This is a genomic window from Nocardiopsis halophila DSM 44494 (assembly GCF_000341245.1).
Taxonomy (GTDB): domain Bacteria; phylum Actinomycetota; class Actinomycetes; order Streptosporangiales; family Streptosporangiaceae; genus Nocardiopsis_A; species Nocardiopsis_A halophila.
Genome location: NZ_ANAD01000257.1, coordinates 1 through 51594, shown reverse-complemented (window position 1 = coordinate 51594; position 51594 = coordinate 1). Strand labels below are relative to the sequence as shown.

Annotated in this window: 44 protein-coding genes and 3 pseudogenes; 26 read left to right on the top strand and 21 right to left on the bottom strand. The window is 74.4% G+C overall.

Annotation, left to right across the window (positions count from 1 at the left end; all coding sequences use genetic code 11):
- Positions 1–507: 507 nt before the first annotated feature.
- The 4 genes from D450_RS0127625 to D450_RS0127610 form a co-directional block, all read right to left on the bottom strand.
- Positions 508–1308, bottom strand: a complete 801-nt coding sequence (locus D450_RS0127625) for a succinate dehydrogenase/fumarate reductase iron-sulfur subunit (protein ID WP_017541867.1) — start codon at positions 1306–1308, stop codon at positions 508–510.
- Positions 1305–3269 (bottom strand): fumarate reductase/succinate dehydrogenase flavoprotein subunit, encoded by a 1965-nt coding sequence (locus D450_RS0127620; protein WP_017541866.1) that lies wholly within the window; start codon positions 3267–3269, stop codon positions 1305–1307. The genes D450_RS0127625 and D450_RS0127620 overlap by 4 nt, the downstream gene beginning before the upstream one ends.
- Before the next feature lie 62 nt (positions 3270–3331).
- Positions 3332–4150 carry a hypothetical protein gene (locus D450_RS0127615; RefSeq protein WP_017541865.1) on the bottom strand — a complete coding sequence of 273 codons (819 nt, stop codon included), beginning with the start codon at positions 4148–4150 and terminating at the stop codon, positions 3332–3334.
- Between the two features lie 353 nt (positions 4151–4503).
- Entirely contained in the window at positions 4504–5445 is a 942-nt protein-coding gene (locus tag D450_RS0127610) for a LysR family transcriptional regulator (protein ID WP_017541864.1), read from the bottom strand.
- An 80-nt stretch (positions 5446–5525) separates the two neighbouring features.
- On the opposite strand from D450_RS0127610, the gene D450_RS0127605 reads away from it, so the two are divergent.
- From D450_RS0127605 to D450_RS0127595, 3 genes are read left to right on the top strand one after another with little or no spacing between them, the layout of a single operon-like run.
- On the top strand, positions 5526–6227 hold the full coding sequence (locus D450_RS0127605; protein WP_017541863.1) for a succinate dehydrogenase cytochrome b subunit: 702 nt from the start codon (positions 5526–5528) through the stop codon (positions 6225–6227).
- Positions 6228–8168, top strand: coding sequence for a fumarate reductase/succinate dehydrogenase flavoprotein subunit (locus tag D450_RS0127600; protein WP_017541862.1), 1941 nt, complete (start codon positions 6228–6230; stop codon positions 8166–8168).
- A complete protein-coding gene (locus D450_RS0127595; protein WP_017541861.1) occupies positions 8165–8914 on the top strand; it encodes a succinate dehydrogenase/fumarate reductase iron-sulfur subunit in 750 nt (249 codons plus the stop codon). The genes D450_RS0127600 and D450_RS0127595 overlap by 4 nt, the downstream gene beginning before the upstream one ends.
- Positions 8915–9021: 107 nt before the next feature.
- On the opposite strand, the gene D450_RS0127590 is transcribed toward D450_RS0127595, so the two are convergent.
- Positions 9022–9651: a GNAT family N-acetyltransferase gene (locus tag D450_RS0127590; RefSeq protein WP_017541860.1), complete on the bottom strand. Its 630-nt coding sequence runs from the start codon at positions 9649–9651 to the stop codon at positions 9022–9024.
- 157 nt (positions 9652–9808) lie between these two features.
- Entirely contained in the window at positions 9809–10579 is a 771-nt protein-coding gene (locus D450_RS0127585; protein WP_017541859.1) for a GNAT family N-acetyltransferase, read from the bottom strand.
- A 176-nt stretch (positions 10580–10755) separates the two neighbouring features.
- Between D450_RS0127585 and D450_RS0127580 the strand changes: the two genes are divergently transcribed.
- On the top strand, positions 10756–11241 hold the full coding sequence (locus D450_RS0127580) for a nitroreductase/quinone reductase family protein (protein WP_017541858.1): 486 nt from the start codon (positions 10756–10758) through the stop codon (positions 11239–11241).
- A gap of 65 nt (positions 11242–11306) precedes the next feature.
- On the opposite strand, the gene D450_RS0127575 is transcribed toward D450_RS0127580, so the two are convergent.
- Complete coding sequence (locus tag D450_RS0127575) at positions 11307–11984, bottom strand: TrmH family RNA methyltransferase (RefSeq protein ID WP_017541857.1); 678 nt, start codon at positions 11982–11984, stop codon at positions 11307–11309.
- A 57-nt stretch (positions 11985–12041) separates the two neighbouring features.
- Complete coding sequence (locus D450_RS0127570; protein WP_017541856.1) at positions 12042–12434, bottom strand: hypothetical protein; 393 nt, start codon at positions 12432–12434, stop codon at positions 12042–12044.
- Positions 12435–12645: 211 nt separating this feature from the next.
- Between D450_RS0127570 and D450_RS0127565 the strand changes: the two genes are divergently transcribed.
- Positions 12646–14928: a hypothetical protein gene (locus D450_RS0127565; protein ID WP_017541855.1), complete on the top strand. Its 2283-nt coding sequence runs from the start codon at positions 12646–12648 to the stop codon at positions 14926–14928.
- 334 nt (positions 14929–15262) lie between these two features.
- On the opposite strand, the gene D450_RS0127560 is transcribed toward D450_RS0127565, so the two are convergent.
- From D450_RS0127560 to D450_RS31500, 4 genes and pseudogenes are all read right to left on the bottom strand, one after another.
- Positions 15263–16945, bottom strand: a complete 1683-nt coding sequence (locus D450_RS0127560) for a hypothetical protein (protein WP_017541854.1) — start codon at positions 16943–16945, stop codon at positions 15263–15265.
- A gap of 10 nt (positions 16946–16955) precedes the next feature.
- Positions 16956–17384 carry a DUF3054 domain-containing protein gene (locus tag D450_RS0127555; RefSeq protein WP_017541853.1) on the bottom strand — a complete coding sequence of 143 codons (429 nt, stop codon included), beginning with the start codon at positions 17382–17384 and terminating at the stop codon, positions 16956–16958.
- Between the two features lie 225 nt (positions 17385–17609).
- A complete protein-coding gene (locus D450_RS0127550) occupies positions 17610–18782 on the bottom strand; it encodes a S1 family peptidase (RefSeq protein ID WP_026128803.1) in 1173 nt (390 codons plus the stop codon).
- A gap of 763 nt (positions 18783–19545) precedes the next feature.
- Positions 19546–21704 (bottom strand): annotated as a pseudogene (locus tag D450_RS31500) (prolyl oligopeptidase family serine peptidase).
- A 100-nt stretch (positions 21705–21804) separates the two neighbouring features.
- On the opposite strand from D450_RS31500, the gene mshB reads away from it, so the two are divergent.
- Both mshB and D450_RS0127535 read left to right on the top strand, forming a co-directional pair.
- Positions 21805–22665, top strand: coding sequence for an N-acetyl-1-D-myo-inositol-2-amino-2-deoxy-alpha-D-glucopyranoside deacetylase (gene mshB, locus D450_RS0127540; RefSeq protein WP_017541851.1), 861 nt, complete (start codon positions 21805–21807; stop codon positions 22663–22665).
- A 9-nt stretch (positions 22666–22674) separates the two neighbouring features.
- Entirely contained in the window at positions 22675–23145 is a 471-nt protein-coding gene (locus tag D450_RS0127535) for a hypothetical protein (RefSeq protein ID WP_017541850.1), read from the top strand.
- Here the strand turns inward: D450_RS0127535 and D450_RS0127530 are convergent.
- The 3 genes from D450_RS0127530 to D450_RS0127520 form a co-directional block, all read right to left on the bottom strand.
- Positions 23138–24382, bottom strand: coding sequence for a site-2 protease family protein (locus tag D450_RS0127530; protein WP_017541849.1), 1245 nt, complete (start codon positions 24380–24382; stop codon positions 23138–23140). The two genes, D450_RS0127535 and D450_RS0127530, sit on opposite strands and share 8 nt — an antisense overlap.
- A 219-nt stretch (positions 24383–24601) precedes the next feature.
- Positions 24602–25936, bottom strand: coding sequence for a hypothetical protein (locus tag D450_RS0127525; RefSeq protein ID WP_026128802.1), 1335 nt, complete (start codon positions 25934–25936; stop codon positions 24602–24604).
- Between the two features lie 66 nt (positions 25937–26002).
- Entirely contained in the window at positions 26003–26248 is a 246-nt protein-coding gene (locus D450_RS0127520; protein ID WP_017541847.1) for a putative acetyltransferase, read from the bottom strand.
- Between the two features lie 191 nt (positions 26249–26439).
- Here D450_RS0127520 and fdxA point away from each other — a divergent pair.
- Positions 26440–26757 (top strand): annotated as a pseudogene (fdxA, locus tag D450_RS31495) (ferredoxin); the annotation flags it as partial.
- A 191-nt stretch (positions 26758–26948) separates the two neighbouring features.
- Entirely contained in the window at positions 26949–28067 is a 1119-nt protein-coding gene (dapC, locus tag D450_RS0127510) for a succinyldiaminopimelate transaminase (protein ID WP_017541845.1), read from the top strand.
- Positions 28068–28583: 516 nt separating this feature from the next.
- On the opposite strand, the gene D450_RS0127505 is transcribed toward dapC, so the two are convergent.
- Positions 28584–29486 carry a hypothetical protein gene (locus tag D450_RS0127505; RefSeq protein WP_017541844.1) on the bottom strand — a complete coding sequence of 301 codons (903 nt, stop codon included), beginning with the start codon at positions 29484–29486 and terminating at the stop codon, positions 28584–28586.
- A 288-nt stretch (positions 29487–29774) separates the two neighbouring features.
- On the opposite strand from D450_RS0127505, the gene D450_RS0127500 reads away from it, so the two are divergent.
- From D450_RS0127500 to D450_RS31490, 3 genes and pseudogenes are all read left to right on the top strand, one after another.
- Positions 29775–30611, top strand: a complete 837-nt coding sequence (locus D450_RS0127500) for a 2,3,4,5-tetrahydropyridine-2,6-dicarboxylate N-succinyltransferase (RefSeq protein WP_017541843.1) — start codon at positions 29775–29777, stop codon at positions 30609–30611.
- Between the two features lie 113 nt (positions 30612–30724).
- Positions 30725–31792 carry a succinyl-diaminopimelate desuccinylase gene (dapE, locus tag D450_RS0127495; protein WP_017541842.1) on the top strand — a complete coding sequence of 356 codons (1068 nt, stop codon included), beginning with the start codon at positions 30725–30727 and terminating at the stop codon, positions 31790–31792.
- Between the two features lie 67 nt (positions 31793–31859).
- Positions 31860–32564, top strand: a pseudogene (locus D450_RS31490) (LOG family protein); the annotation flags it as partial.
- 912 nt (positions 32565–33476) lie between these two features.
- Here D450_RS31490 and D450_RS0127485 read toward each other — a convergent pair.
- Positions 33477–33800 carry a hypothetical protein gene (locus D450_RS0127485; RefSeq protein WP_017541840.1) on the bottom strand — a complete coding sequence of 108 codons (324 nt, stop codon included), beginning with the start codon at positions 33798–33800 and terminating at the stop codon, positions 33477–33479.
- 108 nt (positions 33801–33908) lie between these two features.
- Between D450_RS0127485 and D450_RS0127480 the strand changes: the two genes are divergently transcribed.
- The 3 genes from D450_RS0127480 (at position 33909) to D450_RS0127470 (ending at position 35690) form a co-directional block, all read left to right on the top strand.
- Positions 33909–34340, top strand: a complete 432-nt coding sequence (locus D450_RS0127480) for a hypothetical protein (protein WP_017541839.1) — start codon at positions 33909–33911, stop codon at positions 34338–34340.
- A gap of 50 nt (positions 34341–34390) precedes the next feature.
- On the top strand, positions 34391–34984 hold the full coding sequence (locus D450_RS0127475) for a DNA-3-methyladenine glycosylase I (protein ID WP_017541838.1): 594 nt from the start codon (positions 34391–34393) through the stop codon (positions 34982–34984).
- Positions 34985–35117: 133 nt separating this feature from the next.
- Entirely contained in the window at positions 35118–35690 is a 573-nt protein-coding gene (locus tag D450_RS0127470) for a hypothetical protein (RefSeq protein WP_017541837.1), read from the top strand.
- A gap of 352 nt (positions 35691–36042) precedes the next feature.
- Here the strand turns inward: D450_RS0127470 and D450_RS0127465 are convergent, their stop codons facing one another.
- Positions 36043–36855, bottom strand: coding sequence for an enoyl-CoA hydratase-related protein (locus D450_RS0127465; RefSeq protein ID WP_017541836.1), 813 nt, complete (start codon positions 36853–36855; stop codon positions 36043–36045).
- Between the two features lie 275 nt (positions 36856–37130).
- Here D450_RS0127465 and D450_RS32890 point away from each other — a divergent pair, with 275 nt between their 5' ends.
- Complete coding sequence (locus tag D450_RS32890) at positions 37131–37298, top strand: DUF3117 domain-containing protein (protein ID WP_083932818.1); 168 nt, start codon at positions 37131–37133, stop codon at positions 37296–37298.
- Positions 37299–37351: 53 nt separating this feature from the next.
- Positions 37352–38878, top strand: a complete 1527-nt coding sequence (locus tag D450_RS0127455; protein ID WP_039821077.1) for a leucyl aminopeptidase — start codon at positions 37352–37354, stop codon at positions 38876–38878.
- Between the two features lie 168 nt (positions 38879–39046).
- Here D450_RS0127455 and D450_RS31485 read toward each other — a convergent pair whose 3' ends face one another.
- On the bottom strand, positions 39047–39787 hold the full coding sequence (locus D450_RS31485) for an O-methyltransferase (protein WP_017541833.1): 741 nt from the start codon (positions 39785–39787) through the stop codon (positions 39047–39049).
- Between the two features lie 170 nt (positions 39788–39957).
- Here D450_RS31485 and sigE point away from each other — a divergent pair, with 170 nt between their 5' ends.
- From sigE to D450_RS0127430, 4 genes are all read left to right on the top strand, one after another.
- Complete coding sequence (sigE, locus tag D450_RS0127445; RefSeq protein WP_017541832.1) at positions 39958–40587, top strand: RNA polymerase sigma factor SigE; 630 nt, start codon at positions 39958–39960, stop codon at positions 40585–40587.
- Positions 40584–41354, top strand: a complete 771-nt coding sequence (locus D450_RS32040) for an anti-sigma factor family protein (RefSeq protein ID WP_017541831.1) — start codon at positions 40584–40586, stop codon at positions 41352–41354. Before sigE ends, D450_RS32040 begins: the two co-directional genes overlap by 4 nt.
- Positions 41348–42478 carry a sigma-E factor regulatory protein RseB domain-containing protein gene (locus tag D450_RS0127435; protein ID WP_017541830.1) on the top strand — a complete coding sequence of 377 codons (1131 nt, stop codon included), beginning with the start codon at positions 41348–41350 and terminating at the stop codon, positions 42476–42478. Before D450_RS32040 ends, D450_RS0127435 begins: the two co-directional genes overlap by 7 nt.
- A gap of 608 nt (positions 42479–43086) precedes the next feature.
- Positions 43087–43950 carry a S1C family serine protease gene (locus D450_RS0127430; RefSeq protein WP_241483298.1) on the top strand — a complete coding sequence of 288 codons (864 nt, stop codon included), beginning with the start codon at positions 43087–43089 and terminating at the stop codon, positions 43948–43950.
- 180 nt (positions 43951–44130) lie between these two features.
- Here D450_RS0127430 and D450_RS0127425 read toward each other — a convergent pair whose 3' ends face one another.
- Together D450_RS0127425 and D450_RS0127420 are read right to left on the bottom strand one after the other, a co-directional pair.
- Positions 44131–44592, bottom strand: coding sequence for a nucleoside deaminase (locus D450_RS0127425; RefSeq protein WP_017541828.1), 462 nt, complete (start codon positions 44590–44592; stop codon positions 44131–44133).
- A gap of 41 nt (positions 44593–44633) precedes the next feature.
- A complete protein-coding gene (locus tag D450_RS0127420) occupies positions 44634–45773 on the bottom strand; it encodes an Mrp/NBP35 family ATP-binding protein (protein ID WP_026124200.1) in 1140 nt (379 codons plus the stop codon).
- A 224-nt stretch (positions 45774–45997) separates the two neighbouring features.
- On the opposite strand from D450_RS0127420, the gene D450_RS0127415 reads away from it, so the two are divergent.
- The 5 genes from D450_RS0127415 (at position 45998) to D450_RS0127395 (ending at position 51445) form a co-directional block, all read left to right on the top strand.
- Positions 45998–47038, top strand: coding sequence for an RNA polymerase sigma-70 factor (locus D450_RS0127415; protein WP_017541826.1), 1041 nt, complete (start codon positions 45998–46000; stop codon positions 47036–47038).
- A gap of 39 nt (positions 47039–47077) precedes the next feature.
- Positions 47078–48457 carry a CPBP family intramembrane glutamic endopeptidase gene (locus tag D450_RS0127410; RefSeq protein ID WP_241483296.1) on the top strand — a complete coding sequence of 460 codons (1380 nt, stop codon included), beginning with the start codon at positions 47078–47080 and terminating at the stop codon, positions 48455–48457.
- A 93-nt stretch (positions 48458–48550) separates the two neighbouring features.
- Complete coding sequence (locus D450_RS0127405; RefSeq protein WP_338038005.1) at positions 48551–49219, top strand: DUF6758 family protein; 669 nt, start codon at positions 48551–48553, stop codon at positions 49217–49219.
- An 18-nt stretch (positions 49220–49237) separates the two neighbouring features.
- On the top strand, positions 49238–50137 hold the full coding sequence (locus D450_RS0127400; protein WP_017541823.1) for a PHP domain-containing protein: 900 nt from the start codon (positions 49238–49240) through the stop codon (positions 50135–50137).
- A gap of 141 nt (positions 50138–50278) precedes the next feature.
- Complete coding sequence (locus tag D450_RS0127395) at positions 50279–51445, top strand: MBL fold metallo-hydrolase (RefSeq protein WP_017541822.1); 1167 nt, start codon at positions 50279–50281, stop codon at positions 51443–51445.
- Positions 51446–51594 lie beyond the last annotated feature (149 nt).

Genomic DNA, 51594 nt, shown 5'->3' with positions numbered 1-51594 from the left:
CCAGCCGTCCCGTCGCCGCTAGCTCCCCGGACCACCGACCACCCGGCGCCCGACCGGCAACACTGGGGAACCACCGCGCCTTGTCGTTGCTCCCCTCTCCTTGCACCGTAGGGCCTCGCCGCCCGGCAAGCAGGCTGGAGCGGGGCACCTGCTGACCGTCGTTGCTGCTCATGGCCGGTACCGTTGGGGCGCCGCCGCCCGGCCGCGGCGAGTGAGCGGGGCACCAGCCGTCCCGTCGTCGCCGCCATCGCCCCGGGCCGCGAGAGGCCCGGCGGCCGACAGCCGAACCCGGGGAACCGCCCCGCTTCCTCGTCGCCGCCCTCTTCCTGGCACTCCGGCGACCCGCCGCCCGGCGAGCAGCCGACGAGCGGGGGCCTGCCGCTCCGTCGCCGCTCTTTCCGGTGGCCGGCCGCATGTCGTGTCCCGCTGAAGAGCCGGTCCCGCCGGGGCGGATGGGGCCCACCGTGGTGCATGGTCAGGGGCCCGAAGGGCCCCTGACCAGGGGCGCTATTCCTGCCCGTCGCCGGGGCGGGTGTTCGGGACGCGGGGGGTGTCGGCCCCCTTGCGCAGGCCGATGGTCGAGCCCAGCCACACCAGGGGGTCGTACTTGCGGTCGGCCACGCGCTCCTTCAGCGGGATCAGCGCGTTGTCGGTGATCTTGATGTGCTCCGGGCAGACGTCGGTGCAGCACTTGGTGATGTTGCAGTAGCCCAGCCCGAACTCGTCCTGCGCCGCCTTGCGGCGGTCGGCCGTGTCCTCCGGGTGCATCTGCAGCTCGGCGATGCGCATCAGGTAGCGCGGCCCGGAGAAGGCCTCCTTGTTCTCCTCGTGGTCGCGGACCACGTGGCACACGTTCTGGCACAGGAAGCACTCGATGCACTTGCGGAACTCCTGCGGCCGGTCCACGTCCTCCTGCCGCATCCGGAAGCTCCCCGGCTCGGCCCCCTCGGGCGGGGTGAACGAAGGGATCTCCCGCGCCTTCTGGTAGTTGAAGGACACGTCGCACACCAGGTCCCGGATCACCGGGAAGGTCCGCATCGGCGTCACGGTGATCGTCTCGTCGTCGGCGAAGGTGCTCATCCGCGCCATGCACGACAGCCGCGGGCGCCCGTTGATCTCCATCGAGCACGACCCGCACTTGCCGGCCTTGCAGTTCCACCGCACGGCCAGGTCCGGGGTCTGCGTGGCCTGGAGGCGGTGCAGCACGTCCAGCACCACCTCGCCCTCGTTCACCTCGACCTCGTAGGACGCGAGCTCCCCGTCGTCCCCGCCGCCGCGCCACACGCGGAACGTCCGCTTGGCGGTCATCGGTCCTCCTTCTCAGAGCTGTGCTCAGGCCTCTGCTCCGGTTGCTCAGGGCTGTGCTCGGACGCCCCGGTGTCCGGGGCCGGAAGCTCCTCCTCGGTCAGGTACTTGGCCAGCTCGTCCCGGTCGAAGAGCGCCATCAGGTCCGGGCGCAGCGGGTCGACCGGGCGGCTGCGCAGCCGGATCCCGCCGCTCGCGGTCATCGACGCCACCAGGTTGACCTTGCGCCACTGCGGCGACATCGCGGGGAAGTCGTCGCGGGTGTGCCCGCCGCGCGACTCCTCGCGCTCCAGCGCCGCGCGCGCCACCGCCTCGGAGACCAGCAGCATGTTGGGCAGGTCCAGGGCCAGGTGCCACCCCGGGTTGTAGGTCCGCCCGCCCTCGGCGCGCACTGCGGCGGCCCGGTCGGCCAGCTTGGCCAGCGACTCCAGCGCCTGCTCCATCTCCGGGCCCCGCCGGATGATCCCGACCAGGTCGTTCATCGTCTGCTGGACCTCCTGGTGCAGGGCGTAGGGGCTCTCCCCACTCTCCCGCTCCAGCGGCGCCGTCTGGCGGGCCAGCGCCTCGGCGACCGCCTCGCCCGCGGGCGCGGGGCGGTCGCCGAGGCCGTCCAGGTACTCGGCGGCGCCGAGCCCGGCCCGCCGCCCGAACACCAGCAGGTCCGACAGGGAGTTGCCGCCCAGCCGGTTGGAGCCGTGCATGCCCCCGGCCACCTCGCCTGCGGCGAACAGCCCCGGCACCACCGAGGCCCCGGTATCGGCGTCCACCTCCACCCCGCCCATGACGTAGTGGCAGGTGGGGCCGACCTCCATGGGCTCGGCGGTGATGTCGACGTCGGCCAGCTCCTTGAACTGGTGGTGCATGGACGGCAGCCGCCGCATGATCTCCTCGGAGGGCATCCGGCTGGCGATGTCCAGGAACACCCCGCCGTGCGGCGAGCCGCGGCCCGCCTTGACCTCGGCGTTGATCGCCCGGGCCACCTCGTCGCGGGGCAGCAGCTCGGGCGGGCGCCGGTGGTTGCGGGGGTCGGTGTACCAGCCGTCGGCCTCCTCCTCGGACTGGGCGTACTGGGCGGCGAAGACCTCCGGGATGTAGCCGAACATGAACCGCTCGCCCTCGGAGTTGCGCAGCACACCGCCGTCCCCGCGCACCGACTCGGTGACGAGGATGCCCCGCACCGACGGCGGCCAGACCATGCCGGTGGGGTGGAACTGCACGAACTCCATGTTGAGCAGCCCCGCCCCGGCGCGCAGCGCCAGCGCGTGCCCGTCGCCGGTGTACTCCCAGGAGTTGGAGGTGGTCTTGAACGACTTGCCGATCCCGCCGGTGGCCAGCACCACCGCCGGCGCCGCGAACAGCATCGGGGCCCCGGCGGCGCGGTCGTAGGCCAGCGCGCCGGAGACCGTGCCCTCGTCGGTCTTCACCAGCTCGGTGACGGTGGTCTCGGCGAACACCCGGAGCATCGCGTCGGGGTCGCCGTGCTCGGCGGCGTCGGCCTGCTGCAGCTGCACCACCCGCTGCTGCAGGGTGCGGATCAGCTCCAGGCCGGTGCGGTCGCCCACGTGCGCCAGGCGCGGGTACTCGTGGCCGCCGAAGTTGCGCTGGCTGATCCGCCCGTCGCCGGTGCGGTCGAACAGCGCCCCCCACATCTCCAGCTCCAGGATGCGGTCGGGCGCCTCCTGGGCGTGCAGCTCGGCCATCCGGGGGTCGTTGAGGAACTTGCCGCCGCGCATGGTGTCTCGGAAGTGCACCTGCCAGGAGTCGGCGCCGTTGACGTTGCCGAGCGCGGCCGCGGCGCCCCCTTCGGCCATGACCGTGTGGGCCTTGCCGAACAGGGACTTGGAGATGATCGCGGTCCTCTTGCCGCGCTCGCGCGCCTCGATGGCGGCGCGCAGTCCGGCCCCGCCGGCGCCGATCACCACCACGTCGTAGTCGTGCCGGGTCAACTCGCTCAGATCGGGCATGCGACTGCCCTCCTCACCGGGGTCGGGTTCGCAGGGGAGCGGCTCGCGGGTGCGGGCGGCGCTCAATTGACGATCCTCAGGTCGGTGAGGACACCGCTCGCCAGCAGGGCCACGTACAGGTCGGTCAGCACGAGCGTTCCGAGGGTGATCCAGGCGAACTCCATGTGCCGGGTGTTGAGCTTGGAGACCGCGGTCCACATCCGGTACCGCACGGGGCGGGACCCGAAGCTGCGCAGCCGGCCGCCCACCACGTGGCGGCAGGAGTGGCAGCTGAGGGTGTAGCACCACAGCAGCACGACGTTGGTGAACAGCACGATGTTGCCCACGCCGATGCCGAACCCGCCGTCGGCCCCGTGGAAGAGCGCGACGGTGGCGTCGTAGGTGTTGATGAGCGAGATGAGGAGCGCGGCATAGAAGAAGTAGCGGTGCAGGTTCTGCCCGATGAGGGGGAACCGCGTCTCACCGGTGTACCTGCCGTGCGGTTCGCGGACCGCGCACGCGGTGGGCGATTGCCAGAACGACCGGTAATAGGCCTTCCTGTAGTAGTAGCAGGTGAAGCGGAACAGCAGGAGCAGCGGGAGGCTGATGACCGCGAACGGGAGGAACCACGGGAAGTCCCACGGGAGCCTCCCGAACACCGCCGCGTCGGGCGCGCACTGGCCCGCGACGCAGGGCGAATAGAACGGGGTCAGGTAGTGGTACTCCTGCACCCAGTAGTGGTCCTGCTGAAGGGCCCGCGCCAGGCCGTAGACCAGAAAGGTGGTCAGCCCCAGCACGGTCAGGACCGGGCCCGACCACCAGCGGTCGGTGCGCAGCGTCCGTTCGCTGATCCGCGCGCGTTCGAGGCCGGGCTGTTCCGGCGGGGGAAGAGTCGATGTCATGGCCGCACATCTCCCTAAGGATCGGTGGAGCCACGCTAGGACGACGCGATCACGAATTCAGCAAGAAATCACAGCGCAATGGATGTGAAAAACCCCACTCCCGGAGTGGGGGGCGTGCGGTTTATTGATAAAGGGTGTATTGCGGTTTATCCGAGTATTTGCGAGTTTTGTCGCCGCGTGGGGCGCATGTTCCCTGTGTGGCGGCCGGACGCGTGATCGTATAAGTCCAGCCTTCATTGTGGGAATTTATCGCAGCACTGGGAAAAGGGGGCGGAAGGCGCTCGGGGAGGGGGCGGGTGTTCGGGTGGGCCCGTCCGGGCGCGGCCGTCCAGGGGCTGCTCGGGGCGCCGCGGTCAGACCGGCGCGGCCGAGACCACCTCGAGGTCCTCGCCGAGCTCGTCGCGGGTCAGGTGCGACAGGTAGGCCGTCAGGTGCCGACGGAAGGCCTTGGCGCTGTTGGAGGGTTCGACGTCCTTGCGGTGGGCCAGGGCGATGGTGCGCAGCAGCCGCGGCCGGGCCAGCGGCGTGCCCCGCAGCCCGGGGCGGTTCTTGAGCACCATGCTCGGCACCACCGCCAGCCCCAGGCCCGCCTCGACGAACCGCAGCACCGCGTCCATCTCCCCGCCCTCGACCGCCAGGCGCGGCTCGAACCCGGCCTCGCGGCACGCCGTCAGCGTCGCCTCCCGCAGGTCGTAGCCGCGCCGGAACATCACCAGCGGCCGGTCCCGCAGCTCGGCGATGCGCATGCCGGGCCGCGTGGTGGGCGGCGGGTCGCAGGCCGCGCTGACCACCACCAGGTTCTCCCGCAGGATGGGGGTGGTGACGAAGGCGGGGTCGCTGCTCTGCAGCGGCAGGATGATCAGCGCCATGTCCAGCTCGCCCTTGCCGAGCGCGCGGATCAGGTCGCGCGAGCCGCTCTCCTCCACCCCCAGCTCGATGCCGGGGAAGCGGGAGTGGAACCCGGCCAGCGCGTCGGCGACCAGGCCGCCGCAGAGCGAGGGGGTGGCGCCCAGGCGCACCCGCCCCTTGCGCATCCCGGCCAGCTCGGCCACCTCCCGGCGGGCGGTCTCCATGTCCGCGACGATGCGCTGGGCCAGCGGAAGCAGCGCCTCACCGGCCGGGGTGAGTGTGATATTTCCCCGGGCGCGGCTGAACAGGGGCGCGCCGAGGTCGTTCTCCAGGGTGCGGATCTGCTTGCTCAGACTGGGCTGGGCGACCTGGCAGAGCTCGGCTGCGCGGGTGAAATGCCGCGTCTCGGCGACCGCCAAGAAGTACGCGAGCTGCTGAAACTGCATGCCCTATAGCCTACGGCTATCGACACCAGGGCCGTCATGACTTAGACGACTTTCTTTATCAAGTCTTAAAGTGACAGGTCGTGGCGAACAGTACCCTGACCAAGCAGCGCTCGGAGGCGCGGCGGTCGACGGTGGCCCTCAAGTCCGCGATGGCGGTCACCGGTCTGATCCTCGTGCTCTTCCTGATCGCGCACATGTACGGCAACCTCAACGTCTTCGCCGGGCAGGAGACGTTCGACGAATACTCGCACCACCTGCGCGTGCTCGGCGAGCCGATGCTCCCCTACGGGGGCTTCCTGTGGATCATGCGGATCGTGCTCCTCGCGGCGGTCCTGATCCACATCGCGTCGGCCGTCGCGCTCACCATGCGCGCCAACAAGGCGCGCCCGGTGCGCTACCAGGCCAGGAAGCCGGTGCAGCAGACCTACGCCTCGCGCACCATGCGGTGGGGCGGTGTCATCATCGCCCTGTACGTGGTCTTCCACATCCTCCACCTGACCACGAACACCATCGCTCCGGGCGGGGCCTCGGACAGCCCCTACGAGCGGCTGGTGCGCGGCTTCCAGCCGGAGAACTTCTGGGTCACCGCGATCTACGTCCTCGCGGTGCTCCTGGTCGGCCTGCACCTGCGCCACGGCATCTGGAGCGCCGCGGCCACCCTCGGGCTCAACCGCGAGGGGCGCCGCCGCACCATCAACACCGTCGCGATCATCGTCGCGGCCGTCATCACGGTGGGCTTCCTGCTGCCCCCGTTCTCCGTTCTCTTCGGGCTGGTGGGATAAATGACCGAGCTCTACACCGAGGGCGCCCCGATCGCCGACGAGAAGGCGCCCGCAGGCCCCATCAACGAGCGCTGGGACAAGCGCCGCTTCTCCGCGCGCCTGGTCAACCCGGCCAACCGCCGCAAGCTGTCGGTCATCATCGTGGGCACCGGCCTGGCCGGCGCCTCGGCCGCGGCGACCATGGGCGAGGCCGGCTACCACGTCAAGTCGTTCTGCTACCAGGACAGCCCCCGCCGCGCGCACAGCATCGCGGCCCAGGGCGGCATCAACGCGGCCAAGAACTACCGCAACGACGGCGACAGCATCCACCGGCTGTTCTACGACACCGTCAAGGGCGGCGACTTCCGCTCGCGCGAGTCCAACGTCTACCGCCTCTCCCAGGTCAGCGTCGAGATCATCGACCAGTGCGTGGCCCAGGGCGTGCCGTTCGCCCGCGAGTACGGCGGCCTGCTGGACAACCGCTCCTTCGGCGGCGTCCAGGTCTCGCGCACCTTCTACGCCCGCGGCCAGACCGGCCAGCAGCTGCTCATCGGCGCCTACCAGGCCCTGGAGCGCCAGGTCGCGGCGGGCACGGTGGAGATGAACACCCGCCACGAGATGCTGGAGCTGATCGTGGTCGACGGCCGCGCCCGCGGCATCGTCGCCCGGGACATGGTCACCGGCGAGATCGAGACGCACTTCGCCGACGCGGTGGTGCTGGCCAGCGGCGGCTACGGCAACGTCTTCTTCCTCTCCACCAACGCCATGGGCTGCAACGTCACGGCCTCCTGGCGCGCGCACCGCAAGGGCGCCCACTTCGCCAACCCGTGCTACACGCAGATCCACCCGACCTGCATCCCGGTCAGCGGCGAGTACCAGTCCAAGCTCACCCTGATGAGCGAGTCGCTGCGCAACGACGGCCGCATCTGGGTGCCCAAGGAGACCGGGGACCAGCGCGACCCGCGGGAGATCCCCGAGGACGAGCGCGACTACTACCTGGAGCGCATCTACCCCTCCTTCGGCAACCTGGTGCCCCGCGACATCGCCTCGCGCGCGGCCAAGAACGTCTGCGACGAGGGCCGCGGCGTGGGCCCCGGCGGCCTGGGCGTCTACCTGGACTTCGCCGACGCCATCAAGCGCATGGGGCGCCCGGCGGTCGAGGCCAAGTACGGCAACCTGTTCGACATGTACCAGCGCATCACGGGCGAGAACCCCTACGAGGTCCCGATGCGCATCTACCCGGCGGTCCACTACACGATGGGCGGCCTGTGGGTCGACTACGACCTGCAGTCCTCCATCCCGGGCCTGTTCGTCACCGGTGAGGCCAACTTCTCCGACCACGGCGCCAACCGCCTGGGCGCGAGCGCGCTGATGCAGGGCCTGGCCGACGGGTACTTCGTGCTGCCGAACACGATCAACGACTACCTCGCCGACGGGCCCTTCGACGCGCTCGACGAGACCACGCCCGAGGCCAAGGAGGCGGCGGACTCGGTGCGGGCGCGCATCGACAAGCTGCTCTCCATCGACGGCGAGCGGACGGTGGACTCCATCCACAAGGAACTCGGCCACATCATGTGGGAGTACTGCGGCATGGAGCGCAGCGAGGAGGGCCTGCGCAAGGCCATCGACCGCATCCGCGAGCTGCGCGAGGAGTTCTGGACCAACGTCAAGGTCCTGGGCTCCAACGACGAGCTCAACCAGGCCCTGGAGAAGGCCGGCCGCGTCGCCGACTTCCTGGAGCTCGGTGAGCTCATGTGCATCGACGCGCTGCACCGCCGCGAGTCCTGCGGCGGGCACTTCCGCGCCGAGAGCCAGACCGAGGACGGCGAGGCGCTCCGCCACGACGACGAGTTCGCCTACGTCGCGGCCTGGGAGTTCACCGGGACCGGTGAACCGCCGGTGCTGCACAAGGAAGCACTGGAGTACGAGTACGTCGAGATGAAGCAGCGGAGCTACAAGTGAACATCACCCTGCGCGTTTGGCGCCAGAAGGGCCGGGACGACGAGGGCCGGATGGTCACCTACAAGGTCGAGGACGTCAACCCCGACATGTCCTTCCTTGAGATGCTCGACGTCCTCAACGAGAAGCTCACCCTGTCGGGCGAGGACCCGGTGGCCTTCGACCACGACTGCCGCGAGGGCATCTGCGGCGCCTGCGGCGTGGTCATCAACGGCGTGGCCCACGGCCCGGAGAACACCACCACCTGCCAGCTGCACATGCGCAGCTTCAAGGACGGCGACGAGATCACCATCGAGCCGTGGCGGGCCAAGGCGTTCCCGGTCGTCAAGGACCTGGTCGTGGACCGCGGGTCGTTCGACCGCGTGATCCAGGCCGGCGGCTACATCAGCGCGCCGACCGGGACCGCGCCCGACGCCCACGCGACCCCGGTGCCCAAGGCCGACGCCGACCGGGCGTTCGACGCGGCCACCTGCATCGGCTGCGGCGCCTGCGTGGCGGCCTGCCCGAACGCCTCGGGCATGCTCTTCACGGCCGCCAAGATCACCCACCTGGGCAGCATGCCCCAGGGCCAGCCCGAGCGGGAGGCGCGGGTGATCAACATGATCAACCAGCACGACGCCGAGGACTTCGGCGGCTGCACCAACATCGGCGAGTGTGCGGCGGTCTGCCCCAAGGGCATCCCGCTGGACACGATCTCCCAGCTCAACCGCGACCTGCTGGGCGCTCTGGCCAGCAGCAAGCCGGAGTAGCAGGCGGAGGAGCACGCCGGATCGGCGCGCACGGCCCTGTGCGACGGGCGGGGCCGTCCCCTCGGGGGCGGCCCCGCCGCCGTGTCCGGGCCCCTCGGCCGGGGCCCTCAGTCGCCGGGTTCGCGGATCATGCTCTGGAAGGACGGGCGGCCCGCCTCCTCGACCTCGCCGCACACCTTGAAGCCGAACCGTTCGTAGAAGGCGCAGACCGCCGGGTCGGTGGTCTCCAGGTAGACCGGTGCGCGGTCGATGTCGGCCCGCACCAGCCCCGAGCGCAGCAGCGCCGACCCGATGCCCGTGCCCTGGGCGACCGGGTCGACCGCCAGGGACTGCAGGTACCAGTACGGCCGCTCGGGCGCCGCCTTCTGCAGGTCGGACATGAACGCCGCCAGCTCCGGGAACCGGGAGAGCGGGATCAGCCCCAGCGTGTGCGGGAGCGTGCGCAGCATCGCGGCCCCGCCGGGCAGGGAGACGTCCGGGGGCGCCCACACCGCCGCGCCGCGCACCACGGGGCGCGGGTCGGCCGACACGGCCACCGTCACGGCTCCGGCCGGCACGAAGGCGAACCCGGCCTGGGCGGCCCACCACCGGGCCGACCTGGCCATCCGGGTGTGCGGGTCGGGGAAGAGCCACGTGAACAGCGGGTCGTCGAAGAAGGCCCGGCTCAGCACGCGCGCCACGCCCGGCACGTCGTCCTCGGTGGCGGTTCTGAGGGTGTAGTCCGGCTTTTCGCTCATGGGTTCCGCCTTGCTCCCTGGGATGGAATCGGCTCGTGGGACGCGTCGGACCGTGCGGGCGCGGGATCGCACCAGAATAGGTGCCCCGCCCTCCTGTCGGCCGGTCCTCACAGAGAGTGGCCGGATGCGGCCGGGGCCCTTCCCCCCCCGGCCGGTCCTACTCGCCCGTCGCGCCGCTGCGGGGGACGGGCACGCGCATCGGATCCGGTCCGGTCTCGGGTTCACGGACCATCCCGTACAGGGGCGGAACGCCCGGCACATCGATCTCCCCGGTCGCCTCGAACCCGAAGCGCTCATAGAAGGGGAGATTCTCCTTCTTGGAGGACTCCAGGAACACGGGCACGGCGTCGGCATCGGCGCGGGCCAGCCCCGAACGCAGGAGCGCCGACCCGGCGCCGGTCCCCTGTGCGGCCGGATCGGCGGCGAGTTCGGCGAGGTACCAGTGGGGCCGCGTGGGGCCGTGCGCCGCGATCCGCCGGTAGGCGGCGAGGATCTCCGCGGTGCGCCGGAGCCCGAAGAGCGCCGCGAAGTGCGGGGCCCCGCGCAGCAGGGCGAGCGGGGAGGTGCCCCGCGACCCCGGGCCGCGCCAGGTCGCGGCCCCCACGACCCTGCCGTCGGCGACGGCGACCTCGGCCAGGCCCTGCGGGACGTAGTCGAACCCGCTCTCCAGGGCGAACAGACGCGCCGACCGCTCCAGCCGGTCCGCGGGGTCGGGGAAGAGCCAGGTGGTGTAGGGGTCGTCGGAGAAGGCGCGCGCGATGGTGCGGGTGACCGCGGAGACGTCCTCCTTCACCGCGGGCCGCACCCGGACCTGCGGCTCGGCGGTCTTCCGGGACGCCCCCTTCTGAGCGCCCTTCTTCTTCGCCCCCTCGGCCTTCGAGCCCCGGCGCTTCTGCGGTGTCGGGCGTGCCCTGTCGTCCGTGCCCATGACGTCCCCCCGGTCGTGCGGTTGCGGATGCCCTGGAAGCTACCAGCGCGAACGCGCTCAGGCCCCTGGCCACGCGGGGTGTCGGCGGGCGGGGCGCAGGGGGCCGGGAGCCGATCCGATGGCGCGGCGCGCCGGGTTAGGGTCCGCACACGACCCGAACCCACGAGGGGGTTGCCATGACGGACGAGACGGACCGCCGGGACCAGCTCAGGAAGAGGTTCTGGACCTCCATGAACGGGGTCGTGGGCGCCGTGCTGCGCTCCCGCGCCCACCCGGTGCTCAGCGGCCTGTTCATGCTCCTCACCTACGAGGGGCACAAGAGCGGCCGCACCTACACCATTCCCGTCGCCTACTACCTCCGGGAGGGCGGCGAGGTGTGGGCGCTGAGCGAGCAGGGCGGGTGGACGCGGAACATGCGCGGCGGCCACGAGGCTACCCTGCTCATCCGCGGCCGCGAGTTCCGCGTCTCGGGCACCGCCGTGGAGGAGGCCAAGGAGGTCGCCGACATGATGAGCGAGCTGCTGCAGGAGCGCGGGCCGCGCGCCCTGCGCGGGCACGGGCTGCGCCTGCCCACGGACCGGCAGCCCACGCACGACGAGATCATGCACGCGGCCGAGGGCGCCTGCATGGTGCGCTTCCGCGTCCTGCACGAGACGACCTGAGGGCCCGGGCCCCGGGCCGCTGAGGCCCCGGCGGCCCCGGCGGCCCCGGCAGGGCGGCCGACCGGTCAGGCGGAGGGCGTTCGTCCCTCCGCCGGCTGGTCGAACACGTGCGCGCGCACCCAGGCGTGCATGGCGATCGCGGCCGCGGCCCCCGCGTTGATCGAGCGTGTGGAGCCGAACTGGGAGATCGACAGCACCGCCGAGCACACCTTGCGCACCGCCGCCGACAGGCCGGGCCCCTCCTGGCCGAACACCAGGACGCACGCGCGCGGCAGCGGATGGGTCTCCAGCGGGACGGCTCCGGGCAGGTTGTCGACCCCCACCAGCGGCAGCCCGCGCTCCTCGGCCCAGGCGGTCAGCGCCTCGGGGCCGGGGTGGTGGTGGACGTGCTGGTAGCGGTCGGTGACCATGGCCCCGCGCCGGTTCCACCGCCGGCGGCCCACGATGTGCACCGCCTCGGCGGCGAAGGCGTTGGCGGTGCGCACCACCGAGCCGATGTTGAGGTCGTGCTCCCAGTTCTCCACGGCCACGTGGAAGGGGTGGCGGCGGGTGTCCAGGTCGGCGACGATCGCCTCGCGGGTCCAGTACCGGTAGCGGTCGACGACGTTGCGGCGGTCGCCCTCGGCCAGCAGCTCGGGGTCGTACCGGCCGTCCCGGGGCCAGGGGCCCTCCCAGGGGCCGACGCCCACCGCGGGGCCGCCGTCGTGCCCGGTGCCGCCGCCGGTCAGGCCATGATCGTCCACGCGCCCCAGCTTAAGGGGGCGCGCGGGGCGCGCGGTCCCGGCGGCGGAGGCGGGGCCTCAGCCGCGGGAGCGGCCGATGTTCACGCCGCCCTCGATGGTCCCCGCCTGGACGAGGGTGCCCGAGACGGTCCCCGAGGCGTTGTTGTTGACGACGGTGTCGCCGTCCTGCTCGGTGAAGTGCGGGGCGACCTGGACGACGAGTCCGCGGACCGTCTCGTCCTGCTCGGCGGCGTCGCGGATGTGCCCGGCGAGCCGGCCGACGAGCACCTCGTCCTCGCCGTCGCCGTCGCGGGCCTCGTCCAGGGCCTCCCGTTCGGGGGTGCCCTCGGCGAAGCGCCTGCGCAGGGCCTTGCGCAGGGCCGTGACGGAGTCCTTGGCGCCCTGGGTGAGCATCTCGGTGGCCTTTCCGGCGACCGCCGCGGCCATGGCCAGCATCACCTCGTCGCCCATGGGGGCTTCCTCCACTCGTCGGCAGCGGGGTAAGGGGGCGCCGTCGGCCCCGGCTCAACCCTCTCACCCTCGCACAGGGGAGAGGAGCCAGGGACGCGAACGGACTGTCCGTATCCGGTCACCGGCGGCAGGGGGCACGGGGGCGCCAGGGGACCGTGCGTAGGATCGGGCCCGACCCCCTACCCCCCGGACCGCTGAGGAGCTCAGGCCGGTGTCGGCAACCGACAACACGTCGCACGGCAACCAGGGCGGCGCGCACGTACAGGCGGGCCGTATCGACACGGTGGTCGTTCAAGGCACGCTGGAAGAGGCCGCGCGGCCGGTCGAACCCCAATGGGACGTCTCCCGGGTGCTGCGCGGCAGATTCGTCAACCACGACGAGGGGCTGGCCTACACGGGACGCGTCTACCGGGAGACGGCGCTGCAAGGGCGCCCCGGGAACCTGTTCGTGGTCGCCCCCAGGGGAGCGGGAAAGTCGGCGTTCAGCGTCGAGGCGGCGTACCACCTCCGCTCCCTCTACACAGGCTCCGTGTCCGGTTCCGCACCCGGTCGGGAAACCGAGGCCGGAGGGGAGCGCACGCGCGGCGTCTGGGGACTGTACGTCGACCTCGACGAGCGGCGCGCGGCGGCCGGCGGCGACGCCGAGGAGCACGCCCACCTCGCCGACGCCCTCGCCTCGCTCCTCGGGGACCTGGGGGTGCCCGCCGAGAGGATGCCCGCAGGCCTCGCCGAACGCTCGGAGGAGTTCCGCAAGGCCACCGGGCGCGAGCCCTGCATCGTGATCGTCGAAGGGATCGCCTCCGCCTCTGAGGCCGGCCTCTTCACCGTCGGCACGGGGAGCATGGTGATCCTCACCGGCCGCACGGAGCTTCCGGGGCTGCGGCGCCGCGGCGTGCCGGTACTGCGCCTCCCCGCACTGCGCACCGAGCATGCGCTGGCCCTGCTCTGCGGCTTCGACGGCCCCGAAGAGCACCTCAAGCGGCTCGTCGAGGCCGACCCCGACGGCGCGCAGGCGCTGGTGGACCGCTGCGGCGGCCTCCCGCAGGCGCTCCAGATCGCGGGCGCCCATCTGGCCATGCGGCCTGAGGAGACCCCCGCATCGGTGGTCGAGCGCCTGGACGCCGCCGGGGCCGGCCTGCCCGGGGAGGTGGACCGGCTCGTCGAGCCCGAGGACGGGGACCCGCGCCTGGACGAGGTGATCGCGCTCGGCTTCGGCGACCTCCGCTCGGAGGCGGCCCGGCAGCTCTACACGGCCCTGGGGGAGGTTCCCGGGCGCCGCGTGCACGAAGGGCTGGCCGCCGCGCTTCTGGGGTCGCGCCCGCAGGCGCGCGAGGCGCTCGGAGAGCTGGTCCGGGCCTGCCTCATGGCCGCCGAAGGCGGCGGCCGGTACCGCTGGGAGCCCCTGATCCGCCACGACGCGCACGGGCGGGCCCAGGCGCGGCCCGACGCGGAGCGCCGCCGGGCCGCCGAACGCGCCGTCGACTGGTTCACCACGGCCCTGGCCCGGGCGGACCGCGAGATGGGCGGCGGGCGCAGCAGGGCGACCCGGGAGCACGGGGACCGGGCCGCGGCCCGGGAGGCCCAGGTGCCCTTCGGAGGCGAGAAGGCCGGCGCCGAGGCGCAGGAATGGGTCGCCGAGGCCGTGGACGCGGTCCCGGCCCTGATGGCCGTCGCCGTGGAGACCGGACGGGACCGGGACGCACTGGTGATGGCCGAGTCGTGCTGGTACGTCGTCCATGAGCACCGGCGCGGATCGGTCGGGGCGGAGATCTTCCGCTACGCGGGCGAGATCGCCCGCCTGGGGCAGGACCCCGTCGCCGTCCACAGGATGGACAACTACCTGGCCCGGGTGCTCGTTGAGGGCGGCGAGGCCGACCAGGCGGCCGCGGTGCTCCACGAGGCGCTGGAGCCGCCTGAGGCGTCCGGGGAAGAGCGGCCCGCGCCCCGAGAGCGCGCCGTCCTGCTGGAGACGCGCGCTCTGGCGCACGCTGAGCGCGGGGAGTACGGCGCGGCGGAGGCCGACTTCCAGGAACGGCGACGCATCGATATCGAACGCGGCAACCGGCGGGCCCAGGTGATCGACGGTTACCAGATCGGCGGCCTGCGCCTGCGCGTCGGCGACCTCACCGAGGCAAGGCGGGAACTGGAGGCCGCCAGGGCCGCCGTCGCAGAGGAGCTGGGCGGGGACGGCCGCAGCAACGACTGGCGCACGCTCGCCGCCAAGATCGAGGTCCGCTTGGGAGAGGTCTATCTCCGCGCTGATGAGCCGGAGGCCGCAAGCCGGACGGGGAATGCGGCGCTCGAACTGTTCGCAGAGGAGGGCGAGGAAGGGCGCGCGGTGTGGAGCGCTGACGCCCTCGCCCTGATGGCGCGAGCCGAGGCGCGCCTGGGCGGTACCGACAAGGCCCGCGCATACGCGACGGCGGCGGCGCGGCTCTACCGGAGGCACCACCAGACCGAGAGTGCACGAGGGCTGGCCGACCTGATCGGCTGACCCGGAGTCGTCCGACTCCCGTCGAGGAGGCCCGGGCCGTCAGGATGCGCAGGGGCGAACACCTGAGGAGAGGGACCGGGGACGCGGATCCGCCCACCGGGGCAGGCCCATGCTCCCGGCCTTCTCCGACCCGCATACCCGACTCGGGCCACTGCCGATCCGGCGTACGTCGTCCGGGCGAGAGCCGGCCCCGAGCCGGCGACCGGTGGCGGAACAGTGGACGTGTCCCCGGGGGAAGAGGGGCCACCTGTTCGGGCAGGGGACGTGGCGACTCAACCACACGCCTCCGAGGCCTCCTCACCGCGCCTCCGGTGAGGGCGCCGATCACCCGAGATCAGTCGGGGGGGGGTACGCTCAACCGCGTCTCCTCCAGGAGACCCCTGACGACCGCTCCCTTCTCCCGCCATTCGGTGAGGGAGCGGCCCCGGTGGAGCCACGCGGTCGCGGCCGCCGCGACCGCGACGGCGTCCGGGCCGGACCCCGTCCCCTGAGCGGCCACACGGGTCCACGGCGCCCCCGCCTCCGCCAGCAGGAACTCGCCCCCGCGCAGCGCGGCCACCGCGACCGCGGCACCCGGCCGGCGCTCCAGCGCCGTGCGGGCCCACGCCACCGCCTCGGCCTCGCCGACCGGGTGCGGCCGCACCAGTCCTTCGGCGCCCGCGGCCCGCGCCGGCGAGGGGTCCTCCACGCTCACCAGCAGCGCCCCGGACTCCGGCCCGCACAGCGCCGCCGGCCGCAGGCGCGGGCGCAGCACCGGCGCCCCCAGGTCGCTTCCGCCCTCCTCGGCCCCCACTCGCCAGGCCGTGGTCTCGGCGGTGTGCACGAGCGGGTCGGGCAGCGGCGGGGGTTCGACCGGCCCCTCCGGGGGGTCCAGCCCCAGCAGTGCGTAGCACTGGGCCCGCAGCCGCTCCGCCGCTTGGCCGACGCGGTCGATCAGCAGGCCGCGGGTCCGGGGCCGGGGCGCGTCCACGACCTCCTCGATCCGGCGCAGCGGGTCCTCGTCCGGGGCCAGGACCGGGCAGGCGGCGCCGAAGGCGTGCAGCGGGGAGGCCGGGTCCAGCTCGTCCCGCCCGAAGGCGGCCAGCAGCACCGGCCGCCCGAGCGCGGCCGCGTAGTAGGTGGTGCTGCCGTGGTCGCCCACCACGGCGTCGGCGGCGATGAGCGCCGCCCGCCACCCCTCGTGCGGGTCCACCAGCGCCAGCCCGGCGGCCCGCTCCCGCCGCAGCAGCAGTTCGAGGCCCTTGCGCCGGCCGTGCCGGTGCCAGACGTTGGGGTGCACGACCAGGGCGGTGCGGTACTCCTCGCACGGGAGCCGGCGCAGCACCCGGCGGATCCCCTCGCGCACCGAACCGACCAGCGAGTCGCGGTTCCAGGTGGAGGAGAGCACCACCAGCCGCCCGCCCTCGGGGACGCCGAGCGCCCGGCGGAAGCGGTCGCGGCGGCCCTCGTTGTCCCGCATCCGGTCGAACGAGGGGTCGCCCACCACCTCGGTGCGGATGCGCTCTAGCGGGCCCCTCAGCCTCCCCCGCTGCTCCGGATGGGACAGGGCGAGCACGGTCGGGACCGGAACGCCGGCGTGCAGGAGCTGCTCCGGTGCCAGGCCCGAGGCCGTCCGCAGGGGGCCGTCGGCCTCCTGCACCAAGCGGTTGTGCCCGGCGCCGTGCGGCATCAGCAGCAGGGGCGGTCCGCTGGGCGCGGCCGTCCCGCCCGCCGTGGACAGCCGGTGCAGCCCCTCTTTCGGCGAGGCGGCCATGGCGAGCGCGAACTCCTCGCGGCGCGCCACCGCCTCCTCCCAGGACAGGACCTGCTCCACCCCGGCGGCGGCGAGGACGGCACGGATCCCGTCCTCAGAGACCGATCCGGGGTTCAGGGCGAACTCGACGGCGATGCGGTCGTCGTCGCCGAAGACCTCGACGGCGTCGAGGAGGCGCCCGGCCGCGGGCACGCTGCGCACGACGACCAGGACCTTGCGCTCGGGAGGGGGAAAGGTCCCACTGGCTTCGCGGGGGAGGGGCATCGCTCGGACGCTAGGAGGCCGGAGCCTCCTCGCCGTTCCCGCCGGACCGCCCGTCGGCACGGTCGGCTCCCTTGCCGCGGCCCATGGTGAAGGGGCGGGCGAGTTCGCGCCAGCCCACCATCGAGGCCCCCAGGAAGACGGTGGTGACGATCGCGAACGACAGCGGGGCGCCGTCCTGCGTCAGGAAGGCCCGCAGGGCGAGGCCGAGGGGCACGGTCACGACCCACACGAGCACACCGGTCCACACCGCGCGCATGGGCGAGCGCCAGGCGCGCGCCACGAGCCACCCGGCGGCCAGTCCGGCGGCGAAGGGCCAGGCGGTCCCGAGGAACCCGGCGATACCGGCGGCCTCATCGTGCGAGGCGCGTCCGACGGCGACGAAGGCGCCGACGCAGAGCAGGTCCAGGACGGCGGCGACGGCGATGGGGACGAAGCGCATGCTTCCAGGCTATGGCCGGTCCGGCAGTCCCCCATACGGGGGCGGCCCCGGGGAGGACCCCGGGGCCGTGTGGGACGCGTGCCGCATGGCAGTGCCGTATGACGGTGCTGCATGAAGGAGGGCCGACCGGCGAGGGGGGATGGGGACCTGCGCCGGCCGGCCCGGGTGCCGCGGGGGCCGCGGCGTGGACGGGGTGGGGTCAGGGCCCCGTTCGGGGCCCCGGGGTCACCCCGTCAACAGGGTGACGCCGTAGGTGTCGAGGATCGGGTTGACCGGCTGGAAGAAGGTGGTCCCGCCGGACGTGCAGTCGCCCGAGCCGCCGGAGGTGACGCCCTGGGCCTGGTCGTCGCTGACCCACGAGCCGCCCGAGTCGCCGGGCTCGGCGCACACATCGGTCTGGGTCAGTCCGTTGACCGTGCCCTGGGGGTAGGACACCGACTGGTTCTTGGCCTGGATCGTGCCGCAGTGCCAACCGGTGGTGGAACCCGACCGGCAGACGGACGAGCCCTCGGGTGCCTCCTCGGAGCCGGCGACGGCCACGGTGCCGCCCGCGTAGTCGTTGACCGCGGGGGTGGGGTTCCAGCCGGCGTCGGCCTGGACCGCCGCCATGTCGGCGCCGGGGAACTCGGCGTCGGTCACGGTGCCGGTGCCCGAGCCGTCCTGCGAGCTCACCTGCGTCCCGGTGCTCCCGCAGTGGCCCGCGGTCACGAACCCGGACTCGGTGGCGAACCCGATGGAGCAGCGCCCGCCCCCGGTGGAGTAGGCGTCGCCGCCGACGATGTCGGCGTACAGCCGCGGCTCGTCCCGGGTGCTCTCCACGGTGTAGGCGTCCTCGGGGACGCCCGCGGCGCGGGCGAACTCCTCGGCGGCGGCCTCCTCGCCCTCCAGGGCGGTGATGACCACGCTGTCCTGCCGGATGTCGGGGTACCACCCGGCGACGCCCTCGGACAGCCCGGCGCCCTCGGCGTTCAGGTCGTCGATCATGGCGTCCAGGCCGTCCCGACCGTTCTCGACCACCTCGGCCTCGGCCCCGGCGGCGGTCACCTCCGGCGCCGCGGAGGCGTCGGTGACCGCGACGGTCAGGGTGCCCGAGTCGATGTCGAACCAGCTGCCGCCGAAGTCCTCGCCCAGCGCGGAGCGGAGGGTCTCGTCGGTGCTGCGCGCCTGTGCCTCGGTGTCGACCAGCTCCAGCGCCTCGGCCTCGCTCAGGCCCAGGTCGCGCTGCATCGCCTCGATGCGCTCGGCGTCAGGGCCGCCGGCGTCCGTGCCGCCGGTGTCGGCCGCCACGGTGGCGGCCTCCTGGGGGGAACCGTCGGACAGGACCGCGACCCCGGCCCCGACCAGCCCCAGAGCGAGCGCACCGCCTCCTGCGGCGCGCACGATGGTGGATTTACGCATCCATCCGCCCTTCTCGAATTGTTGGGGGTTGTGAAGGACGGGTCCGCGTTGAAGAGCGGGGGCTCAAGGCGGACCCGGTGCCGGCCGCCCGGAACGGGGACGGGCGTCGGCACTCCGTTCACCCAGTGCTTTGGGTGAACGATGGGAAACCTTAGGTCATGGTGTCCGAGTGGCGACAGATGCGGCCGACCTTCCGAAATGGAAGGAAGTTACCGGCTGGTCGGGAAAGCCGGGCCGCCCTCGGCGGACGGGGTGCGGCGGAAGTGCGACGTGGAGCCGGGGATGACCGATGATCCGGTCATCCGATCTACACGTGCAGCGGTGAAAATCAAGGGCCCCTCTCTGGCCGGATCAGGACAGCTCGGCGGGCGGAAGGATGAGCTCCGGTTGGCTCGGTGCGGTACGGAGTTCAGCCGAACTGTTCAATGCGGTGGGGGTCGGGTGAGCGGGATGTCGAACTCCGGTGCCGCACGTGCCGTCGCCCGTCCAGACGGCGGGCGGCCCTCCCGCGCGCACCGAAGGGCGGCGCCCTCCGCGGCCCGGCGCGGCGAGCGCGTGCGCCGCCCCCGCCCGGCGGTGGAGCCGATTCCCCTGACCGGCTGCGGCGGGGGCACGCCCCGGACCTCCCCGGGGCGGGGGCGGCTTCGACACGAGCGGCCGGACCGGGCGGCCTTCGGGCCGGATGCCCCGCCGCGGAGTCCCCCGGGCGGGGCGGTGGCACGCCGGCCTTCCCGGCGCCACCGCCCCGCCTCCCGTCCGCCTCTCAGGCGCCGCCCTCCTCGGCGGTGATGCCGAGGGAGGAGCGCAGGAAGTCCACCTGCAGCAGCAGGAGGTTCTCGGCCACCGTCTCGTCGGTGGGCATGTGCGTCACCCCCGACAGCGGCAGGACCGTGTGCGGGCGCCCCGCGGCCAGCAGCGCCGAGGACAGGCGCTGGCTGTGCGCGAACACCACGTTGTCGTCGGCCAGCCCGTGCACCAGCATCAGCGGCCGCTTGAGCCCCGGCGCGTCGTCCAGCAGCGAGCTGCGCCGGTAGTCCTCGGCCCGGTCCTGGGGCAGCCCCAGGTAGCGCTCGGTGTAGTGGGTGTCGTACAGCCGCCAGTCGATCACCGGTGCACCGGCCACCGCCGCGTGGAAGACGTCCGGCCGGCGCAGCACCGCCAGCGCCGACAGGTAGCCGCCGAAGGACCAGCCGCGGATCCCCACCCGGTCCAGGTCCAGGCAGCCGTACCGCTCGGCGGCGTCCCGCAGGGCGTCCACCTGGTCCTCCAGCACCGGGCCGGCCAGGTCGGTGTGGACCGCCTGCTCCCACTCCACCCCGATGCCGGGGGTACCGCGGCCGTCCGCCACCAGCACCGCGAACCCCTGGTCGGCGAACCACTGCGAGGTGAGGTAGGCGCCGCGGGCCCGGAGGACCCGCTGGGCGTGCGGACCGCCGTAGGGGTCCATCAGCACCGGCAGCCGGCGCCCGGCGTGCGCGCCCTCGGGGTCGAACCACGACGGCAGCACCAGCGCCGAGGGGATGCGGCGCTCCCCGGCCCGCCACAGCCGCGGCCGCGGCGCGGGCAGCTCGGGCTCCTCGGCGTGCGAGGCGATCTCGGCCGCGACGGCGGGCGTCTGGCTCCAGGCGTCGGACACCACGAGAGTGCGCACCCCGAACCGGTCCGGCGAGCGGCGCTGGACCACCAGGGTGCCGCCGCGCATCCGGCCGGCGTCCACCCCCGCGCCGTCCCCGCCGGGCACCTCCACCGGGCCGGCGAAGCCGTCGGAGGCGTCCACGAGCCACAGCTCCACCGTGTCCGGGCGGTCGGCGGGCGAGACCGAGCACAGGATCCGGTCGCCGTCGACGTCGCCCACCCCGCGCACGTACAGCCCGGGCGGGCCCATCGGGCGGCCGCCGACGAACAGCCGCCGCTCACCGCCCTCCTCGCGGCCGATCCACACCGTCTCGCCGCTCGCGGTGAAGTCCGGAACCCCCGGCATGATCTCCACCCACACCGGGTCGGTCTCGGTGCGCACCGGGCCGGTCAGCCCGGTGGCGGGGTCGGCGCTGTGCACGATGAGCGTGCGCTGGTCGCGGCTCTGCGCGCCGAAGACCGCGGTGGGGGTGCCGTCCGGNGGGGGGCCGGCCCCCCCCGGCCCCCCCCCAGCCACTGCGGCTCGGCGGGCCCCCGGTCGCCGCCGCGCGGGTCGAGCACGGCCAGGCGCACCTCGGCGTTGGCGGTCCCGGCCGCCGGGTAGGCCATGGACTGTCCGGCGGCCCCGGGGTCCCCCGGGTCGGACAGGTGCCACCGGGCGACCATGGACTCGTCCACCCGGGCGGCCAGCAGGGCCGAGGCGTCCGGCGACCACCACATGCCGCGGTGGCGCCCCATCTCCTCGGCGGCGATGAAGTCGGCCAGCCCCCAGGCCACCCCGGGGCCGTCGGGCTCGGCGACGGCGCGGTCGGCGCCGCTGTGCACGTCCACCACCCGCAGGGCGCCCCGGCAGGCGTAGGCGACCCGGTCCCCGCGCGGGCAGATGCGCGGGTCCACCGCGGGCGCCGCCGCGGGAAGCTCGTACGGGACGGCGCCGTCGCCGACCAGGTCCACGCAGTACAGCCGCCCGGACAGGGCGAACACCGCGCGGGTGAAGGCCTCGTCGGTGCTGTAGGCGACGATGCCGCCGCTGCTCACCCGCAGCCGCTCGCGCCGCGCCCGCTCCTCGGGCGGCAGGTCCTCCTCGGCGCCGCCGATCGCCCGCGGGTCGGCCAGCAGCCGCTCGGTGCCGGTGTCCAGGTCGAGCAGCCACAGGCAGGCCGCGCCGTCGGTGCCGTGCCTGCTCCGCAGGAAGGCGACCTTCCGGCCGTCGGGGGAGAGGGCGAATGACCGGGGGACGCCCAGCGTGAACCGCCGCGTCCGCGCTTCTTGCCGTGGAAAGCTCATGCCGCGATTGTCGCCCATGGCGAGGGCAGGCCGCGCGGGGCGGCGGCGGGTCCGCGGTTCCGGGGGAATCGCCGGGTCGGCCCCGGTATCGTCTGGAGTCATGACCGACCGCCGACTTCTGCTGGTGCACGCCCATCCCGACGACGAGACCATCGTCACCGGCGCGACCATGGCCAAGTACGCCGCCGAGGGGGCCGAGGTCACCCTGGTCACCTGCACGCTCGGCGAGCGGGGCGAGGTGATCCCGCCCGACCTCGCGCACCTGGCCGAGGAGCGCGAGGGCGGCCTGGGCGAGCACCGCATCGGCGAGCTCGACAAGGCCTGTCTGGCGCTGGGGGTGCGCGACCACCGCTTCCTGGGCGGCGCCGGGCGCTACCGCGACTCGGGGATGATGGGCGCGCCGACCAACGACGACCCGACCTGCTTCTGGCGTGCCGACACCGAGGAGGCCGCGCTCGCGCTGGCCGAGGTGATCCGTGAGGTGCGCCCGCAGGTCGTCGTCACCTACGACGACAACGGCGGCTACGGGCACCCCGACCACATCCAGGCCCACCGGGTGACCCTGCGGGCGTTCGAGAAGGCGGGGGAGCGCGCGCTCGCGGGCCAGCCCTGGCAGACCCGCAAGCTCTACGCGATCGCCCAGCCCGAGTCCCGCCTGGCCGAGCAGGTGGCGCGGCTGCAGCGGGAGCCCGGGCCCTTCACCGCCCCCTCCGAGGTCGCCGACATCGCGCCGGGCACCCCCGACGCGCGGGTGACCACCCGCGTCGACGCCTCGGCCCACTGGGCCGCCAAGGCGCTGGCGATGCGGGCGCACGCCACGCAGATCTCCGTCGACGGGGAGCGGTTCGCCCTGTCCAACGGGATCGCCCAGGAGATCGACGCGGTGGAGCACTTCACACTGCTGCGCGGTCCCACGCCGCGGCCCGGCGCGGACGGCTTCGAGACCGACCTGTTCGCTTAGGCTTCCCCCGTGTCCGAACCTGCAGCGCCCGGTACCGGAACCGGGCCCACCCGCACCGCCCCGTTCGCCTCGGCCGTCGATTTCGCCGTCCACCCCGCGCTGTTCTGCGCCTCGGTGGTCGCCGGGGTGGTCGGCGGCGTCCTCTCCGGCTGGCTGGCCTGGCTGTGGCTGAGCGGCCCCGTGGGCCAGGTGGTGGCCGGGGCGGCCCTGCTGGTCGTGCTGTGCCTGCTGTACCTGGCCGTGCGGGCCGCCGGCTGGGCGACCCGGTCCCGGACCGGGGCGGGCGTGTGCGCGGTCGGCTGGACGCTGGCCCAGGTGGCGCTGCTGCTGGCCGGGGAGTCGGGCGACGTGTTCTTCCTCCTCGCCGCCGCCGGGATCAGCAACACCTACCTGTACGGCGGGGTGGTCGTGATGACGCTGGCGGTGGTGTTCACCCCGCCGGCCCCGCCGGACCGGGACCGGGAGGACCCGGTCAGCTGATCCAGAACCGCATCAGCAGCTCGCCGAAGAAGATGTCCATCTGCGGCATGCCGATCTGCCGGAAGAGCCCGGTCATGGCGTTGATGTAGGCCAGGTTGACCACGTTGAACCAGAGCACGCCGAATACCGCGATGGTGCCGAACAGCCCGAAGGACCGCGCCGCGCGCTCCATCCCCTCGAAGCGGCGGGGGCTGGCGGTGGCCGCCTCCAGCAGCGGAACCAGGACCGTGTAGCCGTCCAGTCCCGGGATGGGCAGCAGGTTGACCAAGGCCACCGTCAGGTTGAGGTAGCACAGGAACATCAGGCCGCCGATGAGCCAGTTGTCGGTGACCATGCCGGCGGGCACCAGCAGCATCACCGCGACGGCGAACCCGGCGGCCAGCACCAGGCTGGCGACGATCCCGGCGAGCGCGGTGAGGATGCGGCGGCCCCGGCCGCCGAGGGCGTCCCGGTCCACGTAGGAGGCGGGGCCGGTCAGGCCGATGCCGCCGAGCACGACGAAGACCGCGGGCATGAGCAGCCCTGTGAAGAGGCCCCCTCCGGTCTCGCCCTTGCCGGAGACCCGGCGCTCCCGGTAGGCGAACGGGTTGAGGCGCAGGTAGCCGCTGCCCCGCAGGCCGCGGTCGCCGGACAGGTAGGCGACCAGCGCGTGCGCGAACTCGTGGACGGCGACGCAGGCGATCCAGGCGCCCAGGATGAAGACGAAGGGCGCGTAGGGGGTGCCGCCGTACTCGTAGAGGTCCTGGGTCTCCTCCCAGCGGGTCCAGGAGAACCAGCCGGCGAAGGCGGTGATGCCCAGGATCAGCAGGAAGACGGGGCTGGGAAGGAGGTCGAACACCGAGGAGCGGGAGCCCTGCGCGCCCCGGTCGCCGCGGTCCCCGCCGTTCTCCCCGTGCGCGCTGTCGGCACCGTCGGCACCGTCGGCGCTGTCCGAACTGACCGCACTGTCCGTGCGCTCCGCACCGTCCCCACCGTCCGTGCCGTCCTTCGGCTCGGCCCCGTCGTCCTTGCGACCGGCCGACCCGTCGGGCGCGGACGGCTCCTCAGACTCCGCCGACTCCTCAGACCCCGCCGAATCCGCGGGTTCCGCAGGCTCTGCCGGGTCGGACGCCCCTGAGGCCGCGTCCGCGTCCCCGCCGACGGCAACGGCGCCCTGCGGCTCCTGCCCGTCCGGGTCCGGGCCGCCCTGCTCGGTGGGCGTCTGGGAATCCGTACCGGACGGATCGGGCGTGGACATGCTGCTCCCACAGGATGCTCGAAAGTGCTGACGAATGCACCGGCCGCACGGGCGGCGGGGGAGGCGCCCGGGCCGACGCCTCCCAGGCTAAGGGGCCCCTGGCGCGGGCGGCGCTGAGGGGGCCGGGGCGGGCGTGCCGGGCGGAGCGGCGTCGGTCACAGGGCGCCGCTCACGGACGCACAGAGGCACTTCCGGAGGCCCGCGGAGCGGCCCCGTGCCTCACAGCGACGTGCTGGGCGAGGTGGCCGAGCGGTGCATGGCGGTGAGCGCGAACGCCTGCCCGGTGCGGGTCAGGTCCGGGGCGCCCACACCGCCGACCAGCTCGCTGCGCTGGGCGAACCCCAGCGTCTCCAGCAGCCAGGTGACCTGCAGCAGGACCGCGTGGACCTGCGCGGTGGCGGGGGAGGAGCCGGACTCCTCGCCGCCCCAGCCGGCGTCGGCCAGCACCTGGCGCGCCTCCTCCATCACGTCGGTGCGCTCGGTGCGGGCGTGGTTGCCGGTGGCCCGCGGGGAGCGCTGGAGCAGCAGCCCCAGCAGCGTCTCAGTGGCGGCCTGGGCGAACCCGTCGGAGTCCAGCACCGAGTCGGCGGCCGCGCGCCAGAGCTCGGTGTCGTCGCCGTGCAGCCGCCGCCCGCGCCGGGCCAGCACCATGCGACGCCCGGATCTGCGCACCGCGCGCATCCCGCGCAACAGCTTGTGCAGGGAGATCAGCTGCATGGCGTCGGTCTCGCTGCGCGGCGGCGAGGGCGAGGTGGCCCAGCCGAACTCCGAGCACAGCTCGCGCACCACGGTCGGGGAGATGTAGCCGATCTGGGTGAGCCCGATGCCCTCGTCGGCGAAGTCGAGCAGGCGCCGCGCCGGCGCCAGCGCGGCCGCCGCGTCCGGCGGCGGCTCGGCGCCCACGATGAGCTGGCCCAGCAGCGGCCACAGCTGCTGGCGGTGCGAGTGCGAGGGCGAGCCCAGCCAGCCGCGCACCCGCTCCTCGCGCACCCGGTCCAGGCGGCTGCGGCCGTGCGCGTCGGGCTGGGTGAGGAAGGCGCGGGCGAACCGCTCCTGGGCGGTGCGCCAGCCGCGCGCGCCGGGGCGCACGTCGCCGGCGGCGATGGCCAGCTCCAGGGCGGCCGAGGTGTCCTGGTGCGCGGCGATCTCGGCGGTGCCCAGGACGGTGCCCCAGGTCAGCTCGGACAGGTCCGGCGGCTCCACCCCCGAGGCGCGCATCGCCCGGCGGTAGGCGGCCAGCCCGCTGTCGTGGCCGGCGGAGTGGGCGTCCAGCACGGTGCGGGTGGTGGTCGATGAGCAGATCGCGGCGTAGCGGTCCAGGTCCAGCAGGGAGAACAGGCGGCCCAGGGAACGGGCGGTGAGCATGCGCTCCCCGGTCTCCCCGGCGAACCGTACCGGCAGCACGTACCAGCAGAACTCCTGGACCGACCGCTGCGTCAGGTCCTCCAGGTTCCCGCCCCCGGTCAGCGAGGACAGGGCGTTCTCGGCCAGGCGCGCGGCGCGCGGGTCCAGGCGGGCCAGCTGCGCGAGCGCGGACGCGACGGTCTCCTGCATGGCGTGGGTGGGCACCTCCCCCTGCCGGGCGCTCCGTTGCCGGTCCGGCTCCGCTGTCGTCCGTTCCTACCGTCCCCTGTCGGCGTCGTTCGCGGCCCGCCTGCGCTCGGGCGGCCGCTGCGGCACCAGCCTGCTCCCGACCACATCGGCCTCGGCCACTTCGGCCGGCTCCCCGTCGCGCCTGCGCACCCGGATCGTTCCGCCGCTCCACCGCTCCAGGACACCGACGATATCCCGGAAGCGTCCGTCGGGCAGCCGCACCCGCAGGACGGCGCGCCGTCCCAGGTCGGCAGGGGAGGCCTCAAGGGCCATACGCGCCCCGTTTCCCACTCGATCGACCCCCAATTGGGCACGTGAGCCCGGTGAGCGCAATACTGGAAGCTGCGAATCGTCTGACGTGAGCCCGGCGAGTCCGCGTGCCGGATGCCCGGCGTCGCCCAGGCTACGACAGCGAAGACCCTTGCACGCGGTCAACGTGGCGAAGACCGAAGAGGAGTAACGACGTGACCTACGTCATCGCGCAGCCGTGCGTCGATGTGCTCGACAAGGCCTGCATCGAAGAGTGCCCTGTCGACTGCATCTACGAGGGCGAGCGCATGCTCTACATCCACCCGGACGAGTGCGTCGACTGCGGCGCCTGCGAGCCGGTGTGCCCCGTGGAGGCCATCTACTACGAGGACGACCTGCCCGAGCAGTGGTCCGAGTACTACAAGGCCAATGTCGAGTTCTTCGACGAGATCGGCTCTCCCGGAGGTGCGTCCAAGGTCGGCAAGTACGACACCGACCACCCGATCATCGCCAAGCTTCCGCCGCAGGCGGAAGGCGAGTANGGGCGCCCCGGGGGCGCCCGCCGGCCCGCGCCTCTGCGCCCCCGTGCGCCGCATGGGGGCGCAGAGGCGGGGGTACGGCCGTTCTGGAAGAGGGGACCGGGCGCCGGCAGGACCGGACCCGGCCCCGCGAGCGCCCGTCCCCGGCCCCCGGGGGCGGGCCCAAGCCGTGTGGAGCAGAAGTGATGGCGGAACGACGACGCCTCGCCGACCGGATGCCGGTCTTCCCCTGGGACCGCCTGGCGCCGCACAAGGCGACCGCGGCGGCGCACCCGGACGGGATCGTCGACCTGTCGATCGGCACCCCGGTCGACCCGGTGCCCGAGGTGGTGCGCCGGGCGCTGGCCGCGGCCGCCGACGCCCCCGGCTATCCGGCCACGCACGGCACCCCGGCGCTGCGCGCCTCGGCCGCCCGGTGGCTGGAGCGCCGCCACGGCGTGCGCGTCGACCCCGAGGCGGTGCTCCCGGCCATCGGCACCAAGGAGCTGGTGGCCTGGCTGCCCACCCTGCTGGGCCTGGGCGAGGGCGACACCGTCGTCCACCCCGAACTGGCCTACCCCACCTACGACGCCGGGATCCGGCTGGCGGGGGCGCGTCCGCTGCCCGCCGACGGGCTCACCGCCCTGGGCCCCGAGCGCCCGGGCCTGGTGTGGATCAACTCCCCGGCCAACCCCACCGGCCGCGTGCTGGGCGCCGACCACCTGCGCAAGGTGGTGGCCTGGGCCCGCGAGCAGGGGGTCATCGTGGCCTCCGACGAGTGCTACCTGGACCTGGACTGGGAGGGCGAGCGGCCGCTGTCGGTGCTCCACCCGGACGTGTGCGGCGGCTCGCACGCCAACCTGCTGGCGGTGCACTCCACCTCCAAGCGGTCCAACCTGGCCGGGTACCGGGCCGGGTTCGTGACCGGCGACCCCGGGCTGGTCGCCGAACTGCTGGCGGTGCGCAAGCACGCCGGGATGATCGTCCCGGCTCCGGTGCAGGCCGCCATGGGCGCGGCGCTCGACGACGACGCCCACGCCCAGGAGCAGAAGGCGCGCTACGGCGCCCGGCGCGAGGCCCTGCGCGGGGCGCTGGAGGCCGCCGGATGGACCATCGACCACTCCGAGGCCGGGCTCTACCTGTGGGCCTCCCGCCCCGGCCTGGACGCCTGGGGCGCGGTGGCGGCCCTGGCCGAGCAGGGCGTTCTGGTCGCGCCCGGCGTGTTCTACGGCCCCAAGGGGGCGAACCACGTCCGCATGGCCTTCACCGCCACCGACGAGCGCATCGCCGCGGCCGCCAAGCGCCTGGAGGCCCTGGCCGGCTGAGCAGGGGCCCCTCGCCCGGCGGCGTGGNCGGCGCAAGTACACGGCCACGTGTCGATCCCGGAGCCACTGAGGTGGTCAGCAGTCGTGCGGGGCCGCCCGCAAGGCCGTCGGCTCCTCAGCGCGCATCGGGAGTGGTGTATTCACCACTCGACGTGGGTGGTTTCTCGTGGTCGTCGCAACACCGGTGGCCGGTTGCTGTTGTCGAGGAGTTGTTCCAGGCACTCGGCCGGGGTGTCCCGGCCCAGGGCCGTGCGGGGTCGGCGGCCCCGGGGGCGGCGGTCGTCGCGGCTCCCGAAGGGGTCCATGGCACCCCTTTGGGGGCGGAGTGGTGCAACGACCGATAGAACCCGCACCGCCCGAAGCGGTGATTCCCGCACTCCCGACACTCCCGATCACCGGCCCGCTCCCCGGCGGGTCGATCGCAGGACGATGGACCCCACGGCACCGGCAACGACCTCAGGAGGCCCCGAGCGGGTCGCCCGGGTCGTTGCGCCGGGGCCGGACCGGGCGCGCGGGTCAGCCCAGGACCACCTGGCCGTCGGGGGCGTGGTCGGGAACGCTCTTCCAGCCCTCCTGGCCGTCCTCGGCGGTCCAGCGCTGGTCCTGGTAGCCGACCGACGTCAGCCCGTACTCCTCGGAGTTGGCCACCGCCCACAGCGCCATGGCCCACCCCAGGTCGCCGGTCTGCGGCTGCGCGCCCGGCGCGGGCAGCGCCCCCGGGTCGGCGCCGAACACCCGCTCCATCTCCGCCGCCGCGGCGTCCACGTCCGCCGGGGCCGACGGCGACGGGGCCGGCGCGGGCTCCCCGGGCGTGCGGGCCGGCTCCTCGGGCCAGCAGGTCACCGCGGGGCCCTCGGCGCCGGTGAAGGCCCGCGCCATCAGCCGCGAGCGCTTCTCGTGCTGGTCGTAGGCGAAGCCGTCGGCGCTGCGCTGCACCGCCTGGGCCGCCTCGTAGACCGGGATGTCGGCGTAGCCGTCCACCTCCTCCAGGTGGGCGTAGAACTCGTTGCTGGCGTAGACCGGGTCCATGATCTGGTCCGGTTCGCCCCACTCCTGGGAGGGGCGCTGCTGGAACAGCCCCAGCGAGTCGCGGTCGCCGTATTCGATGTTGAAGAACTTGGTCTCCTGCCACACCGTCGCATAGGCCACCACCACCGCGTGCTCGGGCAGGTCGCGGCTGAAGGCCACGCCGCCCACGGTGGCGGCGCTGGCCGCCTGCTCCGGCTCCAGGGGGTCCTCGGTCCCGTCGACGGTCACGGTGCAGCCGGCCGCCACCGGGGGATCGATCTCCACCGGCTCGATCGAGGTGATGACGTAGTAGCCGGCGGCCACCAGGGCGCCGCACACGGCGGTCAGGACGGCGAGGATCTTGACGAAGGCGGAGGTCCTCCGCCGCTTCGGACGGGTCTTCTCGTGCACAGGCAGGCCGTTGGACTCATGGGGCGCGGCCGCGCGCCGCGCGGCCCGGCGCCCCGACGGACAGGGACCGGCCCCCAGACGTGACGCGGGGGATGAGCGAGGGTCTCGCACGCCGTTGAACCGGGGTGTTCGCTACCCGAATGGTAGAGGGTCTCCGGGGGCGCCGCCGTGGAAGGCGGCGCCGCGCCGGAGCGTACCGTCCCCGGTGGCGGGGCTGCCAGCCGACGCCCCCGGTCGGCGGTGCGCCCGGTTCGTCGGTGGGCCCGCGAACCGTTAGGCTCACCGGACATGACCACCTCGTTCACCAGTCCGCTCCCCAAGGAGATCGACGAGCTCTGGGAGCGCCGCTCCGAGCTGACCCCTGACGACACCGCCGCCCGCGACACCATCATCGGCGCGGTCGACGAACTCGACGCCGGCAAGGCGCGCGTCGCCTTCGTCGACGGCGACACGGACCAGGTGGTCGTCGACGAGCGGGCCAAGCGCTCGATCCTGCTGAGCTTCCGGGTCCTGGGCATGGAGGAGTCGCAGGTCGGCGACTTCTACCACCACGACCGCATCCCGCTGAAGAAGCGCTTCGAAGGGGTGCGCGTCGTGCCCGGCGCCATCGCCCGCTGGGGCGCCCACCTGGCCCCGGGCGTCGTACTGATGCCCTCCTTCACCAACTTCGGCGCCTGGGTCGGCTCGGGCACCATGGTCGACACCTGGGCCACCGTGGGCTCCTGCGCGCAGGTCGGCGAGAACGTCCACCTGTCCGGCGGCGTGGGCGTGGGCGGTGTGCTGGAGCCGCCGCAGGCCTCGCCGGTGGTCATCGAGGACGACGCCTTCCTCGGCTCGCGCAGCATGGTCGTCGAGGGCGCCCGGGTGCGCCGCGGCGCCAAGCTCGGCGCGGGCACCATCCTGACCTCCTCCACCCGCGTCTACGACGCCGAGACCGGCGAGGAGCTGCCCCGCGGCGAGGCCCCCGCCTGGTCGGTGTGCGTCACCGCCAACCGTGTCAAGAGCTTCCCCGGCGGCGACTTCGGCATGCCGGTGCTGCTGGTGCTCAAGCGCCTGGAGGAGGGCCAGGAGCACGACAAGCTGGCGCTCAACGACATGCTCCGCGAGCACGGCGTCAACGCCTGACGCGCCCCGCGCGAGCGGGTCCGGGCCGCCCCGTGCCGCGGGGCGGCCCGCCCGAGCGCCCCGGCGCCCCCGCCCGCCCCTCGTCCGCGTCCCCGATCCCGAAGGTTCCGGCCATGCTCAACCTCGCCGACGACGTCCGCACGCTCACCGCCCGCCTGGTCGACACCGAGTCGGTCAGCGGAGGCGAGCGGCCCCTGGCCGACATGATCGAGCAGGCGCTATCGGGCCTGCCGCACCTGCGGGTGGACCGGCACGGCGACGCCGTGGTGGCCCGCACCGAGCTGGGCCGGGCCAGGCGGGTGGTGCTCGCCGGGCACATCGACACCGTGCCGATCGTGGGCAACGTGCCCTCGCGGCGCGAGGGGGACCGCCTCTACGGCTGCGGCTCCTCCGACATGAAGAGCGGGGTGGCGGTGCAGCTGCGCCTGGCCGCCGCGCTCACCGAGCCCGTGCACGACCTCACCTTCGTCTTCTACGACTGCGAGGAGGTCGACGCCGAGCGCAACGGGCTGCGCCGGCTGGCCCGGGAGCACCCCGAGTGGCTGGCCGGGGACTTCGCGGTGCTCATGGAGCCGACCGGGGGCGTCATCGAGGGCGGCTGCCAGGGCACCATGCGGGTCGAGGTCATCGCCCGGGGGGAGCGCGCCCACAGCGCGCGCTCGTGGATGGGCAGCAACGCCATCCACGGCGCCGGGCGCATCCTGGACGTGCTGCGCGCCTACACCCCCCGCGAGCCCGAGGTCGACGGGCTGCGCTACCACGAGGGGCTCAACGCGGTCTTCGTGTCCGGGGGAGTGGCGGGCAACGTCATCCCCGACGAGTGCGTGGTCACCGTCAACTACCGCTTCGCCCCCGACCTGAGCGTCAAGGACGCCGAGGCCCACCTGCGCGAGGTCTTCGACGGGTTCGACGTGCGCGTCACCGACGCCGCGCCGCCCGCCCGGCCCGGCCTGGACGACCCGGCGGCCGCCGAGTTCGTCTCCGCCGTCGGCGGCGGGCAGGCCCGCGCCAAGCTGGGCTGGACCGACGTGGCGCGGATGTCGGAACTGGGGGTGCCTGCGGTCAACTACGGGCCGGGCGAGCCCACCCTGGCGCACACCCGCGACGAGTGGGCCGACCTGGCTCTGGTGGACGAGGCCGAGCGGCGGATGACCGCCTGGCTGACCGGTGGCGGCGCCTGATTGAACGCTGTGCGGCCCGGCCCCGCCGCGCGGGCGCGCACCCTGCTCCTGGGGATATTTTGGCCCCATGACCGATGCTGAGAAGATCCGCCGCGCGGGACCCCTCACCTACCGGGGCCGCGCCATACCGGAGACCACCACCGACCAGCGGCTGCTGGACCGCCGCGGTCCGGCCGACTGGGTGCACACCGATCCGTGGCGGGTGCTGCGCATCCAGTCGGAGTTCGTCGAGGGCTTCGGGCTGCTCTCCGAGGTGGGGCAGTCGGTGAGCGTGTTCGGGTCGGCGCGCATCCGGCCCGGGTCGCCCTACTACGAGCTGGGCGAGACCATCGGCGGCGACCTGGCGCGTGCCGGGTACACGGTCATCACCGGCGGCGGACCCGGTCTGATGGAGGCCGCCAACAAGGGCGCGCAGAAGGCGGGCGGGCCGTCCATCGGCCTGGGCATCGAGCTGCCCTTCGAGCAGTCCCTCAACGACTACGTCGACATGGGCGTCACCTTCCGGTACTTCTTCGTCCGCAAGACGATGTTCGTGAAGTACTCCCAGGCGTTCGTGGTGCTGCCCGGGGGCTTCGGCACCCTGGACGAGCTGTTCGAGTCGATCACCCTGGTGCAGACCGGGAAGGTGACCCGCTTCCCGGTGGTGCTGGTGGGCACCGAGTTCTGGGGCGGCCTGGTGGACTGGATCCGCGACCGGCTCCGCGCGGAGTCGGTGATCTCCCCGGACGACCCCGACCTGATGTACCTGACCGACGACCCGGGCGAGGTGGTCGACANCCGGGCCCCCCCGCCGCGAGGTCGAGGCCCGCGCCGTCGCCGAGGCCGCCGAGGAGCAGGGCGAGTAGGCACCGCCCGGGGCCCGGTCGGCGGCCGCGCCGCCTGCCCCGATGCAGCGGGCCAGGGCCAGGCGCCCGTTGGGGGTGAGTTCGGCGTTGGCGTGGGGAGTGTGGGCCACGAAGGGCCTCCTGACTTGCTTCAGGTGTCGATCCAGGCGATCCACACCTATGTCGGAGGCCCTTCTTCGTCGTCGAACTCCGGAGGCCTGGAACCGACCTCCGTGGTCAGTACACCTAGGGCCTGATCCAAGAAACACCCCCCTAGTACTGCAACGAGCATGCCGGTCGAGGACCCGGCGGAGGCCGACCACACGACAGGGGCGGACACGTCCCCGGGCCCGCCTGCCGGGCGGTGGGCCGCCTGGGGCCGGGGTGGGCGGCGGCGACGACGGAGCAGCAGGTGCCCCGCTCCGGCCTGCTTGCCGGGCGGCGGGCCGCCTGGGGTCGGTGTCCGGCGCCGTGGTGCGGCTTGCGCCCGCTCCCGTGCCAGCCCCGGGAGAAGCGGCCCTGGAACCGCGCCCGCAGGGCCGTCCCCCCTCCGGGAGGGAGGGAAAGCCTTCGCATTCCGGACATGCCGGGCGCGCTTTTCCTCCTCCCTTGTTGATCTCGGGGAAGTCGGCCCTGTACCGGCCGGTACAGGGCCGACTTCCCCGAGATCAACAACGCGGCCCGCCCGCGGGGCCCGTGGGCGGCCCCGACGGCGCTGCGCGCGGTCCGGTACCGGACCGCCCCGGCCCCGAACGGCCTGTCGCCCGGCCGGGGCCCGGGAGCGGGGTACCTGCCGGGCCGTTGTCGCCGCCGGCCACCCCGGCCCCGAACGGCCTGCCGCCTGGCCTGTCGTTGCAGTACTAGGCCAGCCCGCGGCGTACCGCCGCGGGGGGACGGTCGCCGCGGACCGTCAGGACCATGTCCAGCGCCTGCCGGGCGGCGCGGGGGTGCGCACTGGTGAACAGCCGCGCCCCCAGCCAGGCGTAGACGGCCACCAGGGCCGCGCTCTCGGCCGGGTCGTCGGCTTCACAGCGCACCAGGACCGGGGCGCCGCCGGCGGCCAGGGCGCGTACCCGGTCCGGCGGCGGCCGGTGCCCGGCGTCCGCGGCCCCCTCCGGCCGCGCCCCGGGGGCCAGCACCTGGGGCGCCCCCTCGTCCGGTCCCGCCTGCCCGCACGTGTGCATACCGCCGAGTCTGCCATGCCGGGGCCCGTTCACGGTCCGCCGCGATATGGCACGATCGGAACCGTGAATCCAACGATCCTCATCCTCATCTCGCTGTCAGCGGTCGCCGTGCTCGCCGGCGTCGCCTACGCGGTCATGGGGAAGGGCGGCCAGCTGGCGCGCTTCGAGGCCGACCACCCGCCCCTGGACCTGCCCGAGGACCGGCCGGTGACCCCGTCCGACGTGGGGCGCATCGCGCTGCCGCTGGCCCTGTGGGGCTACCATGTGCGCGGTGTCGACGAGGTGCTGCGCAGGCTCTCGGCGGCGCTGGCCGCGCGGGACGAGCGCATCGCCGACCTGGAGCGGCGCCTGGCCGAGGCGGGCGCGGCCACCGGGCCGCGGGTGCTCTACCCCCGTCCCGGGCCGCAGCCCGGCACCGCCGGTCCCACCGCGATCCGGCCCCCGGAGGCCGGGCCCTCCGAGCCCCGGACGCCCGCCCCCGCCGACCAGGGGCCCGCCCCGCGGCAGGACGCGCCCGCCGGCCGGGCCGCCCAGGGCTGAGCGCCGCCCCCTCCCGGCGCCCGACAGCGACCACCGCCGGGAGGACCCCCATGACGCACGAGACCGCCGCCCCGCACGCCCCCGCCGGCCCCGACGGGAGGCCGCGCTGCACCTGGGCGCTGGGCACCGAGGACCTGACGGCCTATCACGACACCGAGTGGGGCCGCCCCGTCCGCACCGACCAGGGCATGTTCGAGCGCGTCAGCCTGGAGGCGTTCCAGGCGGGGCTGTCCTGGCTGACCGTGCTGCGCAAGCGGGAGGCCCTGCGCGAGCACTTCGCCGGCTTCGACATCGCGGCGGTTGCGGCCTTCGGCGGGCCCGACGTGGAGCGGATGCTCGCCGACGCCCGCATCATCCGCAGCCGCGCCAAGATCGAGGCCGTCATCGGCAACGCGCGCGCCGCCCTGGAGCTGCCCGGGGGCCTGGCGGCGGCGGTCTGGGAGCACGCCCCGGCCCCGGGGCGGCCCGCGCCGGCGGGCGACTCCGAGGTCCCCGCCTCCACGCCGGAGAGCGCCGCGCTGGCCAAGCGGCTGCGCGCGGCCGGGTTCCGGTTCGTGGGCCCTACCACCGCCTACGCCGCGATGCAGGCCACAGGGGTGGTCGACGACCACCTGGCCGGCTGCTTCCTGCGGGGAGGGGACTGAGCACCGGTCCGGTCGCCGGGTCGCTTATCCTCAGTCGCTGGACAGGCGAGCCGGCCCCACCCCGGCTCGCGGGAGGAAGGGTGAGAGCGATGCACGGAAGGCCGGACCCCGCCGCGCACCCCGGGGGTGCGCGGTGAGCGGCTCGTCGACCCGCCGCGAGGAGGAGGGCGGCTCCTCCTCGCCGGTGCGGGGGATGTCGCTGTACCCGCCGCCGCGCTCCACACGGCACACCGCCCGCCGCCGCCGGGGCGGGATGATCGCCGCCGTCGCCGCGGGCGCGGCCGCGCTGCTGGTCGGCGGTGTCCTGGTGGTCCTGGCGCTGCGCCCGGACCCGCAGGAGACCCCCGCCGAGAGCGCGAGCGTGCCCGACTCCTTCGCCGGCACCTGGCAGGGCAAGATGATCCAGGAGGACGAGGCCGGTGAGCACGTCACCGACTGGGACGCCCGCGTGCGCCTGGAGACCGGCGAGGAGCGGGGCAGCTCGGAGTGGTACACCCTGGAGTGCCGCGGCAGCCTCACCCTGCAGGAGCGCGGGGAGTCCCGCCTGGTCTTCGACTACGTGGAGACCTACGACGCCGAGGACCGCTGTGTGGACGAGTCGCGGCTGGTGCTGACCACCGGCGGCGCCGACGGCACCCTCGACGCCCGCTGGGAGGCGACCTCCCACGACGGCACGACGATGATCTCCACCGGGACGCTGTCCTGACCCCCGTTCGGGCCTGAGGTCCGGCACCTTCGCCCGCTCCCGCACGAGCCGTGCGGGACGCTCCGGGCGGATTCATGCTCTGTCGTGGCGGGCGGAACGCGCGTCCGCCCTATCCGCGCTCCACAGGCCGGTACCGACGCGGCCCCTGGCGGTGCCCGGCCGCCGCGTCGGTATCCCGGTCCAGGAGGGGCCCGCCCCTCCTGGGCCGTGGAGGCGGCACACCTGGGAGGGCGATTCGACTCGGCCGACAAGTCCGGGCCCGGCCGACAAGAACGGGGCGCACTCACCGGAGCAGGTGTCCTTTGCGGGGCGCCCCCGGCGCCCCGCCCAGGGGCGCCTTACCGGAGGCCGGTCACTGGCCCTCGAACTCCGGACGCTCCTTTTCCAGGAACGCCAGGGTGGCGTTCTTGTGGTCGCGGGTCTGGGCGCACTGGTCCTGCAGGCTGGCCTCCATGTCGAGGGCGCTCGCCAGGTCCAGGCCCGACCCGAAGGCCAGCTCCGCCTTGATCGCCGCGTAGGCCACCGTCGGCCCCTGGGCGAGGCGCACCGCCAGCTCGCGGGCCTCTGCGGCCAGGTCGTCGGCGGGAACCACGCGGTTGACCAGGCCGATCTCCAGAGCCCTGTGGGCGTCGACCGGCTCGGCCAGCATCAGCATCTCCGCCGCGCGCGCGTGCCCCACCAGGCGGGGCAGCGTCCAGGAGGCGCCCGAGTCCGCGCCCAGGCCCACGCCCGCGAACGCCATCGAGAACTTCGCCTTGTCCGAGGCCAGCCGCAGGTCGCAGGCGAAGGCCAGGGCCGCGCCCGCTCCGGCCGCCACCCCGTTCACCGCCGCCACGACCGGCTTGGGCATGCTCGCCAGTGCGGTGACGATCGGGTTGTAGTGGCCGCGCACCGTGCCGTCCAGCCCCTTGCCGTCGCGCAGGTTCTCGGCGTGCTCGCGCAGGTCCTGCCCGGCGCAGAAGGCCCGGCCCGACCCGGTGAGCACCACCGCGCGGGCGCCGGCGTCGGACTTGGCGCGCTCCACCGCGGCCAGCAGCTCCTCCTTGGCGGCCCGGGTCAGCGAGTTCATCGCGTCGGGGCGGTCCAGCGTGATGGTCGCGACCCCGTCGCTCAGGTCGTACGAGAGGCTCTCGGGTGCGCTCGTGTCGGCGTCGTTGTCGGCCACGTGGAACTCCAGATCGGCTCGGGTGAACGGTGCCGGCGCCCGCGTTCCGGCGCTGCGGCTATAACCTTACTGTTCGGATTCCTCGGAGCCGATGGCCCGGCGGCTGTCCGATCGTTCCCATTCCGGTCGCAAAACCGAGATAATGACGGAACGGGGATCGAAACCCTGAGTCGCGCGGACGAGACCCGGGTTCGGGACCGGGTGCGCCCCGGGCGCACGGCACGGTGCCGGTGGAGTTCCCTCCGCGAGAGTTTCCTTATGAAAGGGGATACGGCATGGCGGCGATGAAGCCGAGGACCAGCGATGGTCCGATGGAGGTCACCAAGGAGGGCCGCGGCATCATCATGCGGGTCCCGCTGGAGGGCGGTGGGCGCCTCGTCGTCGAGCTCACGCCGGACGAGGCCAAGGAGCTCAAGGACGCCCTGGACGGCGCCGTCGGCTGAGGCCGCCGGCGGCCGACGCCGCATCCGACACGTCCCCTAGATTGCGAGCGAGCGTGCCTTTCCCAACCCAGATCCACCCGGTGGCCGGATCCGTCGCCGAGGCCGGCGCCGACCTGGCGGTGGTGGCCGTGCGCGCCGGGGCCGAGGGCCCCGAGCCGGTCGCCGGACCGCCCGGTGCCCTCCCGGACGGCCTGGACGCACGGCTGCCGGCCCCCCTGGCCGAGCTGATCGCCCACTACGAGCTGACCGGACGCGCCGGGGAGACGGCGCAGTTCGCCGCCGACCTCGGCGGCGGGCTGGTGCGGGTGGCCCTGCTGGGCGTCGGAGAGGGCACGGCGGCGGACCTGCGCACCGCCGGAGCCGCCCTGGCCCGCCTGGCCAAGGGCAGGAGCAGGGCGGCCGTCCCCGCAGGGCTCCCGGGCCCCGGCGGCGACGGCGGCACCGGCGGCGGCGAGGCGCTCGCGGCGTTCGCCGAGGGTGCGCTGCTGGCCTCCTACCGGTTCAGCCTGGCCAGTGACCCCAAGGGCCCGGAGCCGGTCGGCGAGATCGTCCTGGCCTGCGGCGACGGTGGCGGCGAGGCGAAGCCGGTGGAGGCGGTGCGGCGCGGGACCGCCCTGGCCGGGGCGGCGGCGCTGGCCCGCGACCTGATCAACACCCCCTCGGCCCGCAAGGACCCGGCCTGGCTGGCCGGCCGGGCCACCGAGGTCGCGGCCCGGGCCGGACTCCAGGCCACGGTCTGGGACGAGGCCGACCTGGAGCGCGAGGGCTTCGGTGCCATCCTGGCCGTGGGCCAGGGCTCCTCCCGTCCGCCGCGCCTGGTCCGCCTGGACTACGCCCCGGAGGGCGCCGAGTCGCACGTGGTCCTGGTGGGCAAGGGCGTCACCTTCGACACCGGCGGGCTCTCCCTCAAGCCGAACGACAACATGAAGCTCATGAAGACCGACATGAGCGGGGCCGCCGTGGTGATCGGCGCCATGTCGGCGCTGGCCGAGCTGGGCTGCCGAACCCGGGTGACGGGGCTGCTGGCGGTGGCCGAGAACGCGGTGTCGGGCTCGGCGCAGCGCCCCGGCGACGTGCTCACCACCTACGGCGGCCGCACGGTCGAGGTGCTCAACACCGACGCCGAGGGCCGCCTGGTGATGGCCGACGCCCTCGACTACGCGGTGGCCGAGCTGGAGCCGGACGCCCTGGTGGACGTCGCCACGCTCACCGGGGCGGCCAAGGTGGCCCTGGGCACCGGAACGGGCGCCCTGTTCGCCACCGACGACGCGCTGGCGGGGGCTCTGCTGGAGGCCGGGGACCGCTCCGGCGAGCCGCTGTGGCGCATGCCGCTGACCGAGGAGTACGCCCCCACCGTCTCCTCGCCCGTGGCCGATCTGGCCAACATCGGCACCAGCGGCGACTACGGGCACCCCGGCGCCACCGAGGCGGCGCTGTTCCTCCGGGAGTTCACCGGGGGGCTGCCGTGGGCGCACCTGGACGTGGCCGGTCCCGGCCGCTCCATGTCCGAGCAGGGCCTGCTCACCAAGGGCGGCACCGGGTTCGCCGCCCGCACCCTGCTGCGCTGGCTGGAAGCCTGAGCAAGGCCTGAGCACCGGGCGCACCCCCGGCGGCGGTGGTGCGCCCGGCCGTCTTCCCGGCCGGACCGTGCGGCCGGTGCGGGCCGTCTCCGCCCTCCGCCGGCGTGTGCGCGGCCCACAGGCGCGGGGCCTGAGGTGCGTGGCCGACAGGGGCGGGCGGTGCGCCGGTCAGGCCTCGTCGTCCCCGCCGCGGATCGCCGCCAGCAGGCCGCCGCCCACCGGGAGCATCAGCGGCACCAGCGACTCGTCCTCGTGCACGGCGCGGGCCGTCTCGCGCACCGCGGCCGCACCCGCGTCCGTGGCGCTGAGCGGGCCGTCCGGGGCGGCGTCGACGGCGCCGTGGAAGAGCACCACCCCGCCCGGGCGCAGCAGCCGCAGCGCCGCCCGCAGGTACTCGGGGTACTCGGTCTTGACCGCGTCGGCGAAGACCATGTCGTAGGCGCCGTCGGTCAGCCGCGGCAGCACCTCCAGGGCGGTGCCGCGGATCAGCCGGGTCCGGTTGGCCGAGAAGCCGGCGGCGCGGTAGGCCTCGCGCGCGGCCTCCTGGCAGACCGGGTCGACGTCGACGGTGGTGAGGATGCCCTCGGGGTCCATGCCGCGCAGCAGCCAGATGCCCGAGCCGCCGCACCCGGTGCCGATCTCCACCACGGCGCGCGCGCCGATGGCGGCGGCCAGGAAGCGCAGCGCCGAGCCCGACTCCTCGCCCACCGGGCGCACCGGCGCGGTGCGCGCCGTCGAGCGCACCCCCGCCAGCGCGGCCTCTGCGGCGGCGGCGCCCGACCGCCCGGCCCGCGCGGGGGTGTGTTCTGTGCCGGTGATGGCGGCCTCCTCCAGCCTCCGGGCGGTCTCGTCAGGGCAAGCGTAGCCCGAAGACCGGCCGGAACGTGCGCACGAAACCTGGCCGAACACGATGGCCGGACAGGAACTTATTCGGGGCCGCCCGGCGTTGCAACGGAGGAAGGCACCGACGGGACCGAAGCCGGTGGGCGACGTGAGCCCTCCCCGGAACCGGCGAGGAGACCGCGGGCCGTCCCCGCGGCACCGTGCCCGGTGCGCGGGACGAACCGAAAGGAGTAGCGGTGGCCGACCCCGACGCTGCCGTGGACTTCGAGCAGTGGGAGCCCCCGAGCTGGGAGGACGTGGTCGCCAACCACTCCGCCAGGGTCTATCGGCTCGCCTTCCGCCTCACCGGCAACAAGCACGACGCCGAGGACCTGACCCAAGAGGTCTTCATCCGCGTGTTCCGGTCGCTGTCCACCTACACCCCCGGGACCTTCGAGGGGTGGCTGCACCGGATCACCACCAACCTCTTCCTCGACATGGCGCGCCGCAAGGCCCGCATCCGCTTCGAGGGCCTGGCCGACAACGCCGACGAACGGCTCCAGGGCCGCGAGCCCTCGCCCGCCCAGTCCTACGACGACCGCCACTTCGACGCCGACATCCAGGCCGCGCTGGACGCGCTGCCCGCGGAGTTCCGCGCGCCGGTGGTGCTGTGCGACATCGAGGGGCTGTCCTACGAGGAGATCGCGGCGACGCTGGGGGTCAAGCTCGGCACCGTCCGCAGCAGGATCCACCGGGGCCGGGCGCAGCTGCGCAAGGCCCTGGAGCACCGCCGCAGGCTCGCCGCACGGCGCTCGTCCGCGGCCCCGGAGACGGGGCCCGAGCAGGACGGTCCCGCGGCGCACGTTCGGACCCGGGAGGTGGAATGAGCACGGAGCACTTGGGCGAGCGCGTCTCCGCCCTGGTCGACGGCGAACTGGGGGCGGCCGAGCGGGACAGGGCCCTGATCCACCTGGCCTCGTGCGACTCCTGCCGCTTCGAGGCCGACATGCTGCGCCGCCTCAAGCGGCGCCTGCACGGCCTGGACGGCCCCGAACCCGCGGCCGACCTGCTGGGCCGGCTGTCAGCGCTGGGGAGCCCGTCGGCGGAACCGCCGCACGGCCCCCCGGACGCGGGCGGGGGGCCGCCCCCTTTCGGCGGGTCGGCGCCCCTGGGATCGGGTCCGGCGCTCGGTGACGGCCCGGGGCTGGGCGAACGCCCGCCCCTGGGCCCCTGGCGCCCGCAGGCCTCCGCGCTGCGCGCCGCGGCGGCATTCTTGCCCTTCCGGTCCTCCGCGCAGGAGGACCGGAGGGAGTTGGAAGCCGCCGAAGGCCGCCCCCGCCCCGCCCGGCCGCGCCGGCGCGTCCCCCGCTACGCGGTGGCCGGCGCCTCGCTGCTCGCCCTGGCCGTGGGCGGCGCCTTCGCCGCCGGCGGCGACGAGGAGCCCGCGCCCGTGGTGCGGCCGTCGCTGCCGGACTACGCGATGGAGCACGCGCTGACCGCCGGGGAGGCCGCGGTGCCGCCCGACGGCGGGCGCGAAGAGGGCCGCCAGGCCCTCCCCGCCCTGCACGATCCGGCCTACGGGCACGGCGACCCGGTCGACGGGCACGGCGACGGGTCCTGGGAGGTCCGGCCCGGCACCCCGCGGGCGTGGTGAGCGCCCCGGACCCAGCCCTGGACGCACGGCGGACCGGCGGTGCGGCGGCCCTGCGGCCCCGCGCCGCCGCGCTGGTCCTGGCCCTGTGCTGCGCGGTGCTGCTGGCGGTGCTCCCGGCGGCCTCGGCCGCTCCGCAGGCCGCCGAGCGGCCGGCGCCCGGCACCGATGACGCCATGGGGCTGCTGCGGCGCGCCGCCCAGGCCGCCGAAGAGCTGCCGTACGCAGGGGTGCAGTCGATCAGCACGACCGGGCCCTCGGGGACCGAGCACCGGATGGTCGAGGTCGAGCACGTTCCCGGGTCGGGCGTGCGCGTGGGCGAGGTGGCCGCGCCGGGCGGCGAGCACCCGCTGCCCCCCGGCCGCTCCCAGGCCTTCCCGGCCCTGGCCGAGGGCATGCTCGACGCGTTGGCCGCCAACTACCGGGTGACCGAGGAGGCCGGGGGCGGTTCCGTCGCCGGGCGGCCGGTACGCCTGGTGGAGGCGCGGCGCGCGGACGGCAGCACGGCCGGACGGTTCTGGATCGACCGGGAGAGCGGTCTTCCGCTGGGACGGGAGAGCGTCGACGGGGCCGGGCGGCAGGTGCACTCGGTGGAGTTCACCAGCATCGGCGAGCCCGGCGCGGACGGGGACGAACCGGGCGGCGGGGCGCCGGAGGGGGCGGCCGCCGCGGCGGAGGACCCGTGGGGGAGGCTGCTCGGCACCGACGAGCTGCGCGGACTGCGCGAGCGGGGCTGGAGCCTCCCGGAGCGGGTCGGCTGGAACATGCGCCTGGTCGAGGCGCGCTCGGCCCGGGCGCCGACCGGGCGGGTGCTGCATCTGGGATACTCCGACGGGCTGTCCGTGGTGTCCGTCTTCGTCCAAGAGGGTCGGCTCGACGCCGAATCGCTGGGAACCGTCGAAGGGGTGCGCGAGGTCCAATACCGGGGTGGAACCGTCTATGTGGGTGATTCGGGACGGCAGCTGAGGATGTGGGAGTCGGACGAGCACGTCTACACCGTCCTGGCCGACGCGCCCCGGGACTCGGTCGCCGCCGCGGCCGAGGCCCTGCCGCCGCCGGAGGCGCCGGGGTTCTGGGGCCGGGTGCGGCGCGGCTTCGACCGCTTCGGAGAGTGGCTCGGGATGTGACCCGCGGGCAGGGGGGCGGCACGCACGGCCCCGGGCGGATGGGGTATACCGCCTCTCGGAGGCGTAAGGTGCGTCGCCGGAGGTTCAGGGCGCCGCCGCGGGCACCGGCCGGACCACCGCCATACCGACGGTTTACGCCACCTCCCCCACAATCGGGGGCGGCAGCGACAAACGGAGACTTCATGACCGACGAGACCGGACCCCCTCCTCCGGACGGCCGCGGGACGCCGCACCGGCCGCAGCCTCCGGGAGGCGACCCGTCCAGGCCCTGGCCGAGCGCGGCCGGGACCGGCCCCCAGCCGCCCGGTCCCGCGGGACGGCCTGCCCCGGGGGCCGGTGCGCCCGGCGGCCCGCCCCCGGGGCCGCATCCGGCCGGCGCCCCCGGTCCGGGGGGCCCACCCCCCGGCGGCCCGCACGCAGGGGGGCCACACGCGGGCGCCCAGCACCCCGGGGGCACCGGACCCCAGCCGCCCATGCCCGGGCCCGGTGGGCCCGGTGCGCCCGGTGCCGCCGGCGCGGGGGGTGCCGGGCCGCCGCAGTTCCCGCCCGGCCCGGAGGGGCATCCGGCGCCGCCGCCCGGGCCGCCCCCCAGGCGGCCCCGGCGCGGGATGCCGGTGTGGGCGGTGCTGGTGACGGTGCTCGTGGTCTCGCTGGTCTCGGCGGGGGTCGGCGGGTACGTGGGCGGCATCGGCGCCCCTGCGCCCGAGCCGACCTCCGACGGGCCGAAGCTGAACACCGCGCTGCCCAGCGACGCCCCCAGCCGCGCCCCCGACACCATCGCGGGCGTGGCCCAGCGGGTCAGCCCCAGCGTGGTGTCGATCCAGCCGACCGACCGCGGCCAGGGCGGCAACGGGTCGGGCTTCGTCATCGCCGACGACCACGTGGTGACCAACTTCCACGTGGCCGGCGCGCTGGAGGACGGCATGGAGGTCGTCTACGGCAACGGGCGCTCCAGCCCCGCGGAGGTCGTGGGCACCCGGCCCGAGTCGGACCTGGCGGTGGTCAAGGTGGAGCGCCCCCAGCAGGTGGAGCCGCTGGAGTTCGGCCCCTCCGAGGACGTGACGGTGGGGGACCAGGTGATCGCCATCGGCGCGCCCCTGGGCCTGGCCGGCACCGTGACCACCGGGATCATCAGCGCCAAGGACCGCTCGGTGGCCCTGGGGGAGGAAGGGGCCCGCACCGACATCGACGCCCTGCAGACCGACGCGGCGATCAACCCGGGGAACTCCGGCGGGCCGCTGGTCGACCTGGAGGGGCGGGTGATCGGGGTGAACACCGCCATCGCGACCATGGGCGCGGCGCCGGGCGAGCAGAGCGGCAGCATCGGCCTGGGCTTCGCCATCCCCTCCGACCAGGTCGAGGCCGTGGTGCAGGAGATCATCGACGGCGCCGGACCGACCGGCGGCGCCGACGACGAGGACGCGGACTCCGGTTCGGGCGCCGGGTCGGAGGAGGAGACCCCGGGCGACTGACGAGGAGCGTCCGAAAGGGCCGCGAACCCGCGACGGGGGCGCCGCAGGCGCCCCCGTCTCCGTTCGGGGCGGTGCGGCGTGCAACGGGCCGACGAGCGGGCGGCCGCAGGTCCCCGGATGCGTGTGGGCCCCGGCCGGGAAGTCCCGGCCGGGGCCCACGTATGTCCGTCCGCGGGGCGGCTATTCGCCGTCCTCGCCGATGTCCTCGTTCCACAGGGCGGGCTCGGCGGCGATGAAGCCGGTCATCAGGCGCACGCACTCCGGGTCGTCGAGGACCACCACCTCGACACCGTTCTCGGCCAGCCAGTCCTGGCCGCCGGAGAAGGTGCGCTTCTCGCCGATCACCACGCGGGAGATGCCGAACTGGCGCACCAGCCCGCTGCAGTACCAGCACGGCGCCAGCGTGGTCACCATCGTGGTGCCCGCGTACGAGCGCTGCCGTCCGGCGCTGCGGAAGGCCGCCGTCTCCCCGTGCGCGGACGGGTCGCCGTCCTGCACCCTGCGGTTGCGGCCGCGGCCGAGCACCTCGCCGCCGCGGCCGATCAGCGCCGCCCCGATCGGGACGCCGCCCTCGGCGCGGCCCGCGCGGGCCTCCTCCAGGGCCACGCCCAGCCACGCCTTGTCGTCCTCGGTGCCGGGCACCCGGACCTCCCTCTGCTCGCTCCGTCCGCCCGACCGCGGTCCTACTTGCGGGTGGGGCTGATGCCCAGCTGCATGCCGGAGAGGCCGCGCGGCTTGCCGGTGAGCTGCTCGGCGATGCCGGTCAGCACGCTCCCCGCATCGGAGTCGGGGTCGGACAGCACCAGCGGCTTGCCCTCGTCGCCGCCCTCGCGCAGGCGCACGTCCAGCGGCACCTGGCCCAGCATCGGCACCTGGGCGCCCAGGGCCGTGGTCAGCCCGTCGGCGACCGTCTGGCCGCCGCCCTCGCCGAACAGGTAGGTGCGCTCCTCGCTGCCGGGCGCCACGTAGTACGACATGTTCTCGATGACCCCGGCGACCCGCTGGTGGGTCTGCGCGGAGATCGCGCCGGCCCGCTCGGCCACCTCGGCGGCGGCCTGCTGCGGCGTGGTCACCACCAGGATCTCGGCGCTCGGCAGCAGCTGGGCCACGGAGATCGCGATGTCGCCGGTGCCGGGCGGCAGGTCCATCAGCAGCACGTCCAGGTCGCCCCAGTAGACGTCGGCGAGGAACTGCTGCAGCGCACGGTGCAGCATCGGGCCGCGCCACACCACGGGCTGGTTGCCCTGGGTGAACATGCCGACCGAGATGACCTTCACATCGTGGGCGGAGGGCGGCAGGATCATGTCCTCGACCTTGGTGGGCGGCATCTCCACGCCCAGCATCCGGGGCACCGAGTGGCCGTAGATGTCGGCGTCGACCACGCCGACCTTCTGCCCCTGGGCGGCCATGGCGGCGGCGAGGTTGACGGTCACCGAGGACTTGCCGACGCCGCCCTTGCCGGAGGCGACCGCGAAGACCTTGGTGAGCGAGTTCGGCTTGGCGAAGGGGATCTCCTTCTCCGCCTGGCCGCCGCGCAGCTTGGTCTGCAGGGCCTTGCGCTGCTCGTCGCTCATCACGTCGAGTTCGACGGTCACCCGGGTGACGCCCTCGACCCCGGAGACGGCCTCGGTGACGTCCTTCTCGATCCGGCCCTTCATCGGACAGCCGGCCACCGTCAGGTAGATGCCGACGTGCACGACGCCGCCGTCGGCGATGTCGACGCTCTTGACCATGTCGAGGTCGGTGATGGGGCGGTGGATCTCGGGGTCCTGGACGTTCGCCAGGGCCGCGTTCACCTGCTCGGTGGTGGGAGTGGAGGACATGTACCCCATGGTAGTGACGGCGGACGGTGCGGAGAACACCCGGGGATACCTGGTAAGGGTACCCTTATCTGCAGGTCAGCAGGGTATTCCCGGCCCGCGGGCGGGTGTGTCCCACACGGCGGCCGCACGGGCGTGCAGGTCGGCGCGGGTCCCCGCCGCCTCCCGCCGTTTTTCGGCGCTTTTCGGCGCCCGGGCTGTCACGGATCGCCCCCGTAACGTGTCCTGTGCTGTGGCGGCGCCCGCCGCCGGGAGAAGCGGCCAACGGGACCGAGGAGGAGACCGCCATGGGCGAGGCCGGGACGCCGGACACGGCGCGTGGGCCCGACGCCGGGAGCGCCGAGCGGGAGGAGGTGTTCGAGCGGCACCGGCGGCTGCTGTTCGGCGTCGCCTACGACATGCTCGGCAGCGTCCACGACGCCGAGGACTGCGTCCAGGAGACCTGGATCGCCTGGGACCGCCGCGACCGCTCGGACGTCGCCGAGCCGCGCGCCTACCTGGTGCGGTCGGTGAGCAACACGGCGCTCAACCGGCTGCGCGCCGCCCGCGCCCGCAGGGAGGCCTACGTCGGCCCCTGGCTGCCCGAGCCGGTCGACACCGCGCCCGACGCCGCCCAGGAGGTCGAGCGCGCCGACGAGGTCTCCTACGCGATGCTGGTGGTGCTGGAGACGCTGGGCCCCGTGGAGCGGGCGGTGTTCGTGCTGCGCGAGGTGTTCGGCCTGCCCTACGCCGAGATCGGCGAGGCGGTGGAGCGCGAGGAGGCCGCCGTGCGGCAGATCGCCCACCGCGCCCGGGACCGCGTCCGACGGCGGCGGCCCCGCTTCACCGCCGACGAGGCCGAGCGGCGGCGGCTGACCCGGCGCTTCCTCGAGGCGAGCGCGGTCGGCGACGTCGGCGCGCTCAAGGAGATGCTCGCCGAGGACGCGCAGCTGGTGACCGACGGCGGCGGCAAGGTGCGGGCGGCGCTCCACCCGATCCACGGAGCGGAGAAGTGCGCGCGCTTCATGGCCGCGCTCGGGCCGAAGTACCCCGGGATCCGGGCCGAGGAGGTCGCGGTCAACGGCGAGGCCGGGGTGCTGCTCTCCATGCCGGACGGCGCCCTCGTGGGCCTGGTCGTGGTCGAGGTCTTCCAGGGGCGCTTCACGAGCCTCCTCATCCAGCGCAATCCCGACAAGCTCAGGGCGTTCGCAGCCGCCTCGGGACGGGCGTCCCGAGGCGGAGAAGGGGAGGCGTCGGACACCCTGGGAACGGATGCGGGCGGTTCTTAACAGCGGCAATACATGGCCGGATAGTAATCTCGGCAAACGATGAGAAATACGCCACCGCCGTCGGACGCGTCCTGGTCGTCCGAACCGTCGGGCCGGGAGCAGGGCCGGGAGCCGCTGGACCGAGGGCCCCAGGCCTGGGCCGGGCCGCCGGACGGCGCCGCCGCGGAGGGCGGGCGCCCCGTGTGGGCGTGGCCGCCTCCGGAGCCGCCCCGCCCCGCGAACGGACCCGCGCGGGCCCGGCCCGGCACGCCCTACCACCGGCTCGCCCGCACCTGGCGCTTCCGGTGGTGGATCCCGCCGCTGGCGCTGCTGGTCGGGGTGCTGCTGGTGCTGCTCACCCAGATCGTGATGTACATGGCCGCCGCCGTGTACATGGTGCTGCAGGGGCGCCCGGCCACCGGCGAGTCCCCGTTCGGCGCGGAGGTCCCCGACCTGGCCTTCATGCTGATCGTGCTGGCCACCATGACGCCGATCGCCCTACTGGTGGCGCGCACCGTGCAGTGGCGGCCGTTCGGCTCCCTGATGTCGGTCGAGGGCCGGCTCCGCGGGCGGTGGCTCGGCGTGTGCGCGCTGGTGGCGCTGCCGGTGCTGGCCCTCTACCTGGGGCTGCTGTACACCCTCCAGCTCTTCTCCGGCGGGGACGAGGGGTTCGTCGGGGCGTTCGTGGGCATGGAGCGGTTCCTGCCCGCGCTCGTGGTGATCCTGCTCCTGGTGCCCTTCCAGGCCTCGGCCGAGGAGGTCGCGCTGCGCGGCTTCCTCATGCAGGCGGTCGGCTCCTACGGCCGCCCCGCCGACCACCCGCGCGGCGGCTCGGCGCTCTCCCGCCTCCTGCGCACACCGGTCCCGGCCATCCTGGTCAGCGGCACCGTGTTCGCGCTGATGCACGACTACACCGACTGGGCGCTGCTGGACGTGGCGGTCTTCGGCGTGGCGGTGGCGTGGCTGACCTGGTACACGGGCGGCCTGGAGGCGGCGATCGGGCTGCACGTGGTGCACAACCTGGTCGCCTTCGTGCTCACCGCCTACGAGGGCGGACTGGCCGACGCCGCCACCGGGTCGGGGTCCTGGGCGGGCGTGGCCGGCACCACCGCCGAGGTGCTGGTCTACAGCCTCGTCGTGGCCCTGCTGGCGCGCCGGATGGGCATCCGGCGCACGGTGCCCGGCGACCCGGAGGACCACCCGGAGCCGCCCGCGCGCCGCCGTCTGCCGCACTGGGTGATGCAGCCCCCGCCCGCCGGACCGGCGAGTTCCTCCGGTGCCCCCGGTGCCCCCGGTGCCGTCGGCGGGGTTCTCCCGCGGGCCGCCCTGGGCGACGGGGCCCCGCACGGAACGCACTTCCAGACCCCTCCGCCGGGGCCCTACCCGGGCGGGCACACCGCCGGCCCCTACCGGGACCCGCCGCCGTACGGCGGCCCCTGAGCCCGATGAAACCGTGCGGCGCCTCCACCGCGCCGCCCGCCGCCGACCTGCACGGGTGGAGTTTCCGTGCAGGTCGGCGGGGTATCCCTCGGGATGACCATGTTGCGAGAACCCTCGTGTCCCCGGTGCGGGCGCCGCGTACGGCCGCCGAGCCTGTGGACGAGCGCCTGGCAGTGCGCCGCCCACGGGCCGGTCGCGCCGCTCCAGCCGATCCGGCAGCCGGGAGAGACCCCGCTGGACCTGCTGTTGGACGCCGCCCGGGTCCCGGTGTGGCTGCCGTGGCCGCTGCCGGTGGGATGGGTGGTCACCGGATTCGCGCACGCGGGCGACGAGCGCAGCGGTGCGCTGGGCATCGCGGTCGCGCTGTCGGGGCCCGCGCCGCTGGGCGGCGTGGGGGAGATGGTCCTCGTCGCCGAGGACCCCGGCATCGGGCTGGGCGCGCGGCTGGCGGGCCTGCTCGGCCCCGACCCGGGGGCCGGGTTCGACAAGGGGCCCCCGGAGCTGCGCGTGCGCCACGACGGGCACGACATCCCGATGTGGAGCGTGGACACCGGCGGTGAGCGCACGGCCGTCTATGCGGGCGAGGCCTACGCCAGCTGGGTGTGGCTCGTGCTCAGCCCCGCCGACACCGGCGTCCTGACGTGCGAGCTGTCCGGCCTGCGCGACCTGCGCGACCGGGTCGACGGGGTGTCCCTGCCGCCGCCCTTCGGGGCGCCGTCGCCGTTCCTGGAATCCGCACTCCAGCCGGTCGAGGACGACTAGGTCCCTACAATCGGTCCGGTGACGGGCACACGCATCGACTTGCACACGCACAGCTCGGTCTCCGACGGGACCGACGCCCCTGCCGAGGTCATCGGCTACGCACACGCGGCGGGGGTGAACGTGCTCGCGCTCACGGACCACGACACCGTCGCGGGCATCGCCGAGGCTGCCGGGGCGCTTCCCCCGGGGCTCACCCTGGTCCCTGGCATGGAGCTGTCCTGCGCCTACCGGGGCGCCAGCGTGCACCTGGCCGCCTACCTGTTCGACGCCGAGGCGCCGGAGCTGGCGGGAGAGCTGCGCCGGATCCGCGACGACCGGGTCGAACGGGCGCGCGAGATGGTGCGCCGGCTCCGGGAGGCGGGGCTGGAGGTCACCTGGGACCGGGTGCGCGAGATCGCCTTCGGGGGCGCGGACGGCGCCGGGGACGGGGCGCGGGAGGCGGGAGTGGTCGTCGGCCGCCCGCACATCGCCCGGGCGATCGTCGAGGCCGGGGGAGCCGCCGACGTGCAGGGCGCCTTCGACCGGTGGATCGGCTCCGGCGGGCCCGGGTACGTGGCGCGCTACGCCCTGGACCCCGTGCGGGCGGTGGAGGCCGTGCGCGCCGCGGGCGGGGTGTGCGCGCTGGCGCATCCGGCGCGGGCGGAGGGGATGCTGACCGGGGCGGTCCCCGAGGACCTGGTGGAGCGGATGGCCCGCGCGGGGCTGGGGGCGGTCGAGGCGGACCATCCCGACCACGACGAGGCCGAGGCCGGGCACTGGAGGGGGGTGGCCCGGGATCTGGGGCTGGCGGTGACCGGGTCGAGCGACGACCATGGGGAACTGACCGGCCACAGGATCGGGGCGAGGACGACGGCGCGGGAGGAGTTCGAGCGCCTGACCGCTCCGGCCACCGGGGCGCGGCCGATCACCTCGGGGTGAGTGCGGCCGCTTATGGACGGCTTAGCGGCCGGCTGCCAGGCTGGCCGGCCGCGTGCGCGGGGTACCGGCGCACCTGCCGGGGCCGCCACAATGGTCCCGCTACGTATCGGAAGTTCGGACGCGAATCGAAGGGTCGGCACCGTGTTCTGGAAGCGGAAGGGCAAGAAGAAGGGGACCGGCGAGGCCGAGGAGGCCGCCGCGGTGGCGACCGACGAGTCGCAGGAGGAGCAGGAGGAGAAGGAGCCCGCCGAGGACACGGCCGCCGACGCGGAGTCCGGTGAGGAGACCGCCGGTGGGAAGGCCGGGGACGACGCCGGCAAGAAGGCCGACACCGACTCCGACGACGACGCCGACACCGACGACGAGTCGGACGAGGACACGGCCACCGCCTCTGAGACCGCCTCCGACGACGCGAAGGACGAGGAATCCTCGGAGTCCGAGAAGAAGGACGGCGAGAAGTCCGCCAAGACGGAGAAGGCGACGAAGGCCGCCAAGGGCGCCGGGGCCGGTAAAGCCGCCGACGAGGACGGGGACGGCGAGGACGCGGAGACCTCTGCCGCGGCCGACGAGTCCGACTCCGATGAGGACGGCGGCTCCGATAAGGACGGCGCCGAGGACGAGGACAAGTCCGTCGCCAAGAAGAAGCGGGAGATCGAGCCCGAGGAGCCGGGCATCGACGAGCCCGACGGCGACGGCGTCCAGCGCGTCCGCACGGCCGGGGTGCTCCAAGTCGACGGCGAGGACTACAAGGTCGTCAGCAACACCTGGGTGGTCAAGGCCGACGACGAGGGCGTCATCGTCATCGACCCCGCCCACGACGCCGAGGCGATCATGGAGGCGGTCGGCGACCGCGAGGTCTACCTGGTGGCCTGCACCAACGGCTACAACACCCACATCGGCGCGGCGATCGAGGTCGCCGAGCGCGACGAGGCCCCCATCGCCCTGCACCGGCGCGAGCTGCGTCCCTGGCGCAAGGTGCACGGCGCCGAGCACCAGCCGGAGATCGAGATCGAGGCGGGCGGGTCCTTCTCCGCCGGCGACCTGGAGATCGACGTGCTCGGCCTGCCCGGCACCTCCTCGGGCACCGTGGGCTACTACATCTCCCAGCTCGGCGTGGTCTTCAGCGGCGACACCCTGCGCGCGGGCGAGCTGGGCACGGTGGGCGACGGGTACATCGACTACACTCGCCAGCTGCACTCGGTGGGCGAGGTGCTGCTGTCGCTCCCGCCGGACACCCGTGTCCTCCCCGACCAGGGCCCCGAGACCTCGGTCGAAGAGGAGTCGGGCAACTTCGACTCCTGGGTCTAGCCCCTTCCGCCGCCCCCGGCCCGGGACGTGTCCGTCCTTCGGGCCGGGGCGCTTGCGTTCCGGGGGCACACCTGCGGGAGGGCTGCGACTTCCCTCCGCCGAGGGTGACGTGTGGGCGGTCACCGACGCGGCGGCGATGGCGCGGCTGG

Excerpts from the sequence above, each read along its gene's own strand:
- D450_RS32890 (WP_083932818.1), top strand. The coding sequence starts at position 37,131 with ATGGCGGCGATGAAGCCGAGGACCAGCGATGGTCCGATGGAGGTCACC.
- D450_RS0127625 (WP_017541867.1), bottom strand. The coding sequence starts at position 1,308 with ATGACCGCCAAGCGGACGTTCCGCGTGTGGCGCGGCGGCGGGGACGAC.
- D450_RS32040 (WP_017541831.1), top strand. The coding sequence starts at position 40,584 with ATGAGCACGGAGCACTTGGGCGAGCGCGTCTCCGCCCTGGTCGACGGC.
- D450_RS0127520 (WP_017541847.1), bottom strand. The coding sequence starts at position 26,248 with ATGGCCCTTGAGGCCTCCCCTGCCGACCTGGGACGGCGCGCCGTCCTG.
- D450_RS0127430 (WP_241483298.1), top strand. The coding sequence starts at position 43,087 with ATGCCGGTGTGGGCGGTGCTGGTGACGGTGCTCGTGGTCTCGCTGGTC.
- D450_RS0127550 (WP_026128803.1), bottom strand. The coding sequence starts at position 18,782 with ATGCGTAAATCCACCATCGTGCGCGCCGCAGGAGGCGGTGCGCTCGCT.
- D450_RS0127585 (WP_017541859.1), bottom strand. The coding sequence starts at position 10,579 with ATGGGCACGGACGACAGGGCACGCCCGACACCGCAGAAGCGCCGGGGC.
- mshB (WP_017541851.1), top strand. The coding sequence starts at position 21,805 with ATGACCGACCGCCGACTTCTGCTGGTGCACGCCCATCCCGACGACGAG.
- dapE (WP_017541842.1), top strand. The coding sequence starts at position 30,725 with ATGCTCAACCTCGCCGACGACGTCCGCACGCTCACCGCCCGCCTGGTC.
- D450_RS0127580 (WP_017541858.1), top strand. The coding sequence starts at position 10,756 with ATGACGGACGAGACGGACCGCCGGGACCAGCTCAGGAAGAGGTTCTGG.
- D450_RS0127600 (WP_017541862.1), top strand. The coding sequence starts at position 6,228 with ATGACCGAGCTCTACACCGAGGGCGCCCCGATCGCCGACGAGAAGGCG.
- D450_RS0127410 (WP_241483296.1), top strand. The coding sequence starts at position 47,078 with ATGAGAAATACGCCACCGCCGTCGGACGCGTCCTGGTCGTCCGAACCG.
- D450_RS0127590 (WP_017541860.1), bottom strand. The coding sequence starts at position 9,651 with ATGAGCGAAAAGCCGGACTACACCCTCAGAACCGCCACCGAGGACGAC.
- D450_RS0127615 (WP_017541865.1), bottom strand. The coding sequence starts at position 4,150 with ATGACATCGACTCTTCCCCCGCCGGAACAGCCCGGCCTCGAACGCGCG.
- D450_RS0127405 (WP_338038005.1), top strand. The coding sequence starts at position 48,551 with ATGACCATGTTGCGAGAACCCTCGTGTCCCCGGTGCGGGCGCCGCGTA.
- D450_RS0127560 (WP_017541854.1), bottom strand. The coding sequence starts at position 16,945 with ATGCCCCTCCCCCGCGAAGCCAGTGGGACCTTTCCCCCTCCCGAGCGC.
- D450_RS0127570 (WP_017541856.1), bottom strand. The coding sequence starts at position 12,434 with ATGGGCGACGAGGTGATGCTGGCCATGGCCGCGGCGGTCGCCGGAAAG.
- D450_RS0127525 (WP_026128802.1), bottom strand. The coding sequence starts at position 25,936 with ATGCAGGAGACCGTCGCGTCCGCGCTCGCGCAGCTGGCCCGCCTGGAC.
- D450_RS0127620 (WP_017541866.1), bottom strand. The coding sequence starts at position 3,269 with ATGCCCGATCTGAGCGAGTTGACCCGGCACGACTACGACGTGGTGGTG.
- D450_RS0127610 (WP_017541864.1), bottom strand. The coding sequence starts at position 5,445 with ATGCAGTTTCAGCAGCTCGCGTACTTCTTGGCGGTCGCCGAGACGCGG.
- D450_RS0127500 (WP_017541843.1), top strand. The coding sequence starts at position 29,775 with ATGACCACCTCGTTCACCAGTCCGCTCCCCAAGGAGATCGACGAGCTC.
- D450_RS0127485 (WP_017541840.1), bottom strand. The coding sequence starts at position 33,800 with ATGCACACGTGCGGGCAGGCGGGACCGGACGAGGGGGCGCCCCAGGTG.
- D450_RS0127555 (WP_017541853.1), bottom strand. The coding sequence starts at position 17,384 with ATGCGCTTCGTCCCCATCGCCGTCGCCGCCGTCCTGGACCTGCTCTGC.
- D450_RS0127475 (WP_017541838.1), top strand. The coding sequence starts at position 34,391 with ATGACGCACGAGACCGCCGCCCCGCACGCCCCCGCCGGCCCCGACGGG.
- D450_RS0127530 (WP_017541849.1), bottom strand. The coding sequence starts at position 24,382 with ATGTCCACGCCCGATCCGTCCGGTACGGATTCCCAGACGCCCACCGAG.
- dapC (WP_017541845.1), top strand. The coding sequence starts at position 26,949 with ATGGCGGAACGACGACGCCTCGCCGACCGGATGCCGGTCTTCCCCTGG.
- D450_RS0127420 (WP_026124200.1), bottom strand. The coding sequence starts at position 45,773 with ATGTCCTCCACTCCCACCACCGAGCAGGTGAACGCGGCCCTGGCGAAC.